Source organism: Neobacillus sp. BP17, from assembly GCF_059579525.1.
Genome location: NZ_CM184198.1, coordinates 4,912,837 through 4,970,507, shown reverse-complemented (window position 1 = coordinate 4,970,507; position 57,671 = coordinate 4,912,837). Strand labels below are relative to the sequence as shown.

Sequence of the window (57,671 nt, the reverse complement as noted above, 5' to 3'; positions counted from 1 at the left end):
ACTTAAAGCATAAAATAAAAATGCTGCCGTCCGAGCTTTCAGGCGGAGAACAGCAGCGTGTTTCGATAGCTCGTTCGATTGTCAATTCGCCGAAAGTCGTGATTGCGGATGAGCCTACCGGAAACCTTGACCCTGAAACATCATGGGAAATTATGAAAATATTTGAAGAGATTAATTCAAGAGGAACGACGATCGTTATGGCAACCCATAACCGAGAGATTGTTAATACATTACAGCATCGAGTAATTGCCATTGAAGACGGTAAAATCGTGCGTGATGATGAAAGAGGTGAATACGGTTATGAAAATTAGAACTATTGGCCGTCACTCACGAGATAGCTTAAAGAATATCAGCAGAAATGGCTGGATGACTTTTGCATCGGTAAGTGCTGTTACTGTTACCCTGATTTTAGTTGGTGTCTTTTTCGTTATTATGATGAATCTTAATAGAGTAGCAGAAACGATAGAAGATGACGTGTCAATTCGCGTTCATATTGATGTCGCTGCAAACGCTCAAGATCAGCAAAAACTTAAAACTGAGATTGAAAGTATACCTGAAGTAAAAAGTGTCACCTTCTCCTCGAAACAGCAGGAACTAGACAATTTAGTAAATAGTCTTGGGGAGGAAGGAAAGTCCTTTAAACTTTTTGAACAGGATAATCCTTTAAACGATGTCTATATTGTAAAGACGAAAAAACCGACAGATACGATGCAAGTAGCAAAAAAAATCCAAAACTCTACTTATGTTGCCAAAGTCAAATATGGTCAGGGCAAGGTGGAGAAATTATTCAAGTTTATTAAAGCAAGCCGCAACGTCGGAATTGTATTAATTATCGGCTTATTCTTCACGGCTATTTTCTTAATCTCGAATACAATTAAAATTACAATTATTGCAAGACGTAGAGAAATTAAGATTATGAGGTTAGTAGGTGCAACAAATACGTTCATCCGTTGGCCGTTCTTCTTAGAAGGACTATGGCTGGGTATAATCGGATCAATTTTACCAATTATCCTAATTTCCATTGCCTACTATCGTGCTTATGATTATATTGGTCCGCGGCTTGAAGGAACTTTCATTAAAGTACTTCCATTTGATCCATTCATGTATCAAGTTTCCGGCATTCTTATTCTTATGGGTGCTCTGATAGGAATTTGGGGAAGTTTAATGTCTGTTCGTAAATTCTTAAAAGTATAATCCAGTTCAGGAAGGATGGTACCCGTATCCTTCCTGATTTACTGTTATCCGACCTATAACTAGGATAGACGCATGAGTCCTTCAAAATGTGCCGTGCAGCAGCATTCGTCATAATCAGGTAAACATGAATTTACCTGTACATAGAGAGGTAGGAGGAGAAATCGGAAATGAAAAAATCAGTAATCACCATCACCGCTGCACTAGCGGTCGGACTAGGAACAATATTTGGCGGAGTTTCTGTTAAAACAGAAGCTGCATCAATTTCTAGTCTAAAAGGTGAACAAAATAAAATACACGAGAAACGTTCTAATTTACAATCAGGTATCAATCAAGCGAATGATAAGATCAACACCTTAAAAGGTCAGCAGGCTGACGTAAAGAGTGAAATGAAACGCCTTGACTTTGCGATTGAAGATACAACCACAAAAATCGCCGATAAATCCAAAAAGATAACAGATACAAAAGCGGAGGTTTCGAAACTTCAAGCGGAAACAAAGGTGATTAAAGAGCGAATTAATAAGCGAAATGTCCTTTTGAAGGACAGGGCCCGCAGTTATCAGGAAAATGGCGGGATGGTCAATTATTTAGATGTGTTAATGGGATCCACCAGCTTTAGCGATTTCATTGACAGGGCCAATGCAGTTGCCACGATCGTGCAGGCTGACCAAGAAATTATTAAGCAGCATGAGGCCGATAAACAGGAACTCGCACAGAAACAGGCGAAAGTAGAAAAAGATCTAGCTAGTCTCGAGCAGATGTTAGCAGAATTAAAAACTATGAATCAGCAATTAAATGTACAAAAGAAAGAAAAAGATAAAATGTTAGCAAGCCTTAAAGACCAGGAAGAAGAAGTCCATGAAGGCATGATGGAATTGAAAGAAGAGGAGCAACTTCTTGCTGCTCAAGAGGCCGCAATTCAAAAGGCCATTCAAATGGAAAAAGAAGCTCAAGCTAGAGCAGCAGAAGAAGCGAAAAGAAGCAGAACGACAAACTCAAACAGTGGAAATGATAGTGGTCCTAAATCTGACAGCACACCTAATGTTACGAGCGGAGTTTGGACCCAGCCGGCTTCTGGATATCGTAGTTCTGGTTTTGGCGGCCGTGGGGATGGAAATCACTATGGTGTCGATATTGCCAATGGAACGAAGGTGCCAATCGTTGCGGCGGCCAATGGCGTGGTGATTAGATCCTATTATTCTAGCACGTATGGAAATTGTATTTTTGTTTCACACTCGATTAATGGACAAGTGTATACAACTGTTTATGCTCATATGACCCAGCGTTATGTTGGCAGCGGGGCAAGTGTGAAAAAGGGCCAAAAGATTGGTCTGATGGGGAATACTGGTGCTTCAAGAGGGCAGCATTTGCATTTTGAACTTCATAAAGGACCATGGACACAGGATAAACGTTATGCCATCAATCCTGTCGGCATTGTTCCATTACCATAATAATTGGAGAAGCCTCGGGCTTCTTCTTTTTTTTATACCTTTCAATCATCATATCTCGTCCACTCTTTACATATATGTAAATAATCGGGCAGGAATTTGGTGCCTTTTTAGAAAAATAGATAGGACAGGCATTTTTAACTTGAGGAGGACCTGAAATGAATCGTAGATGGATTGCCTTATTGATGACGGGTTCGCTCCTGACAGGGGCGGGGGGCACATACGCAGGCATGCAGTTATTAAATCATAAAGATGGCAGTAATCAACTCGACCTAGTGAAAACCCCGAATGATAATGGGGTTAGTTCGGCGGAAAAGGTTGGAGACCTAGAAAAAGTGGAGAATGCCTATGATCTTATTTCAAGCAGGTATGTTGAAAAAGTAGATCAGGAAAAGTTGGTAGAAGGTGCGATTCAAGGGATGTTATCTGTCCTTAAAGATCCGTACTCTGTCTATATGGACAAGGAGACTGCCCAACAATTCACTCAAACGTTGGAATCCTCATTCGAAGGAATCGGGGCTGAAGTCGGGATGGTCGATGGGAAAATTGTGATCGTCTCTCCGTTCAAAGGTTCTCCTGCTGAAAAAGCAGGCATTAAGCCAAATGATCAAATTTTAAAGGTCGATGGAAAAAGTGTGGAAGGGCTGGACTTGAATAAGGCAACCCTCAAGATTCGCGGGAAAAAAGGGACGAAGGTTCAATTATTAATTGCGAGAAAAGGGTTGAAAGATCCATTGTCCATTGATGTCACACGTGATGAAATTCCTCTTGAAACGGTCCATGCATCTATTAAGGAACATGATGGCCAAAAAATTGGCTATATCGAACTAACTTCTTTTTCAGAGGATACAGCTGCTGATTTTGAAAAGGAATTAACCGCCTTAGAAAACGATCATATTAAAGGATTGGTTATTGATGTACGAGGAAACCCCGGCGGCCTCCTTGATAGTGTTGGCGAGATATTAAAGGAATTTGTCCCGGAGAATAAGCCATATGTCCAAATTGAGCAGCGAAATGGCGATAAAAAACGATACTTCTCCAATCTTACGGAGAAGAAGAAGTATCCCGTGGTTGTCCTTGTTAACAAAGGCAGTGCCTCCGCATCCGAAATTCTTGCCGGTTCCCTACAAGAAGCGGTTGGTTACCAACTTGTTGGAGAAACTACCTTCGGAAAAGGTACCGTTCAGCAGGCTGTGCCGATGGGGGATGGAAGTAATATCAAGCTGACGTTATTTAAATGGCTGACTCCAGATGGAAATTGGATTCATAAGAAAGGGATCAAACCGGATGTCGCCATTAAACAACCTGCGATTTTCTCCACCCATCCGATTCAAGTGGAAGAGACATTGGAAGAGGATATGAACAATGAGCAAGTAAAGAATGCCCAAGAAGTGTTAGCTGGCTTAGGATTCGCCCCAGGCCGGACGGATGGTTATTTTAGTAAAGAAACGACGATGGCCGTTAAAGGATTCCAGCTCCAAGCAAACCTGGAGCCAACTGGAAAAATTGGTCCAGAGACAGCATCCAAACTTGAAGAAGCAGCCATCACGGAAATGAAAAAAGAGAAAAACGATCTGCAGTTACAAACTGCATTGCGATTAATAACGAAAGAGTAAAGCAGGGGCTAAGGCCTCTGTTTTTCTTTTATATCAAATTATATAATTAATTGTGATAAATGGAATTAGTTCTCCGAATCCAGCTTCAGCGCTTTTTTCTTGCTACAATATTATCACCATTTTCTAAAAACTAGCAATATGTTTTATGGTGTTAATTTGGTAAAATACTCTTTAGGAGACTTTTCCATAATAGATTACTAGAAATTTTTAATAGAGGCAGGTGACAGGAATTGGTGCAAATATGGCTTGTAGAACTTCTGAAAGGGACAGGCAAGTTATTTCTTCATCCTGTTTTATACTATCTCGTTTTCCTTGCAGCGATTTTAGGCGTAAGGAGGGTGAAACGTGAGCGGAAAAATTTCCATATTCGGGCACATGATGCCTATTTCGAACTTCGACAGTTATTTCCGCCAGGCATTTTAATAGGTCTTGTGATTTCAGTAATTGTTATTGCGGCAGGAATCACGGTTCCATTCGCAACGATTCTGCTAATTGCTGGATTTACATTTTTGTGGTCACTCACAACAAATGTCCGCTGGATTTCGCCTGCCTACACGATGGGGGCAGCCTTTTTCTCAATCATATTGATCGCGGAAAATCATTGGTCGATCCCGCTTTTCTCGAAGTCGTTTGCGGCATTAAGTGACAAGATCTATCCTTCTATTGTCGTTTTGCTTGGGTTGATGCTAATCGCAGAAGGGATGCTCATCCTTAAAAATGGCAGTTTTGGGACATCCCCTAAACTTGCTAAAAGCAAACGCGGTCAAAATGTAGGTTTACATGAAGGTAAGCGTCTCTGGATGCTGCCAATCTTCTTACTTATTCCAGGTAATGCGCTGCAGCTTCCCTTTGACTGGTGGCCCGTTTTCCATTTGGGTGCCAAAGAGTACTCGCTGATTTTTGTTCCATTTGCGATTGGGTTTCATCAACAGGTCAAAGGAATGCTTCCTAAGATTGCGATTGAGCTTCATGGCCGCCGGGTAATTCTCCTTGGAGTGTTTGTTACAATTCTTTCTGTTCTAGGCTATTGGTTCCCGCTCAGTTCGATTGTAACCGCTGCTCTGGCTGTTCTCGGCCGTGAGGTTATTATTTTACTCGCTGGCATGAAGGATGATAATCTTCCGTTTTATTTTTCCAAAAAGAATCAGGGCCTGATGATTATCGGGGTTATTCCCGAGTCACCCGCAAGTAAAATGGATCTACAGGTGGGTGAAGTGGTTACGAAAGCCAATGGCGTCTTGGTACGTGATGAAAAGGTGTTTTACGAAGCACTGCAAAAAAACCGAGCCCATTGTAAACTAGAGGTCCTCGACACAAACGGAGAAATCCGTTTCGTCCAACGCGCCCTATACGAAGGTGACCACCACGAACTAGGCATCCTCTTTGTACAGGATGATCGTAAATATGATGTTGGTGCCTGACACCAAAAACCACTTAGCCATCTGTGCTAAGTGGTTTTTTTATGAGTTTTAGAAATAATTAATAATATCTTTGTAAAATCTAAAGTTAATTCGATTGACAAGAAATCATAAATATTATATTATTACTTTGAATTAAAGATATATTAATTAATAATACTTGATTCATTAATACTTTAATTAATAATATCTTGGTAAGGATGTTTGTAGGAAAAAATCCTATAAACAAGCGTTTTGTTTATTTAAGAACACTACGTAAATTTCATATAAAAAATTTTTTACAGGTGGTGTTGAAGATGGGTTTTTTAGGTAGACTATTTGGTGATTCAACAAAGGAGGAAAAAACAATGACAAAATTAAACATTGGGATTATTTTAGGCAGCACACGTCAAGGACGGGTTAGCCCGCAAGTTGGGGAATGGGTGAAAGGAATTGCTGACAAACGCGGCGATGCAAACTATGAAATCGTGGATATCGCAGACTTTAATTTACCATTCTTAGGTACAACAGACGGTTCAGAACCAGGAATCGCACAATGGAATACAAAACTTGCGGAATTAGATGGCTTCGTATTCATTGTTCAAGAATACAATCACAGTATTACAGGTGCATTAAAGAACGCCATCGACTTTGCACGTGAGGCTTGGTATAACAAGGCAGCAGGTATTGTTAGCTATGGTTCTACCGGTGGAGCTCGTGCTGCTGAACATTTACGTGGCATTCTTGCAGAACAAAAAGTGGCGGATGTTCGTACACATCCAACCTTGTCATTATTCACAGACTTTGAAAACGGCAGTGTTTTCAAACCAGCTGAATTACACCTTACAAATGTAAATGCTATGCTTGATGAAGTTAACCAATGGAGCGGCGCATTAAAAACAATCCGCTAAAAATGAACAGGGGAGAGATGATTTCTGATCATCTCTCCCCTTATTTTTGTTATAGTTTTCGATATTTTTTCAATGAGAAGATATTCAACACAATGAAAATCGCTGCGAAGATGAGTAACGCCAAGAGGTCACCGCTTATCTCACTAAAACTTAGCCCTTTATACATCACACCTTTTAGGGCGTCCCCTGCATAGTACATCGGCATAACCTTTGCAACTGCCTGTAACCAATCGGCCATCCCTTCCAGCGGAAAGATTCCTGCGAAAAATATTTGTGGAATCACGGCGATTGGGATAAATTGAATCATCTGAAACTCAGAAGCAGCAAAGGTTGATAAAAGGATTCCAAGGGAGAGAGCAACCAATGCGAGAATTAAATTGATGAGAAGCACATTCCCAATCGACCCGACCAGAACGATATCTAATACATTAATAGAATAGAATACCACAATCATGGTTTGGATGACTGCAAAAATACCATAGCCTACCAAGTACGCGGTAACGATTTCCCATCTCCGTATCGGCGTGGACATCAACCTTTCCAAGGTCCCCGTTGTCCGCTCACGCAATAAACCAATACCAGAAATAATAAAGACAAAAAAGAAAACAAAGAAGCCAACTAATATCGGGCTTAATACATCAAAAAAGACGGTGTCAGCATCTCCATATACATAATCAATATCGACGCTTGGCTGCACCAAACCCGCCGCAGCCGGATTTTGCTGAATTAACTTAGCTTGACTTTGGGCCGCGACCGCTTGGCTGACTTTCATCTGCAAGCCTTTCGCTTTTGATGGGTCGTTATTTTGCAAGGTTAATTTCAAATGTCCATTCTCTTGTTCTAATAATCCATCAAGGTCGTCATTTACCACCGTTTGAGAATTGACTTTCTCATACTGTTTCACTTGAATGTCTGCCTTTTTCAATACGCTGACAAGATTATCATCCACACCCGTGACACCTAATTTAGGATCGACGGTGTTGCCGTTAAATAAAAAGTACATCAAGGTCAGAATCAGCAATGGTGCCACAAACAACAATGCTAAGGTGCGTTTATCCCGAAACATCTGCCGGAAGATTCGTTTAATTAACGCGAACACTCTCATGATTGTTTCACCCCAGCCTTCAGGAAAACCTCATCGAAATCATCGGTATCGTATAACGCTTTTAATTCATTAGGTGTACCGCTTGTTAAAATCCGTCCATCGCGAACCATGGCGACATAATCGCATTTCACTGCTTCATCCATAACATGGGTAGTGACGATGATTGTTTTTTGCTCATCATTTTTCAAGCGGAGGAATTCTTTCCAAATCGACAATTTCAATTCGGGATCAATTCCGACTGTTGGCTCATCTAGGATTAAGATTTTTGGGTCTTGAATTAGTGCGATTGCCAAAGATAAACGACGTTTCATCCCTCCAGAATAAGCTGCTACCCTTTTGTTTAAGTCATTGGTGAGGTTAACTAAATTGGCGACATACTGTAGCCGTTTTTTCTGCGCTTCTTTATTCAACCCAAATAGGGAAGCGAAAAACTTTAGATTCTCCTCTCCCGTTAATTCACCATACAAGGCATCTGCTTGGGCCATATAGCCAATGTCTTGAAGTAAGGAAAGGTTCGGCATTTTTTTATTTAACACGTGAATGAAACCTTTATCCGCCTTTTCCATGCCAACAATCATTTTGACAAGGGTGGTCTTTCCGGCGCCAGAAGGTCCAATCAAACCGAATAACTGACCTTTTTCGATCGTTAAGTTGACCTCATTTAAGACGGTCTTTTTTCCAAAACTTTTACTGACGCTTTCTACATTAATGGTTGAATTCATCAATCATGCCTCCTAGGATGGCTATTATGATTTCATTTTACAACGCATGTGGATATAAGCAATAAACAAAAAACAACAATGTGTTGATTATCAGTCACAGGGCAACAAAGTGTATATTTATTTTCGAAAAAAGATTGCACGTTAATCATCAGTCAAATTTGGTTTAAGACCAAGAGCGTTTCTCGGTCCTAAAAATGTGATACGCGAAAGGATCATCGCTATTTCTCGTGGAGATTTTTCCATCCCGCTTTCTAACCAATGCTGAATCACACCGAGGTGGGCGGAACTGACATAAGCGAAAAGATAATCCACCGGGACAAGCAAATGATCGGTATTTATTTTTGACATGATATTTTGATAAAAGGTTTGTTTAATGAAATCTTTTAATTTTCCTTGAAATGATGCATCTCCATTAGGGCCTAGTATTACTTTCATGAAGCTTGAATTCTCTTGGAAAAGTTCAAAAAGGGTAATAATGAAAGGAAAAGGCTCATCTGCCCGATTAAAGTTCATGAAATCGAGGGGATTTATTTCTTGCGCGATTTTTTGAATTTCGGTTAAGATCTCCGCTTCGCTTTGCTCCAATAAATCATATTTATCATGGTAATGTAGATAGAATGTTCCACGATTAATCTCTGCCTTTTGTGTTAAATCTCGGACGGTAATCCCTTCAAATCCTTTTTCCTCCATTAACTCTGTAAGAGCATCACGAATCAATCGCTTTGTCCGTACAATTCGTTTATCCGTTGGTTTTTCCAACATTCCTATCCCTCCAAAAAATTTTTTTGAGAAAAAATAAACGTTTTATTCGTTTGTGTTAAGTAATAGACAGATAGCTTTTTATTGTTGATTGCCTTTCTTAATAAACGAATTATAATATACACAATGAACATTAATCAACATTGTGTTTAATTTTCAGGCTGTGTTAACTAGTCTGTTGAATTCCGTTCCAGGTATATGTTAATGAAGACCAAGGGGGATATACCTAAGCAGGGAAAAGTGAATATGGGGAAAACAATTACTTCAAACTCTTTTAATAGTTGGGTTCTCGAAAGGAAAAATTCAGTTCATTAGTAGCGCAAGTACTAATGGGGGCATTCCAATTTTTGGTGATCATGCTATTCTTTGGTGCGCAACTTTGGAGATGGCACCTGAATTCATGTCCCCTTTTTACCGCGATTGGATCTATCCGTGGCTGTGATTCGTTTTTTAGTCGAAGGACTCAGAGACTTGTTCTATTTCGGCAAGAATTTCAGCTGGGATCATCCAACATCAGTGTTAACATGGATAGCTGCCGGAAGTATGGTGATAATATTTGCCTCCGCGGGAAAATTCCGGTCAAAACAGGAGGAAAGATCTGCTGCTATGTAATGCGTATTTTCCCAAGTTTGAAAAGCACAAAATAGGGATTTTTTAGTATATTTGGAAGCATGGTTGTTAAACCTAAAGTGGGAAATTCTTATCCATGAAAGGTGGTTCAGCCATGATTATTAACTTGCTGAATGGAATTGAGTTTCAAAATCCTAATCTTTTTAATCTAGATGAAGCAGCCGGGCTTATTTTTTATTTCACCGTTTATTCGTTTTTAGGCTGGCTCCTTGAAAACAGCTATAACTTTATAACGAAACGGGAATTTTTTAAGCCAAATTTTCTCTTTGGACCATTTAAACCGATGTACGGCATTACCCCTGTGCTCTTGGTCTATTTAATTTCACCAGAAACAAATGGGGGAGTAGTCCTATTTCTTTGTTTCCTCATCCCAACTTTGGTGGAATATTTAACAGGAGCGCTTCTACAAAAGCTTTTTAACCGGAAATGGTGGGATTACACCGACACCCCCCTGCAGCTTCATGGTCATATTTGCGTCCCCTTTTCAATAGCCTGGATGGTGCTGTCGCTGCTATGTATTAAATGGATCCATCCGGTAATTGTCTCAACATACGGGGTTGTGGAGCCATATTGGGCATGGGTCTGGTCAGCAATAGGATTGTATTTCCTAGCCGATCTAGTCTTAGCGATTCGCAAACATTCGCTGCAAGAACTAATGCCTGAAAAAGCAAATAATCAAATTTAATAGGTGCCTGACACCAAAATCTTATAAAACTCCTTCCATCAAAATGAAGGAGTTTTTGACGTTAACTAGGAATCTTTCATGAACCTAGAGATCGGCGAAAGATTAAAATTCAATGAAAAAAAGAAAACTAAGCAAAAAAAGTGCTAAATTGAATGAGTTAGATCTTAGAGAGAGATAGTTCGTTATACAAATATGTAAATTTTCGGCCAAGGCTAATGAATGAAAAAGGAGGGATGACAATGAAACAGCGGATTTTGGTTGTAGAGGATGAAAAACAGATCGCCAAGATATTAAGGATTGAACTCGATTATGAGGGATATGAAGTAATGGTGGCGTATGACGGGAAATCAGGTTTGCAGGCAGCCTTGAACGAAAAATTTGATTTAATTTTATTAGATGTTATGTTGCCTGAGATGAATGGCATTGAGCTGTTAAGAAAATTACGAAAAGAGAATAACCTAATCCCAGTAATTTTATTAACAGCACGTAATACGACAATGGATAAAGTTACCGGACTCGATCAAGGGGCCAACGATTATATTACAAAGCCATTTGAAATTGAGGAATTATTAGCAAGAATTCGCTCATGTCTTCGTCAAAATTCCATTGCGGTCAAGGCCACACAAGCAGATGACTCCTTATTAGCGGTAGGAGATTTAACCGTTAATCTTGATACACGAGAGGTGATAAGAGGGGAGACTTCGATCACGTTAACTCCCAAAGAATTCGATTTACTCGTGTATTTACTATCCAATAAAAATAAAATTGTCACACGGGAAAGCATCCTTCTTCATGTTTGGGGATATGAATATGAAGGGGAAACAAATGTTATTGATGTATTTATCAGACATTTACGCAAGAAGATTGAAGAAGGTTTTTCAGACCCGACGATTATTCAAACGGTAAGGGGAATCGGTTATACCGTAAGGGAGAATTAAAGAAATGAAGATTACCACAAAAATTAATCTAATTACCACAGCTTGGATTATCTGTGTGTTACTTGCTGTGAATGCGGTGGTCTTTTTTTCATTTATGAAGATTACTGTCAACATGGAAGATGGTGAACTGTTTCAAAAGGCTGATTACTTGATAAATGAAATAAACAAGGAAGATTCCCAGTCTGTTATTAAGGAAAAATTAACCCCTTATCTAACGAATCAATCGTTTATAAGGATTGTTCAGCCGGATGCGAAAATAATGAATCAAGTAACAAACGATCCGCAATTGGCTGCGATAATAAAACCGAAATTCACCAGCGAAAAGGGTACTCAAAGGCGGACCATTCGACTTAATCATCAAGAAGAACAATTTGCGATTGTCAGGGTGCCGATTCAATCACATGGACAAGTTGTAGGAACACTGGAGTTCGGAGAGAAACTAGCCGGATTAGAAACGGGAAAAGATTTATTACTTTCCATTCTTGCGTTTTGTACGATTTTAGGAGCGGTATTATCACTGCTCGGGGGCAGATGGCTGTCGAATCTAATTATGAGGCCGATTTCTAATATGATTAACACCATGGAGGATATTGAAAAAAGTGGGATTCCGAAGAAAATCATCATCCAACATGAGACAAAGGATGAATTGCAAAAATTGGCGGTAACGTTTAATCGGATGATTGGCCGATTAGAGGCGAATCTCGAAAAACAGAGGCAATTTATCTCTGACGCCTCCCATGAATTAAAAACCCCACTCACGGTAATCAAAAGCTATGCAGACCTCCTTCTTAGACGTGGATTACAAAATGAAGAGGTTGCCCATGATGCGATTGAATCGATTCATTTAGAGGCTACAAGAATTCAAAAGATGACCGAGCGCTTTTTGGATTTAGCTGATACAGAATCAGGAAATCATTTAGAAGCAAAATCAATTAACGTAGTAGCCTTGTGTGAGCTTATTTTTAAGCAGCTTAAAAGCGCCTATAAAAGAGAAATCATCCTCCATCATCAAGAACCTGACATCTCAGTTGTAGCCGATGAAGTCAAATTAAAACAAGCAATTATTATCTTAATCGATAATGCTATCAAATACAGTAAAGATAGAATCGATGTGTATTTAAAGGAAAAGGAACAATGGACAATCATTACGGTTAAAGATTACGGAATTGGCATCCCTGAGTGTGAAATAGAAAATGTCTTTGAACGTTTTTACCGGGTGGACAAGGCCCGAAGCCGGGAGACAGGCGGGACAGGTCTAGGGTTGTCGATTGCAAAAAATATCATGAAGCAGCACCAAGGCGAAATTATCGTAAAAAGTACGGAGGGAGTGGGGACAGAAGTGGAGTTGTTCCTGCCTAAGGAAAGATGGAAAGGAAATGTTTTTGAGTGATAAAAATATTAATTGTGAGTTTTATGCTTTTATTCATTTTGTTCCTTATCTATGCAATAGTACCAACCATCTTCATTCGAATGAGCGGACGGAGAATCGTTAAAAGGATACATGCCCCGGCAATCGCCATAACGTTTGATGATGGCCCCAATCCTGAATATACACCACAATTGCTTGATCTATTGAAAAAGTATGGGGTAAAGGCCTCCTTTTTTGTGGTGGGCAGCAAAGTGAAAGCCTACCCTGACATAATCAAGCGAATGTGTCAGGAGGGGCATACGATTGGCATTCATCATTATAACCATATTTCTAGCTGGATTCTCACGCCCTTTCATTTCAAGAGGCAATTACAAATGACAGAACAGGCCATCCATCAAATCACCAATAAAAAAGTAATCTTCTATCGACCACCGTGGGGAAGCTTTAATATTTTTAGCTTATTTTTGAGTAAGAGATTTAAAGTGATTATGTGGTCGCATATCTTTGGTGATTGGAAGGCCTCGAAAGGCAAAAACGGTCTGCTTAATCAACTGCTCCAAGCGACGGAAGCAGGTTCCGTGTTACTGCTTCATGATTGTGGGGAAACATGGGGGGCAGATAAGCTAGCGCCCTATTATATGCTAAAGTGTTTGGAAATTTACTTACAGGAAAATGTTAAAAAGGGAACAAAATTTATTGCATTAGAAGAAGTTTCCTTTTAGAGGCTGCTATGAATGTAGAGACAATAATAAATTATATTAATATATATGGTTACTTTGTTATTTTTCTTTTTTTATTCTTTGGGATTGTCGGTATTCCTGCTCCGGAAGAATCGCTGCTCTTTTTAATCGGTGTCCTGAGTTTTCATCATCAGCTCTCATTGGGGCTGGCCATGCTGTGTTCCATCCTTGGGGCATTTACTGGAATGCTGGCCGCTTATTCAGTCGGAAAATTTGTAGGGTTCCCGTTTATTAAAAAGTACGGCAAGTATGTAGGGGTTACTAATGACCGTTGGGGAAAGGTAAGTGGTAAATACACGAGAAATGTTCGTAAAACCATTTTGATCGGTTTTTATCTGCCAGGTATCAGGCAAATAAGCCCATATTTTGCTGGGATCAACAACATTCCATTTCGGAGGTTTTTGGTTTTTTCCATGATAGGCACTTTCCTCTGGACCATTCCTTTTATTGTTGGGGGTTATTTTGCGGGGAAAGTATTTCATATAAATCCAGACTATGTTCCATATGTAGGAATTGTATTTTTCTTTCTTTTTTCGTTATATATGATCTTTAAGTATATCAAGGGGAAGAGAAGGAATTACTTAAATAGACACGCTAAAAAAACCTGAAAAGACATCTTTTCGGGTTTTTTGCTTTTTTTCAGCCAAACTAAAAAAAAGCTGAAGGGAAGATTAAAAATCCATTAAAAAGCCAGTTTTTCTAGAAATGAGTGATACAGTGGAAGGGTCATTTAGAAATTATTATTTTTTAAGGATGATTTCTAGTAGAACAGGAGATGGAATAAGTGAAGAAGATTTTGTTTTTACCACTCTTACAAATGCAGTCGGGCCATCATCAAGTCGCTGAGGCATTAATGGACCTTTTTAAACATCATACAGATGACATTAGTTTGAAAAAAATTGACTTATTGAGTTATACAAATAAATCGTTAGAAAAAGTGATCACAAAGGGCTATTTAAATTGGATTCGATACGCACCGGACACCTATAATATCGCCTACAAGAGCTTTTTTTACGTACCGCCAACAAAAAAACAGGCCTTTAAATGGTATCAACCGCTCTTTCTGAAGAAAATGGAGCAATTAATAGCAGAGGAAAAACCAGATTTACTTGTTTGTACGCATGGGTTCCCGTCATATCTACTAAGTAAGTTAAAAATGAAGGGGAAATGCGACATACCGATTATTAATGTTTATACCGATTTCTTTATTAATAGTGTTTGGGGAAAAGAGGGAATCGACCTCCATTTCCTCCCTAGTCAAGAGGTCAAAGAAAGACTCAGCACAAGATATCAAATTCCAGATCAACAGATGATTGTTACGGGGATTCCTGTCCATGAAGAAATTTCGAAAACCGTTAAGCGAAAACAACCCAAGGATGGTCGTCACAAAATCTTATTATCTGGCGGGAATAGCGGGTTAGGCGGGCTTTTAAAGTTAGCTGAGGAATTAAAAAGCTCCTCAAACTTAGATTTCTTGGTTCTGTGTGGGAAAAACAAGAAGCTTTATGATGAAATCCTTTCGTGGAATTTAGATCATATTAAACCACTAACCTATCTTTCTTCCCGGACAGAAATGAATTTACTTTATGAAGAAGTTGATGCGATTGTCTCAAAACCAGGAGGAGTCACCATAAGTGAAGCAATCCGAAAAAGACTGCCGATCTTTGTTCATTCCGCTCTTCCTGGACAAGAGGAAATAAATCTTCAATATTTAAAACGTAAGAAGCTCGTATTTGAGCTTGACCATCAATCTTCATTGGAAAAGCAATTTCTAAGTGTATTAAAGGATCAGAATAGAATGAATCACTGGGAGCATGCGGTCGATTCTTACCAGCAGGGAATAAAGCTGGACAAGCCAGAAAAAATCGTGGAGTTATTCGCAAACATCCTAGACCAAAAAAAGAGTGTCAGGCACTTGGGATTCGTTAATTATTCATCACCGTTACGAATTTAAGATAGCGGGAAAACATGAATGAGGAGGTTAAGTTAAGTTGTCTAATATAGACTATAGTATTTTTCAAATCATCAATCACCTAGCCATCAGTGAGCGATTTTTAAATCCATTGATGATTTTTTTAGCAGAAAAAGCAGAGTATTTATTTTTCGCAGGAATCATTTTTTATTGGTTTTATCGTAAATCACATAATCGGAAAATGGTCGTTGAAGCTATTTTGGCTGCTTGTGTTGCATTAAGTATAAACGGAGAAATCGGCCACTTCTTTTACCGGAATCGTCCTTTTGTCGCCCATCATGTAAACTGGCTGATTCCGCATGCGAAAAACGCCTCGTTTCCAAGTGACCACGCGACAGCAGCATTCGTAATTGCAACAGCCATTTGGATTTGGAAAAAACGGGACGGCTGGATGTGGTTAGTTTTAGCTGCAGGAATTGCTATGTCCCGTGTTTGGACAGGAGTACATTATCCACTAGATGTGGCAGCAGGAATGTTGATCGGCGCAGGAGTGGCATTTGCCGTCCATTTCTTACTAATTCGATTCAAGGAATTAAACAAGGTTATCCTTTGGTTAATTGAGTTCTATGAGAAAATGGAAAGTAATTTTTTAAAAAAGACACCCCTTGCAAGAAAACGTTAGAAAGAAGAGCCACATGGTTCTTCTTTTTGTCATATAACAGTAAAAAAATCATAAAATCTAAAGTTATCTGTTCGCTTTAAATAGTGTAGGGAGGGGATTTCATGTTCTATGCGATGTGGCTGGAAGGTCAATTGTTGTGGAATATGCCATTATTAGCCTGCCTCATTTGCCTAGCCGCCATTTATGTATATGTAACAGCATCTTATACAAATATCAAATTTTATCAAAAGCAGCCCCTGCTATATTTCCTCAGTTTAGGCATCATGTACTTAACCTTTGGCAGTCCATTTGAAACAATTAGTCATCTGTCGTTTAGCCTGCATATGCTTCAAATGAGTATTTTATATTTTATTATCTCCCCTTTATTTGTATTAGGGATCCCGGATGCTTTAATCCAGTCCCTTCGAGAACATTCCCTAACAAAACGAGTCAGCAAGTACGTATTGCCTTCAAAAGCCGCCTTGTATGCGTTTGGGGCGATGTTCCTAATGTACCATTTCCCAATCGTATTAACATCTCTAGCCCAAACCTCCATTGTTCATAATGGATATTTATTTGTACTGCTGCTCCTATCTTTTCGGATGTGGCAGCCAATCACCGTCCCTGACCCGAAGAAGGAGCATTCAAATGAACAGAATAAACGTTATCTTTTTCTTAGCGGTCTAGTCATTATGCCTGCCTGTTTGCTATTTATTATCACTGCTTTCATAGGTGGAATGAATAATCCTCTTCTATCTGAACTCACCGCAAATCTCTGTATTTCACCTTCCCAACTAAGCCAATTAAGCTCCCTTGATATTCTACCATCAACATTTAACACAAGACTTGATCAAATGTTTGCGGGAATCCTGATGTTAGGAATGCATAAATTTGGAGTAGTCCTGACCGTTCGTCTTGGCAGAAAAACGAAAAGCGGGGCTGTAGCGGGGGTTGTGGACTGAACTCCATAGCCTCTATTTATTGAGGATACTTTCCAAAGTTGTTCAATATATTCTGCGATAATTTTGGGAATGGTATGTATGGGGAGAATTTACAGGACGGCAGGGGGGATTGTTATTTATAAAAAACATGAACGGAATCTCATTTGGCTGGCCTTTATAGTGGCCTCCATTATGGGAATATCCATTATTGGACGGCTGTTTTCAGGATAAGAGAGGTGGTAAGTGAATGGGAAATGAAGAGGCCGTATTTTTTAGCCGTGTACTGACAGAGTTAACCTTGTCCTTTCATATTATCTACGCAACCATCGGCGTCGGCATTCCGATGATGATTATGATTGCTCAATGGGTCGGGATCAAGAAACAGGACGAACACTATATTTTATTAGCACGAAGATGGACAAGGGGATATGTGATTACCGTAGCTGTTGGTGTTGTAACTGGGACTGCAATCGGGTTGCAGCTTTCACTCCTATGGCCCAACTTTATGCAGTTAGCTGGAAATGTCATCGCGCTGCCGTTATTTTTGGAGACCTTTGCTTTCTTTTTTGAAGCCATTTTTTTAGGTATATACATATACACATGGGATCGGTTCGAAAACCAGAAAAAACATTTGCTCCTGCTCATTCCAGTGGCATTAGGGGCCACATTTTCAGCTGTCTTTATTACGATTGTGAATGCATTCATGAATGCGCCGCGGGGCTTCGATGTAGTGAATGGTCAGCTCGTGGATGTGAGTCCCATTTTGGCAATGTTTAACCCGGCCATGCCTACAAAAGTTGCCCATGTGGTTGTCACCGCTTATATGACTGCCGCCTTTGTCCTCGCTGCGATTGGTGCCTTCCGGTTATTGAGAGGTTCCAATTCTACTTACCATAAAAAAGCCTTGTTTCTAACCATGAAACTTGGATTCGTCTTTTCAGTAGCCACCGCTCTTTTAGGAGATTTCTCCGGGAAGTATTTAGCTGAATACCAGCCGGAAAAACTAGCTGCGGCTGAGTGGCATTTTGAAACGGGAAAAGATGTGCCGCTCATTCTTTATGGTGTGCTTGATGATGGGGAAGTGAAATATGCACTGAAAATTCCTTTTGCACTCAGCATCTTGGCCCATGAAGTCCCAAGTGCAGAAGTAGTCGGGCTTGATCATTTTCCGAAGGATGAAGTGCCGCCGCTCTATATTCATTATTTATTTGATACGATGGTAACCATCGGTATGTGGATGACCCTGCTCTCATTCTTGTATGTCATAGGTAGATGGCGTCAATGGCGATTTGTTTTATCCCGGTGGTTTCGCTGGCTGATTGTGCTTGGTGGTCCTCTTTCTATTCTAGCAATTGAAGCTGGATGGTGGCTCGATGAGGTCGGCCGCCAGCCATGGATTTTACGGGGAATATTACGGACAGAACATGCGGCAACAACAAGTAATCAAGTTGATCTTATGCTGGTGTTATTTGCTGGCCTTTATCTTGTCCTTGGTGTGGGCAGTGTGGTTGTCCTGTGGCGGATGTTCCGGAAGAATACAGTGGAACAGGAATTGGCCGACAGAGCCGCCGAGAAAGCAGGTGATGCGTAATGACACTCGAAATCATCGGTATTTCCGCACTGGGTCTGTTTTTGTTTGGATATATTATCATTGCATCGATTGACTTTGGGGCAGGATTTTTTAACGCATTCAGTACATTAACCAGAAAACAACATATTTTAACGAAGATCATTCAACGCTATTTATCGCCTGTCTGGGAAGTCACGAATGTGTTTTTAGTGTTTTTCTTCGTCGGGATGGTTGGTTTTTTTCCAAAAACAGCCTATTACTTTGGGACCACCCTCCTTGTACCGGCAAGTATCGCAATTATTCTACTGGCGATTCGAGGGGCGTATTATGCGTTTACGACCTACGGAGGGCTCAGACATAAGCGGTACACTATTTTATATGGGTTAACGGGATTATTCATTCCTGCGTCGTTGTCGAGTGTTTTGTCCATTTCGGAGGGCGGCTTTGTGAAAATTGAAAATTCGGCACCGGTCCTCGATAATTGGGCATTGTTTACGAGCCCATTATCATGGAGTATTGTCGTACTAAGTCTAACGGCAGTGTTATATATATCCGCTGTATTTTTGACTTGGTATGCCCATCATGCAAAGGACGAGGCAGCTACGAATCTGTTGCGGAAGTATGCACTTAGCTGGGCCGGACCAGCTATTATTACGGCGGCCGGGATTATTTTTGAAATGAAGACTCATAATCCTGAACATTATCAGCGTTTACTTGACCTCTGGTGGCTGTTCGGATTGTCGGTTGTTTTCTTTGCGGGAACGGTTTATTTAATTTGGAAGCGGCGATCCTATGGGCTGGCATTCTGGCTATTGGTCGGGCAATTTGCCCTTGCCTTCCTTGCCTACGGTGCATCCCATTATCCATATTTACTATATCCGTATATCACCCTGTACGACAGCTTTACCAATCAATCAATGGCAATTGCCTTGATTGTGGCCTTTATTGCAGGGCTGGGATTACTCATCCCGTCATTGTACCTGTTGTTAAAGTTGTTTTTGTTTAACAAAGAATATGTCCAAGGAAATCGGAATGATGAACATGCGTAAGGGGGGAATGTGATGGATGATTTTTTGCTATTTTATGCCCCGTTTCTGGTCATGTTTGCATCGATTGGCGTGGCGTTTTGGGTGGCACTAAAGGATGGTTCGGTGGAAAAATAAGAAAACGGCTGAGCGATCAGCCGTTTTTTGGTAAGTAAAGGATTATTTCAGACTACGTTGTAAAAAGGCCTTTGTCCGTTCATTCTTCGGGTTCGTAAACAGCTCTGCAGGCGAACCTGATTCAACAATCTCCCCGTTATCCATAAAGATAACTCTATTTGCAACTCCCTGGGCAAAGCCCATCTCGTGAGTGACGACAATCATCGTCATGTGTTCTTCCGCCAAATCCTTCATGACTTTCAACACCTCACCCGTCAATTCAGGGTCTAAGGCAGAAGTCGGCTCATCGAAGAGCAGAATTTCTGGATTTAACATGAGTGCCCGGGCGATGGCTACACGTTGTTTCTGTCCGCCTGATAGTTTTGCCGGATAGGCATTGGCCCGGTCAGCAAGACCAATTTTATCAAGGAGTTCACTGCTTCTTTTTTGAATAGCAGCAGCCGATTCTTTCTTCAGCATTTTAGGGGCAAGTTCCAAATTCTCTTTCACGGTAAGGTGTGGAAAGAGGTTGAAATGCTGAAAAACCATCCCCATTCTTGCATTAATTTCTTTTAATTCTTGCGGATTTGCGTAAATGCCATCTTTCACTAAATGCTTTCCAGAAACAACAATGCTTCCAGCATCTATTTTTTCCAGATGGGCCAAACTGCGGAGCATCGTACTTTTTCCTGAACCAGATGGACCGATTACCGCAACAACATCATTTTTATGAACATCAAATGTAATATTTTTTAAAACATCTAGGTTTCCATATGATTTTTTTAGGTTAGATATTTCAATAACAGGCATCTTCACCGCTCCTTCTTATTCAAATTTGAACCGTTTTTCGAGCCCTTTAAAGACCATGGTTAACAGAAGCGTCATGATCAAATAAATAATTCCAGCGACGAAGAATGGAACAATGGTAAAGTCACGATTGACTGCTGTTTGCGCAAAATGCAGCAATTCAGGAACGGCAACCGCATAGAGGAGGGCGGTATCTTTCACTAACGTCACCGATTCGTTCGCAACGGATGGAAGGGCAATCCGGAACATTTGCGGCAGGATGACCCTCGTTAAGGTCTGCCATTTATTTAAGCCAAGGACTTGTGATGCCTCATATTGGCCTTTATCAATCGCAAGCAGCCCACCGCGGAAGATTTCAGCAAAATAAGCGGCATAGTTCAAGATGAAACCGATACAGGCAGCAACAAAGCGATCCAATACTAAATATTCACCAACCACTGGAATCATCGGCAGCCCAAAACAGATAAATAACAATTGAAGTAGCAGCGGTGTTCCACGCATCACATAAATATAGCCTTCTGCAAGCAAGGAGAGTGGTTTAAAACGGCTGCCGACAGCTAGCGTTAAAACAAACCCGAGCGGAATGGACACGACAATGGCAATCAAAAACAAGAGGATGGTCATCTGTGCCCCTTCGAGCATCGGTTTTAGTATGGAAATTAGATAATCAACAGACATTTGATTTCCTCCAAAAGCAAAACAGGGTTCCCTATGGAAATCCTGTTCGCTCTATATTCGTTATTAGTTTAATACTTTATTTTCACCAAACCACTTTTCCGAAATTTGGGCAGATGTGCCATCCTCATTCATCTCGTCGAGTGCTTTTTGCAGGTCTTTCAGTAAGTCTTCATTCCCTTTTTTAACACCAATTCCGTATTCTTCAGGAGCTAATGATTCATTAAGAATCTTGAAGGCTTCTTTTTCTTTCGACATATAATAATCAATGACAACTTCATCAATAACGACTCCATCCAACCGGCCGCTCTTTAAATCGGTTAAAGCTTGGACATTATCTGAAAACTCGGTTACGGTCTTTATTTTTGCTTTGATTGGTGAAGCATCTAAAGCATCCGATGCGGAAGACAGTGTTTGCAGGCCGACTACTTTACCCGCTAAATCGTTTAATTTAGTTAGCTTTGAATCAGCCTTTGTCACAACCACTTGGGCATTTTTTAAGTATGGCTTTGTGAAAAGAACTTTCTTTTTACGTTCATCTGTAATAGTGTATCCGTTCCAAATGAGGTCAATTCTTCCACTGCTAAGTTCCGCTTCTTTTGTACTCCAATCAATCGGTTGGAACTTTACCTTTTTCCCCATTTTTTTGGCCGCTGCACTGGCATAATCAATGTCAAAACCAACAATCTTGTTATCTTTATCCCGGAACCCCATTGGAGCAAATTTATCATCGATCCCAATGACCAACGTGTTGTCCTTTGCTTCAGATGTTTTAGAGGAACAACCCGTAAGGATGGAGAATAATGCTGCTATGACTAAAACAATCGTTGATATACGTTTCATATTCATACTACCACCTTATCTATTAATAATTTACTTTAGCACGTTACCGTATTATTACACTAACATATTATAACGCTATAACATTATTGAATACAATAGCTCTGTTAATAGTGGGAAAATTAAAAATTTTAATCAAGGAAACGAACGCTTTCTTTTTAAATGAATAATGTGGAAAATGATTGACAATCAAACCACCATTTGAATATCATATAATCAAATGGTGGTTTGAATGATGACGGTCTCTTCGGGCGGTTATACCGGCCGTTTTAGAGGCATACATCAAAATATTAAGAATAGAAAACACTAGCGTTAATCGTAATATTTTCGATTTAGAAAAAGATAAATAAATGAGCCACTCTAATCAGAGAGCTCGGGGGGGATTAACATGGGTCATCATCATCATGGTCATTCACATGGCCATTCGCACGGACATTCACATGGTCATTCACATACGAGTAATAAACATGCATTGTTGAGTTCCTTCCTATTAATTGCAGCCTTTATGATCGTGGAAGTAATTGGAGGGCTGTTGACAAACAGTTTGGCGCTCTTGTCAGATGCAGGGCATATGCTGAGTGACGCGGCCGCACTGGGGTTAAGCTTTTTTGCCATCAAGCTCGGTGAGAAACAGGTATCGCAGGAAAAGACGTATGGCTATAAACGCTTTGAAATTATTGCTGCTGCCCTGAACGGCTTAACACTTGTGGTTATTTCCATCTATATCTTTTTTGAGGCGTTCCAACGCTTCTTCGATCCTCCAGAGGTGCAAAGTACTGGAATGCTGATGATATCTGTGACGGGGCTGATTGTAAACATTATCGCTGCTTGGATATTAATGAAGGGTGACAAGGACGAAAACCTGAATGTCAGAAGTGCTTTCTTGCATGTCCTAGGAGATATGCTGGGATCGGTGGGAGCGATTATTGCTGCATTATTGATTATGTTTTTTGGCTGGGGGATTGCCGACCCAATCGCGAGTGTCATTGTTGCTGTCTTGATTCTCCTCAGTGGGTACAGGGTGATGAAGGACTCGTTTCATATCTTAATGGAGGGGGCGCCATCACAGATTGATATTAGTCATGTGAAAGAGGAACTTAAAAAGATCCCATTCGTAAAGGAAGTCCATGATTTGCACATTTGGACAATTACCTCTGGGTATCCCGTCTTGAGCTGCCATATTTCCATACTAGATAACGGTGTTCATGATGACATCCTCTCCCAATCCCAAAAGATTCTTCACGACCAATTTCACATCGAACACAGCACCATCCAAGTAGAAAAAGAAGCAAACGGCTGCCCTAGCCCGCATGGGACATGTAATTAAATAATACATCCTTCCCAAAAACCTATCCGCAAAACAGATAGGTTTTTTTCTTTGCGTGTTTTTTCATTTTCATTTAGGATTAGATTGGTTATTTTTTCTTTATTAGTTAAAAATAACATGAATATGACAGATGAGTTTTCAGCTAGGAGGAAGACAATGAAGAAAAGTGGTTATCCACAAGACAAGCGTTTCAAAATTGCTCACAGGGAAGCTGTGATTGGAATAATCCTTGTTTTAATTAATTTTCTTTGGTGGTATGGCTTTGCCTATAGTCTCGGTTCAACCAAAGTAGAAAATTACACATACATATGGGGGTTGCCTGCTTGGTTTTTTTATAGTTGTATCGTAGGTTTTGTTATGATGGTTATTCTCGTTATTTTTACGGTAAAGGTATTATTCAAGGATGTTCCCTTTGACGAAGAAGAGGGGGATATCAAATGAATTGGGCCGTCATTACGCCGCTTTTAATTTTCTTATTCATTATCTTTGCTGTTGGCATGTGGTCAAATAAATTTGTCATTAAATCTCATTCATTCTTAGAGGAGTACTTTCTAGGGGAACGTCAAATGGGCGGTTTCATATTGGCAATGACGATGGTGGCGACATATGGCAGTGCCAGCAGTTTCATCGGTGGTCCAGGTGTAGCTTATACGCAAGGATTAGGCTGGGTTCTCCTAGCCATGGCCCAATTAGCCACTGGATATTTTACATTAATGGTCCTGGGTAAGAAGTTTGCCATTATTTCTCGTCAATACAAAGCAATCACATTGATAGACTTTTTAAAAGAGAGGTATAAAAGTAAAGCTGTTGTGTTGATGTCAGCAGCGAGTATCATTATCTTTCTATTTTCATCGATGACCGCGCAATGGATTGGCGGAGCACGTTTGGTAGAAAGTTTAACAGGATTACCCTACACGACCGCTCTATTAATCTTTGCCTTTTCGGTTCTCGTCTTTGTGATTGTCGGCGGCTTTCGAGCGGTTGCCATTACGGATACCATCCAAGGTGTGGTTATGTTTGGAGGAACATTAATCCTTTTAATCGCAACGATTAAGGCTGGTGGAGGAATCCCAAAGATTATCTCAGACTTGGCAGCAGAAAATCCTAATTTAATCAGTCCCTTTGGGGCTGAGCGGAGTTTGACACCAACCTTCGTTTCTTCCTTTTGGATTTTAGTAGGGATTGGTGTCGTCGGTTTGCCGCAAATTGCCGTCCGAGCGATGTCCTATAAAAATTCAAAGGCGATGCACAGTGCGATTATTATTGGAACTATTGTGGTCGGGTTTATCATGCTTGGTATGCATCTCATTGGCGTGTTCGCCAGACCCGTTCTCCCAGGTGTGAAAATTGGGGATACGGTTATGCCGATGTTATCGATGAAAGTACTGCCGCCATATGCGGCAGGTATTGTTCTTGCTGCGCCAATGGCTGCGATTATGTCGACTGTGGACGCCTTATTGATTCTGGTTAGCTCTGCTTTAGTGAAAGATGTCTATTTAAATTACATCAAGCCGGACGCAGGGAATGATCTTGTGAAAAAGGTTAGTTTTAGCGTAACTGCGATTATTGGAATTATTGTCATATTGTTCTCCTTAAGTCCGCCAGATTTGATTGTTTGGCTGAATCTATTTTCTTTTGGAGGGCTTGAGTCGGTCTTTATTTGGCCAGTGGTTTTAGGACTATATTGGAGTAAGGGCAATAAACATGGGGCTATCACTTCGATGATTTTAGGGATGGGGTCCTATATTTTATTAGATCAATTTTATCCGAATCCATTCGGGTTTCACACAGTGGTCTTCCCGATTCTCCTTTCACTATTTGGCTTTGTAGTCACTAGCCTGTTTACTCAGCCCAAAGAAGGGGAAATGCATGTTAGTATGGAAAAATAAGCAAAGGATCTTTGGTATGGCCGTTCCAACTAACTATCTTATATGTTGCAATTTTGTGAATTAATTTTTAGAATAAATGAATAGTATGAATTGAATGAGGTGTACTCATTGGAAACCGTTATTCGAATTTTCTCAGCGCTTATTCTTCCAGGGCTGCTCGTCTTGCTTTTTACACGTGTCACTTATAATCGAGTGATTGGGCTCATCTTGACTGTGGCTCTCATTGCCACTTCAGTATATAAAGGTTATACCAACACGTTTATGATTATCGTGGTGGATGCTTTTTCGTTAACTGCCGGTTTTTGGCTGGCTGATAAAATGAGGCAAAGAGCATTGAAGAAGACCTAAGCATCGAAACAATCCAAGTCTGTCAGTAAAATGACAGGCTTTTTTAATGAAATCGAATATTCGTTCGCATATTATTGGTTTGTTTTTAGGGGAATGTGGTAAAATGTAGATATGAATTTGAGAGGATACACTTGAAAGCATCCATCCCGGTCCATAACAAGGTACATATGCTGAAAAGTGATTGATTTTACGGGAGGGAAGATTCGTGAAAGATCAATTTGAATTAGTGTCAAAATACTCGCCGCAAGGGGATCAGCCGGAGGCGATCAGACAATTAGTTGACGGGCTCAAGAATAATAAAAAAGAACAGACATTGCTTGGTGCGACAGGTACGGGAAAAACATTTACAATTTCAAATGTGATTAAAGAGGTAAATAAACCAACGCTTATTATCGCTCATAACAAGACCCTCGCTGGACAGCTCTACAGTGAGTTCAAAGAATTTTTTCCAAACAATGCGGTTGAATATTTTGTCAGTTACTATGACTACTTTCAGCCAGAAGCTTATGTTCCACAGACGGATACATTCATTGAAAAAGATGCCAGTATCAATGATGAAATTGATAAATTGCGCCACTCAGCGACATCTTCCCTCTTCGAACGGAAAGATGTGATCGTAATTGCCTCGGTTTCTTGTATTTATGGTTTGGGTTCTCCGGAAGAATATCGAGAAATGGTGCTATCGCTTCGAACAGGAATGGAAATAGAGCGCAATCAGCTGTTACGTCGTTTAGTCGATATCCAATATGACCGAAATGATATTGACTTCAAGCGGGGAACCTTCCGTGTCCGTGGCGATGTGGTCGAGATTTTCCCTGCTTCTCGTGACGAGCATTGCCTTCGTGTCGAGTTTTTTGGTGATGAAATCGATCGAATTCGTGAAGTCGATGCGCTCACAGGCGAGATTATGGGTGAACGGGAACATGTCGCGATTTTCCCTGCCTCCCACTTCGTTACAAGGGAAGAAAAGCTGAGAATTGCGATTGAAAATATTGAAAAAGAACTAGAACTACGTCTCGAAGAACTGCGCGAGGATAATAAATTGCTCGAAGCTCAGCGTCTTGAACAAAGGACACGCTATGACCTAGAAATGATGCGGGAAATGGGCTTTTGCTCAGGGATTGAGAATTATTCACGCCATTTAACGTTAAGAGAAGCAGGATCCACTCCATATACCTTGCTTGACTATTTTCCAAAGGACTTTTTGATGGTGATTGACGAGTCGCATGTTACTTTGCCGCAAGTGAGAGGCATGTTTAATGGAGATAAAGCGCGGAAACAGGTCCTTGTGGATCACGGCTTTCGTCTGCCATCGGCCCTTGATAACCGGCCGTTAATGTTTGATGAGTTTGAAAAGCATATTCACAATATCATCTATGTTTCGGCCACACCTGGGCCGTACGAGTTGGAACATACACCGGAAATGGTTTCACAAATTATCCGCCCGACAGGACTATTAGACCCTACGATTGAGGTTCGTCCAATTGAAGGGCAGATTGATGACTTGATTGGCGAAATTCACGAACGGATACGGAGAAATGAACGTGTCCTTGTGACCACCTTGACGAAAAAAATGTCCGAAGATCTAACAGATTACTTGAAGGAAATCGGCATTAAAGTACAATATCTGCATTCGGAGGTAAAGACGCTCGAGCGGATTGAAATTATTCGGGAACTGCGTCTCGGTAAATACGATGTTCTCATTGGGATTAACCTGCTTCGGGAAGGCCTGGATATTCCTGAGGTTTCTCTGATTGCAATCCTTGATGCCGACAAAGAAGGCTTCCTTCGTTCGGAACGTTCGTTAATCCAAACGATTGGCCGTGCCGCCCGGAATGCCCAGGGACATGTCATCATGTATGCCGACAAGATCACGAATTCCATGGAATTAGCGATCACAGAAACAAGGCGCCGCCGTGCCATCCAAGAAGAGTACAACCAAAAGCATGGAATTGTCCCAATGACGATTCAAAAAGATATTCGTGACGTCATCCGTGCTACACATGCTGCTGAGGAGCAGGAAGATTACAAACCAGCGGCATCATTTAGTAAGATGAACAAGAAAGAAAGAGAAAAATTAATTGCCACAATGGAAAAAGAAATGAAGGTCGAAGCCAAAGCGCTTAATTTCGAACGTGCGGCTGAGCTTCGTGATTTAATTTTGGAATTGAAAGCGGAAGGATGACGTATAAATGGCAATGGAAAAACTGATTGTGAAAGGCGCTAGAGCCCACAATTTGAAAAATATTGATGTCACCATTCCGAGAGATAAGCTTGTTGTCTTAACAGGACTTTCCGGGTCTGGGAAGTCCTCGCTCGCCTTTGATACGATTTATGCCGAGGGGCAAAGACGATACGTCGAATCCCTTTCTGCCTATGCACGGCAATTTCTAGGCCAGATGGATAAACCGGATGTGGATGCCATTGAGGGTCTCTCCCCGGCAATCTCCATCGATCAAAAAACAACAAGCCGTAACCCCCGTTCGACGGTCGGTACGGTGACAGAAATCTATGATTATTTGCGTTTATTATATGCAAGGGTCGGGCATCCAACGTGTCCAATCCATGGAATTGAAATCTCCTCACAGACGATTGAGCAGATGGTTGACCGGATTTTAGAATACCCCGAACGGACCAAAATGCAAATCCTAGCCCCGGTGGTGTCAGGCCGAAAGGGAACGCATGTGAAGGTGCTCGAAGACATTAAAAAACAAGGCTTTGTCCGCGTCCGTGTCGACGGGGAAATGCTCGACCTTGGCGATGAGATTGAGTTAGAGAAAAATAAAAAGCATTCGATTGAAGTTATTATTGACCGGATTGTCGTCAAGGAAGGGGTCTCAGCACGGATTGCTGATTCTCTCGAAACGGCACTAAAACTAGGCGAAGGAAAGGTCATCGTCGATGTGATTGGGCAAGAAGAACTGTTGTTCAGTGAAAATCATGCCTGTCCGCATTGTGGTTTTTCGATTGGAGAACTAGAGCCGCGGATGTTTTCGTTCAATAGTCCGTTTGGTGCCTGCCCTGAATGTGACGGACTCGGTTCTAAGCTCGAAGTCGATGTGGAACTTGTCATCCCCAACCGCGACTTGACACTGAAGGAGCATGCGATTGCGCCGTGGGAACCGACCAGCTCACAGTACTACCCACAGCTGCTTGAGGCAGTATGTGATCACTTCGGTGTAGATATGAATATTCCTGTGAAGGATATCCCGGAGCACCTTTTGGAAAAAGTTCTCTATGGAGGCGGCCGTGAAAAAATCTATTTCCGCTATGAAAATGATTTTGGTCAAGTCCGCGAGGGGAATATTGAATTTGAGGGCGTTATCCGAAATGTGGAGCGTCGTTATAAAGAAACTAGCTCCGATTATATCCGGGAGCAAATGGAAAAATATATGGGTCAAAAACCATGTCCAACCTGTAAGGGCTATCGATTGAAAAAAGAAACCTTGGCCGTCCTTATTAATGGCCGCCATATTGCCCAAATAACCGACCTTTCCATTGAAGAGGCCAATCAATTTTTTGCAGAATTAACGCTTTCCGATAAAGAAATGCAAATTGCTAAACTGATCTTCAATGAAATCAGTGAGCGGCTTGGCTTCTTAATTAATGTCGGTCTCGATTATTTAACATTGAGCAGGACAGCTGGTACGCTGTCAGGCGGGGAGGCCCAGCGGATTCGCTTAGCCACACAAATCGGTTCGCGTTTAACTGGTGTTCTCTATATTTTGGATGAACCGTCGATTGGATTACATCAGCGGGATAATGACCGCTTAATTGGAACGCTGCAAAATATGCGCGATATCGGCAACACTTTGATTGTGGTTGAGCATGATGAGGACACGATGATTGCGGCCGATTACCTGATTGATATCGGTCCGGGTGCCGGGGTTCATGGCGGAGAAATCGTTTCTGCTGGAACACCAGCCGAAGTCATGGCAGATCCCCATTCATTAACAGGTCAATACTTATCCGGGAAGAAGTTTATCCCGCTTCCCTTAGAACGACGCAAGCCGGATGGCCGCTTTATTGAAATCAAGGGTGCATCTGAAAACAATTTAAAAAATGTCAATGTGAAGCTGCCACTTGGGATGTTTATTGCAATCACAGGTGTGTCTGGTTCTGGGAAGAGTACCCTTATTAACGAGATCTTACATAAATCCCTTGCCCAAAAGCTTCATCATGCAAAAACAAAGCCTGGTGAACATAAGAGTATTAAAGGCATCGATTATTTAGAGAAAGTCATTGACATCGATCAATCGCCAATTGGCCGAACACCGCGTTCGAACCCAGCAACATATACGGGTGTTTTTGATGATGTTCGTGATGTGTTTGCGAACACAAACGAGGCGAAGGTCCGCGGTTATAAAAAGGGACGCTTCAGTTTTAATGTGAAGGGCGGCCGCTGTGAGGCCTGCCGCGGCGATGGAATCATTAAAATTGAAATGCACTTCTTGCCAGATGTGTATGTACCTTGCGAAATTTGCCATGGCAAACGTTATAACCGTGAAACGTTAGAAGTAAAGTACAAAGGGAAGAATGTTTCGGACATTCTCGATATGACCGTGGAAGCGGCAGTAGAATTTTTCGAGAACATTCCGAAAATCAGCCGTAAACTGCAAACCATCTTGGATGTCGGCCTTGGCTACGTTAAACTAGGTCAGCCGGCAACAACTCTATCCGGAGGGGAAGCGCAGCGTGTCAAATTAGCATCAGAACTGCACCGCCGATCGTCAGGAAAATCCTTCTATATTCTCGATGAACCGACAACAGGTCTTCATGTCGATGATATTTCTCGTTTGCTTGTTGTGCTGCAGCGCTTAGTTGAAAATGGCGACACTGTCCTAGTGATTGAGCATAATCTCGATGTTATTAAGGCAGCCGATTATCTCGTCGATCTAGGACCAGAAGGCGGAGATAAAGGCGGAACAATCGTCGCCACGGGAACACCTGAAAAAGTGGCGGAAGTTCCGGAATCGCACACGGGAAAATACTTAAAGCCGATTCTTGAGCGGGACCGCCTTCGGATGAAACAGCAAGTAGAAGATAAGAGTGCTATAAAAGCATAAAAAGAGCCTTAGGCTCTTTTTTTTATGTCATTTTTCGGTTAAGGAAGTCTGTAAATTTGTCATTGGCGAAATTATGGTGCCAATCGGCGAAAACTGTTCCGAGTTCGGCGAAATGCCGCTTCAAGTTGGCGAAATTCCAGCTCCAATCGGCGAAATCCCCCCCTCGGCACTCTGGATCAAAAAAATCCTGCTTGGTCTTAATTAAAAAATTACGAAACTAATCAGCTTCCTTTTTCGTAAATAATAGATAAAGGATAATAATAATCATTACTGAATAAGCATAAAGTGACACAAATTTTTTGATGCTGAGGTGGGGAATCATGAAAGAGGAAAAAGTGCGGATATTAAAAATGGTTGAAGAAGGAAAATTGACCGTCGAAGAAGCTGTCTCCTTGCTGGATGAATTAGAAAAAGCACAAAAAACGATGGAGCAGAAGCAGGAGGACATCGTGAATGAGCTTTCCACCGTTGTAAATTTCGAGGAAGCCAAGAAGGAAGATCCTTTTCAGGCGAAATTCCAATCGACCAAGGTAAAGATTTTTGATTTTGTCGATTCTGCCTTAAAAAAAATCAAAGATTTTGATTTTGATTTGAACTTTGGTCAATCAGTAGAGATCTCCCATATTTTTCACCAGGGTGATGCCGATCTGAAAGAGGTCGATATTGACGTGGCGAATGGTTCCGTTAAACTAGCGGCTTGGGACCAACCGGATGTGAGGATTGAATGTCAAGCGAAGGTATTTCGGGTTGAAAACTCAGACCAAGCAAGGCAGAACTTTTTAAGAGACACGATTTTTTCAGTGGAAAATCAAAAATTATGTTTTATAACCCAGCAAAAATGGATGAAGGCAGACTCAACCATTTTTGTACCAAAAGCTCAGTATGACCGTATGCGCATCAGAATTTTTAATGGAGCAGTCAGCGGAGAAGATATCAATGTTGCTGACCTAAGGGTCAAAACCGCTAATGGAAAAATAAACCTTGACCGAGTTCATGGTAATAAAGCAGATGTGGAAACGGCAAACGGAAAAATTAAAATTATCGGCAGTTTGTTCGATGACCTCGAAGCGGAGACTATTAACGGGGCAATCAAACTAGATGGTGACTTTAAAAGGGTGGGAACGCAGTCCTTTCACGGGAATATCAGCTGCAATATCAGTGGCAGTCGCACCGAGTTGATTCAAGTAAAAGCGACAACGGGTGGAATCGACCTTTACATCCCAGATAATCTGCCGGTAAATGGGGAATTGAAGACGAATATTGGCGGATTTAATGTAGAGCTTGTTGGTGTTCAAGTACTGGAAGAGAAGAGTGAAATGATTCAAAAGTCGCTTCGCTTTAAATCCATTAATCATCCTGATAAAATGATGAAAATCTATGCAGACACAAAAACGGGTTCCATCACAATTCACAAATCACAAGAATAATTACTAGGAGATGCCGAAAAATGAGATGGCTGATTGGGTGTTTGATTAATGCGGTGTTGTTTATGGCACTAGCAGGTTATTTTCACGAAAGCTTTCAATTAACAGGATTTATGGCCGCTCTTCAGGCAAGCATTTTATTATCCATCTTAAATGTTTTGGTACGACCGATCCTGATTCTGCTCACCCTGCCAGTGACAGTCGTAACATTGGGGCTGTTTCTATTTGTGATCAATGCGATTACGCTGGAGCTGACAGATTATTTGATGGGCGAAGCCTTTGAGATTTCCAGTTTTGGGATGGCCTTCTTCTTTGCTATCCTGATGTCACTTGTAAACTTGATCATTCAAAAAACACTGCTCCAGCCAGCAAGGAAATCCAAGGATTAATAGTTAATACCAGGGTGCCCGCTTTAAAAAGTGGGCACCCTATTAATATGGTAGAAATACCCAAGCAGCAGTATGCTAATTTTTTAGACATGAAAGTATGGTAATTTAATAAAAAATGCTAAAATAAGTGGAAATGGAATTTTTAGAATAAACTTAATCCGTTTGAGGAGGATGTTTCGTTGCCAAAAGTACGTACCAAAGATATAGTCGAGAAGTTTAAACTTGAATTAGTTAGCGGCGAAGAGGGAATTAACCGTCCCATCACTATGAGTGATATCTCACGTCCAGGAATTGAAATAGCCGGATATTTTGAATTTTATCCAGCTGAACGAATTCAGCTCTTAGGTAAAACCGAGCTTTCCTTTTTTGGAATGCTGTCTGACGCTGAACGTGCTTCAAGAATGGAACGTTTATGCACCGATATCACTCCAGCGATTATTGTCACCCGAGATATCGAGGTACCAAAAGAGCTGATTGAAGCGTCCGAACGTGAATCTGTTCCAGTTTTACGTGTGGGCATGAAGACCACCCGTTTTTCCAGCCGCCTGACAAATTACCTGGAAAGTAAGCTGGCACCAACTACTGCTGTCCATGGCGTATTGGTTGATGTTTACGGAATCGGGGTATTAATTACCGGAAAAAGCGGTGTCGGTAAAAGTGAAACGGCCTTAGAATTGGTTAAGCGCGGCCACAGGCTGGTCGCGGATGATTGCGTCGAAATTCGCCAGGAAGACCAGGATACATTAGTGGGATCTTCTCCCGATTTAATCGAGCATTTACTAGAAATCCGCGGTTTAGGGATCATCAATGTGATGACTCTATTCGGAGCTGGTGCCGTTCGCAGTAATAAACGGATTACCCTCGTTATGAATCTAGAAATTTGGGATTCAAAAAAGCAATATGACCGCCTTGGTTTAGATGAAGAGAAAATGAGAATCATTGACACGGATATACCAAAGTTGACAATCCCTGTTCGTCCAGGGCGAAACCTTGCTGTTATTATCGAAGTGGCTGCGATGAATTTCCGTCTAAAAAGAATGGGTGTGAATGCTGCGCAGCAATTTACTGAGCGTCTGTCTGATGTGATTGAAGACGGCGATCACGACGAGATTTAAGGGGAAGAGGAGATAGAGAGATGAACGAATCTATTCAACCGCTAAATCCAATTGCCTTTTCACTTGGACCGATTTCAGTGCATTGGTATGGGATTATTATTGGCTCAGGTTTGGCCCTTGCTTTGTACCTTGCCATCAGGGAGGGTAATCGCAGAGGGTTAGAGAAAGACACGTTTGCTGACTTAATGCTATGGGCTATCCCCATTGCCATCATATCTGCACGTATCTATTATGTGATTTTTGAATGGAAGTATTATGTCAACCATCCGGCGGATATCCCGCAAATTTGGAATGGCGGGATTGCTATCCATGGTGCCTTGATTGGTTCCGTACTGACCACATATGTGTTTGCCAAAAAACGCGGGATTTCCTTTTGGAAAATTGCCGACATTGCCGCACCGAGTATTATTCTTGGACAAGCGATTGGCCGTTGGGGAAATTTCATGAACCAGGAGGCGCATGGCGGGGAAGTAACTAGAGCATTCCTTGAAAACTTGCATTTACCGGAATTTATTATTAATCAAATGTATATTAATGGAACGTATTATCACCCAACATTCTTGTATGAATCACTCTGGGACTTTGCTGGCTTTTTCCTATTATTATTCCTGCGCCGGGTGAACTTCCGCCGCGGAGAATTATTCCTTACATATGTGATTTGGTATTCAGTTGGCCGTTTTTTCATCGAGGGCTTACGAACTGATAGCTTAATGCTTGGCAGCCTCCGGATGGCACAAACAATTTCGATTGCATTAGTGGTGGGAGCGCTGGCCATTCTTATGTATCGCCGCACGAAACAATTGACCGATAAGCGATATTTAGATCAAGAAAATAGTTAACCGTGTGAGAGAAAGGAAGCAACCAATGACGAATAAAATTACGACCGTTCTTTTTGATTTAGATGGGACTTTAATTGATACGAATGAATTAATTATTACATCCTACCTGCATACATTGGAAAAATATTATCCAAACAAGTACAAGCGTGAGGATGTATTGCCGTTTATGGGACCGACACTGCACGAAGCGTTTGGCACCATCGATCCAGATCGGGTGGAAGAGATGATTTTAGAATATCGGGCCTTTAACATAAGCAACCATGATAATTTGGTGCGGGAATTTGCTGGGGTCTTGGAAACGGTGCGAACCTTAAAAGAAAAGGGCTACAAGCTGGGAATCGTCACGACAAAACGTCATGATGTGACGATGAAGGGACTTCATCTTATGAACCTAGAATCCTATTTCGAAGTGATTGTTGCCTACGATCATGTCAGCAAGACAAAACCAGATCCTGAGCCTATTTTTAAGGCATTGGAACAACTGGATTCTAGCCCGGAAGAGACAATGATGGTTGGCGATAATTACCATGATATTTTAGCAGGGAAAAATGCAGGTACCGCAACGGCTGGCTGTGCCTGGTCGATTAAAGGCAGAGAGTATATTGCCAAATATGAACCCGATTATATTCTAGAGAACATGGCTGACCTATTACCTATCCTCGGAGAGTGAGAAAGATGAGGAATACGACCCGCTATCCGGTTGAAGGAGCGAACTCTTTATGGCACGTCTATAAGACCGTGCCTTTTTGGAAAGTTGTTAAGAATTTTATTGTGATTCAATTAGCCCGCTACACGCCATTCTTAGGGATGAAAAATTGGCTGTATCGGGTGTTCCTTGGGCTTGAGGTGGGCGAACAAACATCCTTCGCATTAATGGTTATGCTTGATGTAATGTTTCCAGAAAAAATCAGTGTCGGCCGAAATACGGTGATTGGATACAACACGACCATCCTAGCTCATGAATATTTAATTAAAGAATACCGGCTTGGTCCTGTGGTGATTGGCAGTGAAGTGATGATTGGTGCGAACTCCACGATCCTTCCAGGGATTACGATTGGAGATGGGGCCATTGTCTCAGCTGGGACCCTTGTCCATAAAGATGTTCCTCCAGGGGCGTTTGTTGGCGGGAATCCAATGCGGGTCATTTATACAAAGGAAGAGTTGGCCGAGCGCTGGGCCGATGATTCGATTTATGGACGGAGAAAATAATATAGTGGAATTTTTTTAAGTCTGGTTTTCGCAACCAGGCTTTTTTTGTAGTAAACTAACAATTAAAATGTTATTTCGCGGAAAAATTCAGAAACTTGGCGGAATTCCATACTAGGTTGGCGGATATATGCCGAGGTTTGGCGGAATCCTACCACAGATTGGCGGAATTCTATCCTAGTTCTGCGGAATCCCTCCCCAAAAGTTTCAGATTTTTTCATTGACGAATAGTTTTTCAAAGGGTAAACTAAAACTACTTTAATTCATTATCACATTAGCAGACTAAAGTATTTTGAAAATTTTAAAATAACGTAATCTAAAATAAAGGATGAGCAGGATGAGTCGCTTGTTTATGTTTGAAAAGCCCCTGGGCATGAGAGATACGCTGCCAGAGTTGTATGAAAAAAAACACCGTGTTCGAACTTTAATGGAAGATACCATCAAACTTTGGGGCTGCCAATTTATTGAAACACCTACACTGGAATACTATGAAACAGTTGGATCGGCATCGGCCATTCAAGATGCCCAGTTGTTCCGATTGCTCGACAAACAAGGGCATACACTGGTTTTACGACCTGATATGACAGCGCCTATCGCCCGCGTAGCCGCATCAAAACTATTGCAGGATGATATGCCTCTTCGATTAGCCTACTCAGCGAACGTGTTCCGCGCTCAGCAGCGTGAAGGCGGACGCCCCGCTGAATTTGAACAAATCGGCGTGGAATTCCTAAATGACGAAACCGTTTCGTGCGATGGCGAAGTGATTGCCTTACTTATTTCTTCATTAAAAAAAGCAGGGTTATCACAGTTCCAAGTATCAATTGGTCATATTGGTTTTGCCCAGGAATTATTTTTACAAATCCTTGGGACGGATGAGCGGGCTAATTCGTTACGAAGATTTTTATATGAAAAAAATTATGTCGGTTACCGCGAGCATGTAAACTCGTTATCCTTATCATCAATTGATAAACAAAGACTTCTTCAATTCCTCGACTTAAGGGGAGGAATCGAAGTGATCGGCAAGGCCTTCGATTTAATTGAAAATGAACAAGGCAAGCTTGCACTTCTGCAGTTAAAAGAACTAAGGGATTGTCTGAACGATTACGGTGTCGAGGATCAAGTGAAATTTGATTTTACCATCGTCAGCCATATGAGCTATTATTCTGGAATATTATTTGAAGTTTACGCGGGGAATGTTGGCTTTCCTATCGGTAATGGCGGCCGCTACAGCTTAATTGAGAAATTTGGGAAAAATGCAAGTGCCACCGGGTTCGCGGTACATCTTGACCGACTGCTAGAGGCGCTGGGCAACATCGACTTCGAAAATACAGTAACCTGTATCTTTTTCAGTCAGGAGCGCCGAAAGGAAGCTTTTCAATTAGCTGAACAGATGCATAACGAAGGAAAACGGACCGTGCTCCAAGATATTAATGGCGTCAAAAACCTTGATGCCTTTACAAAGAAATTTGCGGATACTACCTACTTACTCGGAGGGCGTGCCGATGAATAATATACTAACGATTGCAATGCCGAAAGGGCGTATTTTTGAAGAAGCGGTTGAACTGCTTCGGAAAGCTGGGTATCAGCTTCCACCTGAATTTGATGATTCGCGGAAATTAATCATCGAGGTTGAAAATGAGGGGCTGCGATTTATTTTGGCGAAACCAACCGATGTTCCTACTTATGTGGAGCATGGGGTCGCCGATATCGGTATCGCCGGCAAGGATGTCATGCTGGAGGAAGAGCGTGATGTTTATGAACTCCTCGACTTACGGATTAGTGCCTGCTATTTAGCGGTTGCCGGCTTGCCAAACACAAAAATGAATGATGTGGCGCCTAGGGTAGCCACGAAATACCCGAATGTGGCTGAAGCCTATTTCCGTGAACAGGGAGAACAGGTGGAAATCATCAAATTAAACGGTTCAATTGAACTTGCTCCGATCATTGGTTTATCAGATAGGATTGTGGATATTGTTTCCACCGGCCGAACGATGAGGGAAAATGGTCTTGTTGAGTATGAGAGGATTGTGGATGTCACATCCCGACTGATCGTTAATCCCGTCAGCTACCGCATCAAGGATACAAAGATTGACGAACTAGTAACAAGGCTTAGTAAAGTTGTCTCTTTGGAGGAAAATTAACATGAAAATAGTAAAAGTAAATGACCTTGTTTCGTTAAAGCGATCAATCGAGTCAGGTACCTCCGAGCAAGTAAACGTAGTCAAAGAAATTATTTCAGCGATTCGCACGCGCGGCGATGAAGCATTAAGGGAATATACTGAGAAATTCGATCGTGTGCGCTTATCTTCTTTTTCTGTCACCGAAAAAGAAATAGAGGCTGCCTACACACAGGTAGATGAGCGTTTTCTCTCGATTGTCCGAGAAGCGGCGGAAAATATTCGCTCGTTTCATGAAAAGCAGCTGCGGCCATCATGGATGATAACGGAGGAAAATGGAACCGTTCTAGGGCAAAAAATCACACCGCTCGATTCGGTCGGGGTATATGTGCCAGGCGGTACAGCAGCGTATCCTTCCTCTGTCCTTATGAACGTCCTTCCAGCGAAAGTCGCTGGTGTAAAGCGGATCGTAATGGTGTCGCCGCCAGACGACCAAGGCCAATTACCTGCAGCTGTATTGGTTGCAGCCAAGGAAGCGGGCGTTGAGGAAATTTATAAAGTGGGTGGGGCCCAAGCAATTGCGGCACTTGCCTATGGAACCGAATCAATTAACTCTGTTGATAAAATTACCGGTCCCGGAAATATCTACGTGGCGTTAGCTAAACGTGAGGTTTTCGGGGATGTGGATATTGATATGATTGCCGGTCCAAGCGAAATTGCCATATTGGCAGATGAAACAGCAAAAGCAGACGAGGTAGCGGCGGACCTTCTGTCACAGGCAGAACATGACCCGCGTGCCTGCAGCGTCTTGGTCACTCCTTCGAGTGCCCTGGCTGAAGCAGTCAGCCTGGAAGTGGAAAAGCAACTCGAGCTGCTGCCACGGAAAGACATCGCCTCCCGCTCAATTGCGGATTATGGTGCCATTTACATAACAGATACAATCGAAGAAGCCATCGAAACTGTTAATCAATTAGCACCGGAACATTTAGAAATTATCACAGAAGATGCGATCGAACTGCTTGGGAAGATCCGACACGCAGGAGCCATTTTTATCGGCCGCTATAGCTCTGAGCCGGTTGGTGACTACTTTGCTGGTCCTAATCATGTTCTCCCAACTAACGGAACAGCCCGCTTTTCTAGTCCATTGAATGTGGATGATTTTCAGAAGAAATCAAGCGTGATTATCTACAGTCAAAAGGCGATGGTTGAGAATGGGGCTAAGATTGCTGAGTTTGCCCGGAAGGAAGGGCTTGAAGCCCATGCACGGGCAGTTGAATTCCGATTGAAAAACGACGGAAAATTATAAAATAATCGTACTGCACAATAAATAGGGGGTCCCATTTCATGGAAAGAATCGCAAGTATTGAACGAAACACTAATGAAACACAAATTCAATTAACATTAGATGTGGATGGGGAAGGTCAGTCTACTTTAGAAACGGGCGTACCGTTTATGACCCATATGCTTGATTTATTCACAAAACATGGACAATTCAACCTAACAGTGAATGCCAATGGGGATACAGAAGTTGATGACCACCATACAACAGAAGATATTGGTATTTGTCTTGGACAAGCCTTACGTGAAGCCTTAGGTGACAAACGCGGGATTAAGCGTTACGGGAATGCCTTTGTACCAATGGATGAAGCATTGGCACAGGTTGTCGTTGACCTCAGTAATCGTCCGCATTTAGAAATGCGTGCCGAGTTCCCAGGACAAAAAGTGGGCACCTTTGACACTGAGCTGGTTCATGAATTTTTATGGAAGCTTGCACTTGAGGCCCGGATGAATCTCCATGTCATCGTCCATTACGGAAAAAATACCCACCATATGATCGAAGCCGTCTTTAAAGCGCTCGGCCGTGCCCTTGACGAAGCAACAACCATCGACCCGCGCATCAAAGGCATTCCCTCGACAAAAGGAATGCTCTAGAAAAAAGTAGTGTAGTGTAATGTAATGGTATGTAGTGTAGTGGTGTCAGGCACCATGTGAAAAACATAACTTAGGTGTCAGGCACCAAGGATAGGCACCGTGAAAGGATGGTTTTAGATGATTGGCATTGTTGACTATGGAATGGGAAATCTGTTTAGTGTTAGCAAGGCATTGGAACGGCTCGGTGCTGAGTATTTTATTTCGGCTGATAAGGGTGAGCTGCTGGCGGCAGATGCTTTACTTCTTCCAGGTGTGGGCTCCTTTCGGGATGCGATGGAGCGTTTGCCAGTAGAGACGATTAAGGAATTTGCGGCATCAGGTAAACCGCTCCTTGGGATTTGCCTCGGGATGCAATTGCTGTTTGAACGAAGTGAGGAAAATGGACCGACAGAAGGTTTAGGATTGTTACCGGGCCGTGTTCGCCGTTTTCCAGGGAAAACGCCGGAAGGACAGACCTACAAAGTTCCGCATATGGGCTGGAATCGACTTGAATTTGTCCAAGAATCCCCGCTATTAAAAAACTTAGAAGAGGACTATGTCTATTTCGTTCATTCCTATTATGTGGATGCGGAAAACTCCGATGTGTTACTGGCAAAGGCTAATTATAACGAACAAGTATCTGCGGTTGTGGGTAAAGATAATATATTTGGGATGCAATTTCATCCTGAAAAAAGCAGCAAGCTGGGCATGGCCCTGCTCGCTAATTTTCTACAAATGGTGGAGGAAAGGAAGGCAGTCCGATGAGTTTAACGATTTATCCAGCAATTGATATGCGCGGCGGCAAGTGCGTCCGACTTCTCCAAGGGGACTACGACCAAGAAACCATTTATGGTGACTCGCCATTTGATATGGCCAAAAGTTTTGCAGCTGACGGCTCCGAGTGGATTCACATGGTGGACCTTGACGGGGCAAAAGATGGCAAGCGGGTCAATGACCGGTTTGTGATTGAAGCCGCGCAAAAGTTAAATGTAAATATTCAGATTGGCGGCGGTATTCGCTCGGAGGAGGATATCCTTCACTATCTTGAGAATGGTGTGAACCGTGTCATCATTGGCAGTATTGCAGTTTCTAACCCCGAATTTGCCATCGATATGATCAAAAAATACGGTGCGAAAATTGCCGTCGGCATTGATGCTAAAAATGGCTATGTCGCGACACACGGTTGGCTGGATACTTCAGAATTAAAGGCCGTCGATCTCGGCAAGCGCTTTGCAGAAGCCGGGGCGGAGACGTTTATTTTTACGGATATCGCTACGGATGGAACACTAGCCGGTCCGAATATCGCCGCTGTATGTGAAATGGCTGAAGTGACGGGGAAAAATGTAATTGCCTCCGGCGGAGTGAGCAGTCTAGCAGACTTACAAGCCATTGCTTCGCAAGGGATTCAAGGAGCAATCGTCGGAAAAGCCCTTTATGAAAACCGCTTTACGCTAAAAGAGGCCCTGAAAGTGGGTGGCTCCCGATGACTCTCACAAAAAGAATCATCCCATGCCTGGATGTAAAAGATGGCCGAGTGGTCAAAGGGATCCAATTTGTGCAGCTGCGCGATGCCGGTGATCCGGTTGAACTAGCGCGCTTTTACGATGAACAGGGAGCGGATGAACTTGTTTTTCTAGATATCTCTGCCTCTGTTGAAGGCAGAAAAACAATGGTTGAAGTCGTAAAGGCGGTCGCCTCTGAGTTGGCCATTCCGTTTACGGTAGGCGGGGGCATTAATGCATTGGAAGATATGAAAAGAATCCTCCGTGCCGGCGCGGATAAAGTGTCGCTGAATACGGCAGCGGTCCTTAACCCGGTACTGATCAAGGAAGGTGCCAGCTACTTTGGCTCGCAATGCATTGTTGTCGCAATCGATGCGAAATATGATGAAGAAGTGGGAACATGGCGGGTATTCACCCACGGTGGCAGAACACCGACAGACAAATTAGTTGTTGAGTGGGCTAGCGAAGCTGCCCGTCTGGGTGCGGGTGAAATTTTACTAACGAGCATGGATAGTGACGGTGAGAAGAATGGATTCGACCTGGAGCTGACGAAGGCAGTCAGCGAAGCGGTAACTATTCCTGTCATTGCTTCGGGCGGGGCAGGGAATTCGGAACACTTCGAGGAAGCGTTCTTAGCCGGAAAAGCAGATGCGGCTCTCGCTGCGTCCATTTTTCACTATAAAGAGACATCTGTTCATGAAGTAAAAAGCTATTTACGGGAAAAAGGAGTGACGGTTCGATGAATGTACGATTTGATGAAAAAGGGTTAGTGCCTGCGATTATTCAAGATGCTGGAACAAAAGAAGTATTAACGCTCGCTTATATGAACGAGGAGTCGCTCGCCAAAACAATTGAAACTGGCGAAACATGGTTCTACAGCCGTTCTCGCAAGGAATTATGGCATAAAGGTGCAACAAGCGGAAATACACAGACCGTAGTCGGCATGAACTATGACTGTGACCAAGATGCAATATTAGTCCTTGTATATCCAAAGGGGCCGGCATGCCATACTGGTGCGGTTAGCTGTTTTACAGAAAGAGGCTATACGGGGACATCAAGTCTGGCAGACTATGAGATCTTACAATCGCTTGAAAAAGTCATCGTTGACCGTGAACGTGAGCGTCCAGAAGGGGCTTACACCACCTATTTGTTTGAAAAAGGCGTCGATAAGATTTTGAAAAAAGTTGGTGAAGAAGCGGCCGAAGTAATTATTGCAGCGAAAAACCGCGACGCAGAGGAACTGCGTTGGGAAGCAGCTGATCTCCTTTATCACTTGCAGGTATTACTCGTTGAACAAGGCCTTCCATTCAAGGAAGTTTTGAGAACTTTAGAAGAGAGACACAAGGACCGGTCGTAAATCGACTGGTTTTTTTATGCTTTTTTTCTGGTATCTTCTCGAACATCTCCCTAGTGTGGTATACTACCTTAGTTATGTTAAAAATGTGGAGGACTTCATGGGTAAAGACGCGAAAGCAAGAAAGCATATGGGAAAATTACTTACATTTGTTCCTACGGGGGAATATTATTTCACGAAGGGTTTAAAGGCATACCATCGACGTGATTTTATAAAAGCAAAAAAATATCTTGGGCGAGCGATGCAGCTTGAGCCGGGTGAACCGATGATTATATGCCAGTTGGCGATCGTGTCAACAGAACTTGGCGAGTTTGAACATTCCAACCGGCTCTTGCACCTCATCCTTGAAGAACTAGATCAAGAAATGGTGGAATGCCATTACTTTTTGGCCAATAATTATGCCCATATGGGATTTTTTAAAGATGCGTATCACCACGCCAAACTGTATTTACAGCTAGATCCAGATGGTGACTTTAGCGAGGATACTGAGGATTTACTAGATGTACTTACATTGGAATCAGAAGATCTTGAGGATGATCTGTATCAGCAGGATGACCTTATCGTTAAACAAGAACAGGCTCGTGACCTGCTTGAGTCAGGGTACTTTCCAAAAGCGATTGAACTGTTAAAAGATGTCGTCAAGGATTATCCAGAGTACTGGTCAGCGTACAACAACTTGGCGCTCGCCTATTTTTATTTAGGGGAGACAAAAAAGGCGGAATCCATTTTAGATGATGTATTAGAGCGAAATCCAGGTAATCTACATGCCCTATGTAACCAGCTTGTATTTGCCTATTATCAAGGGCAGGAACAAGATGTTGCCGGTATGATTGACATGTTAAAGAAAATTCAACCACTTTTAAGTGAACAGCAATTCAAACTGGGGGCCTCATTTGCTCTAGTAGGTGAATATGACCTAGCCTATGTATGGTTGAAAAAATTATATAAGCAAGGCTTTGATGGTGATAGTCCGTTTTACTACTGGCTTTCCCATTCTGCCTATTTCACAGGCAATGAAACGTTCGCAAAAAATATCTGGAAAAAAGTGCTGGAACTTAATCCTGATAAAGAAGGCTCTGAACCATGGAACAAAGAAAATGCACCAACCAATGGTTTTGAAGACCTTTCCGGTTCAATTTTTCAAAAACTGGACAGCGACTATGTGGAGGAACGCTTATTTGCCCTTTTCCTCACGACTGTATCGAGTAAAAAGGAAGAAATCATCACCTCCAAGCGACTGTTTCAAAATCAGAAATTTACGTCCTTGGAAAAGGAATATATCTCATTGATTCGTTCGGGAAAACCTTCGATGACGGCCGAGGCACAGGAAGTGGCCGAACTCTTTTATGAGACCTTTCAACCGATTGGCACCATTGAGTCCGGTTTATACTTGATGTGGTTTTCTGTATTTGTCGAGGTTTCCAAAGACAGCCTTCCATTGAAAAATAAACGTGCCTGGGCGGGTGCCGTCGAGTATGTTTGGCATAAACTGCGTAGTGAAAAGGTTTCACAGCAAGAGGTAGCCGATCGTTATGGAATTTCATCCGCAACCATTGGTAAATATGTGAAAATAGTGAATAAATATTTGAACTAAGCAAATTGGTGGACGATAAAACATTTGTTATATACGATTAAGTAAGGGAACAATAATTCTTACTTAATCGTATTTTTTTTATATAGGGAGTGTTTAAACCATGTCAGATGAAAAAATTTATGACGTTATTATTGCCGGTGCTGGCCCTGCGGGGATGACAGCGGCTGTTTATACATCACGAGCAAACCTATCCACATTAATGATTGAGCGCGGAATGCCGGGCGGACAAATGGCCAATACGGAGGACGTGGAAAACTATCCAGGTTTTGAAAGTATTTTAGGTCCAGATTTATCAACTAAAATGTTCGAGCATGCGAAAAAATTTGGTGCTGAATATGCGTATGGCGATATTAAAGAAATCCAAGACCATGGCGATTATAAAATCGTAGTCGCAGGCTCCAAGCAATACAAGGCCTACGCGGTCATCATTACAACGGGTGCAGAATATAAGAAAATTGGCGTTCCAGGGGAAAAAGAGCTTGGCGGCCGCGGTGTATCCTATTGTGCGGTTTGTGATGGAGCTTTCTTTAAAGGAAAGGAATTATTCGTCATTGGAGGAGGGGACTCAGCTGTTGAAGAAGGTGTGTACTTAACCCGCTTTGCTTCCAAGGTAACCATCGTTCATCGCCGTAATGAATTGCGTGCACAAAAAATTCTTCAGGACCGTGCTTTTGCTAATGAGAAGGTGGATTTTATTTGGAATCACACGATCAAGGCTATTAATGACAAGGATGGCAAAGTAGGCAGTGTCACACTCGTTTCTACCGAAAATGGTGAAGAGCAAGTATTACCGGCTGACGGTGTCTTCATTTACATCGGTATGGTTCCGCTATCGAAACCATTTACGAGCCTTGGAATTACCAATGATAATGGATATATTGAAACGAATGACCGGATGGAAACAAGGGTACCGGGAATTTATGCTGCAGGAGATATTCGTGAAAAAACACTGCGCCAGATTGTAACAGCGACTGGGGATGGCAGTATCGCAGCCCAAAGCGCCCAGCATTATATTGAAGAACTTAAAGAGGGAATGAAACAAAAAAGTTAAATTGTGTTAAAGCTTAAGTTGATATTTGCACTCTGTTGACCTTCGTTCCAGCCGCGAAGACTCCTGCGGGAGTACGGGGCAGGGGAGACCCCGCAGGCGCTAAAGGCGCCGAGGAGGCTCCCCGCAACGCCCGCGGAAAGCGAAGCGACTGAAACGGAAATCAACAGACTAGTTAAACAAAGCCAAAAGCTTAAAAAAGAAATATGAAGGGGGTATTTAAAAACGTAAAACTGTTTTAATTCTTCTGTAACAATTGTGCAATATAGTTACGGTATGATAGAAACAGTAATTGACCCCCTTTAAAAATATATTTCTTTTATGCACAGGCCCGTAGCCTGTGCTATTTTTTTTTGGGGTTTCTGCTCATATCCCCATGTTTTACAAGAACATAACTAACCACTGTTAAATTTAACATAAATATCAAATTTGTATTCATTGTGACTGTATCCTAAAAATAGTATAATAATAAGAATGAATTCAAAGTTATAGTAGGAAATATTGCCATGCCTCAGAGAGAGTTTGTATAGAAAAAGACCAAGCCTCTAATGAGAGCTGTTAAAATGCAGATGCTGTGTAAAAGAGGGTGAATGCTGTGCAAAGAGTCACCAATTGTGTATTGATTAGAGACGGAAAAATATTGCTTCTGCAAAAGCCACGCCGCGGCTGGTGGGTGGCTCCTGGCGGGAAAATGGAGCCAGGCGAATCTGTCCGGGATTCCTGCATCAGGGAATATCGTGAGGAAACAGGAATCTATCTAAAAAATCCACAATTAAAAGGGATTTTTACAATGATTATGAAAGAAAATGACCAATTGCTTTCAGAATGGATGATGTTTACATTTGTGGCCACTGATTCGGATGGAGTCGATCTAGACGAATCCGAGGAAGGCAAGTTGGAGTGGCAAATGATTGATCAATTGAAGAATTTGCCAATGGCCGCTGGCGATTATCATATTCTTGATTATATGATTCATGGAAAAGGAATTATTTACGGTACTTTTACTTATACAAAAGACTTTCAACTAATCAGTTACCGATTAGATCCAAGCTAATTTATAGGGGGAATAAATCATGAGTACCGGTGCGGTAAATGACATACAAATGGTCATTATTACAGGAATGTCTGGTGCAGGAAAAACTGTTGCCATTCAAAGTTTTGAAGATTTAGGGTTCTTCTGTGTCGATAATCTGCCTCCAACACTGCTTCCAAAATTCCTTGAACTTATGAAGGAATCCGGGAATAAGATGAATAAAGTTGCTCTCGTGATGGACCTGCGGGGCAGAGAATTCTTTGATCATCTCTTTAAAGCATTAGATGAATTGGCAGAAACCTCCTGGGTAGCTCCGAGGATCTTATTTTTAGATGCAGAAGATTCCACATTAGTGCGTAGATATAAGGAAACAAGGCGGTCACATCCACTCGCACAGACAGGTCTGCCGTTAGAAGGTATAACGCTTGAGCGCGAGCTTCTTGAAGAACTGAAAGGCAGGGCTCAAGTGATTTACAATACTTCCCTGATGAAACCTAGGGAACTTCGTGAGAAAATATTAACTGAATTTACCGCGAATAAACAATCAATCTTTACAGTCAATGTCATGTCATTCGGCTTTAAGTATGGAATTCCCATTGATGCGGATCTAGTGTTTGATGTGCGCTTCTTGCCAAATCCTCATTATATTGAGCATATGAGACCTAAAACAGGATTAGATGAAGATGTCTCCGGCTATGTATTAAAATGGAATGAAACGCATAAGTTCTTAGAAAAAGTAACCGACCTGCTTTCCTTTATGCTTCCACATTATAAGCGAGAGGGGAAAGCCCAGCTAGTCATTGCAATTGGTTGTACAGGTGGACAGCATCGTTCGGTAACACTGGCTGAGTATCTAGGTAAATTTTTCGAAAAGGACTACAAGACATGTATTTCTCATCGTGACATTGAGAGGAGAAAGGAAAAAACTACATGAGCATTTACGGACAGCCTCGAATTGTCGTCATAGGCGGGGGAACAGGATTACCAGTTTTATTGCGTGGATTAAAACAGTATCCAGTCGATATTACCGCCATAGTGACAGTCGCGGATGACGGCGGCAGTTCAGGACGTTTGCGTGAGGACTTGCATATTCCTCCTCCTGGTGACATCCGCAATGTGTTAGCGTCATTATCGGATGTGGAACCGCTCGTTGAGGAAATGTTTCAGCATCGATTTAAAACATCGAATGAACTTTCTGGACATTCGCTTGGCAATTTAATCCTAGCGGCGATGACCTCGATTACAGGTAATTTTGTTCACGCCATTCAAGAAATGAGCAAGATTTTAAATGTTCACGGCAAAGTTTTGCCTGCAGCCAATCAAAGTGTTGTTCTTCATGCGGAAATGGAAGACGGGACAATTGTCTCAGGGGAATCGAAAATCCCCTACTCTGGGAAAAGAATTAAAAAAGTATTTATGACGCCGGAGAATATTCGACCTCTACCAGAGACTATTCAAGCGATTCGTCAAGCCGATTTAATCATAATTGGACCAGGAAGTTTATATACAAGCATTCTGCCAAATCTACTCGTTCCCAAAATCGGGGATGAGCTGTGCCGCTCCCATGCCAAAAAGGTCTATATCTGTAATTTAATGACCCAGGCCGGGGAAACGCATGGTTTTTCAGCAAGTGATCATGTAAAAGCCTTATATGATCATATGAGCTGTGCATTTATTAATACCATCCTTGTGAATAATGAAGAAATTCCACAGGACATCCAGCTCCGTTATAATGAAGAGTTGGCCGATCCTGTTGTCTACGATTTGCCGCAACTGTTTGAATTAGGGCTCGAAGTGGTTCATGCGGATATTGCTTACCAAGAAAATGGCGCATTACGTCATGACCCGAAAAAAGTGGCAAAAATCTTATATAATTTGCTTTTAGTTGAAACCAAAAAGCGTTATGAAACGTAATTATAGTTACTATTAAAAAACGCATAAATCTAGTGTGTTTTTAGTATGGAGGGGAAAGGGATGTCTTTCGCTTCGGAAACGAAAAAAGAATTAACTAACTTAGAAGTGAAAACGTGCTGTATTCAAGCAGAGTTATCAGCTCTCATTCGGATGAATGGTTCCCTTTCATTCTCAAATCGAAAGTTAGTTGTTGATATTCAAACCGAAAATGCTGCGATTGCCAGAAGAATTTATACATTAATAAAAAAGAGTTATGATGTCCAAGTCGAGCTGCTTGTTCGGAAGAAGATGCGTTTGAAAAAAAACAATGTCTATATTGTCCGTTTATCCCAGCAAGCAAAGGAAATTCTCGAGGATACCAAAATCATCGGTGAAGGTTTTACGATTATTCACGATATTTCACCAGAACTTGTAAAGAAGAAATGTTGTAAGCGTTCTTATCTCCGCGGTGCATTTCTAGCAGGCGGATCTGTCAATAATCCAGAGACATCCTCCTATCATTTGGAGATTGCTTCGCTCTATAAAGAACACAATGATTCTTTATGCGAATTGATGAATACATTTGGGCTTAATAGCAAAACACTTGAACGCAAGAAAGGTTATATTACCTACTTAAAAGAAGCAGAGAAAATAACCGAGTTTTTAAATATTGTTGGTGCCCATAACGCACTCCTACGCTTCGAGGATGTTCGAATTGTTCGTGATATGCGCAATTCAGTTAATCGGCTTGTAAATTGCGAAACCGCCAATCTTAATAAAACAATTGGTGCTTCGATTCGGCAGGTCGAGAATATACGCTATATCGACCAGACAGTCGGTCTGCAAATTTTACCTGAGAAGTTAAGAGAAATTGCAGAACTCCGCTTAAATTATACCGATGTAACCCTTAAGGAATTGGGGGAAATGGTTTCTGGCGGTGCGATCAGTAAGTCTGGGATTAATCATCGTTTGAGAAAAATTGATGCTATCGCGGAAAGGCTTCGTATAGGGGATATGATGATCTCAGAATAGAAAATTCTTTCATAAGTAATCTTGTGAAAGCCATAACATGAGCTGGTAGTAAATTTTTTGAATAAGCTTCAAGAAATATAGACGAATAAAACATGAGGAGGAATTGTATAATGTTAGTGAAACAAGTAGAAGTGAAATTGAAAACTGGTCTTCAAGCACGTCCAGCAGCCCTTTTTGTCCAAGAAGCCAATCGGTTCTCTGCGGATATTTTCCTGGAGAAGGATGGAAAGAAAGTTAATGCGAAGAGCATTATGGGCTTAATGAGTCTTGCGGTTGGCTCTGGTGTCATGATTGATATCGTGGCAGATGGTGACGATGAAGCATCCGCGATTGAAGCATTGGCTGATTTTATTCAAAAAGAACAGTAATATATTTGCGGCCGGTTCCATATGGGACCGGCTGTTTTATTATTTTTAGAAGAATAAAAAAAGCAACCGGTCGATGCCGATTGCTTCTTTGTTACTTATTTATTTTTCTTCTCATCATCAATTAGATTACGTGTGATAATGTGGTCGATTAAACCATATTCTTTTGCACGTTCGGCAGTCATGAAGTTGTCGCGGTCTGTATCTTTGGCAATTACTTCAAGAGGCTGGCCTGTCCGTTCTGATAAAATACCATTTAATTTTTCACGAAGGAAGAGGATACGCTTTGCAGCAATTTCAATTTCAGTTGCTTGTCCTTGTGCACCGCCTAGTGGTTGGTGAATCATAACCTCCGCATTTGGAAGGGCATAACGCTTGCCTGGTTCACCAGCTGCAAGTAAGAATGCACCCATAGATGCAGCCATACCAATACAAATCGTTTGAACTTTTGGCTTGATGAATTGCATAGTATCATAAATCGCCATACCAGCTGTGATGCTGCCGCCTGGGCTGTTGATATATAAAGAAATATCTTTTTCAGGATTATCCGCTTCAAGGAATAATAATTGTGCTACAATGCTGTTAGCTACATGGTCGTCGATGGCGCTTCCCAGCATAATAATCCGGTCTTTTAACAGACGGGAGTAAATGTCATACGCTCGCTCGCCCCGGTTTGTTTGTTCAATTACTGTAGGGATCAAATTCATTTTTCTTCCTCCTTTGATTGTAAAGGTAATAGTAATATGTATTGTTATCATACACTGATGGTCAATAAAGGTCAAACAATTTGACTATAAAATTGTTCGACAACTTTCCCTAATCCATCATAACCATTTTTAAGAATTTTAAACTAAATCTTTACTTGCAAAGTGCGGGAAACTGGCATATAATATGTAAGTCGTTAGAATTTAGCGCTCGTGGTGCAACGGATACGCCGAGCGTAAGTGAAACATTTACATATCATAAACTTTACAATGCCACCGCTCTGTTACTGAGTTTGTGGCATTTTTTGTGTCCATTTTTATGGGGACAGCTCAACTATAAATACCACGAAAACAACCACGAATTATAAGACGAACCTCGACCATTAAAATGGGAGGGAATCGCCATGAAACGAAGAAATACCGTCACCACTTCAATCGCTCAAAAACTAGAAACCACGCTAGAAGAAATTGAGCAATCATCATCATTTCAAAAAGCCACTACAGAATTTTTCAAGCATTGTCGTATTAAAGGGTTATCGTCTGAAACGGTTAAATTTTATCAAAAAGAATTGAAACAGATTGGCAGAGCATTTGCTGAAATATCAGTTCCGTTATCAGACATTAGAAAAGTAAAAATAGTTCACATTGAAAATTTTATTGAGTACCAGCAAGAACTAGGACGAGCAATCAACACCATTAACTCACGATTACGAGCTGGAAGGACATTCTTCAATTATTGCTTACGGAAAAAGTATATAAACGCTAATCCATTTGATGGAATCCAGCAATTAAAGAAAAGGCACGAAGTAGGAGCGACATTCAGTAAGCAACAATTGAAACGTTTACTGAACGCACCAGACGTGTCAAGCTTCGTTGGTTTACGTGATTTAAGTCTAATGTTAACCTTCGCTCACACTGGGGTACGTTTGACCGAGCTAACGTCACTACGTGTACAGGACGTTTCATTCGATGGAAAGGGTGCAATCAATGTCCAACGTGCCAAGAACCGTTACGCTCGTAGAATCCCACTCACAAACCGTTTAAAACAGGTTCTGAAAGCATATGTCGAGGAACGTGGAGCTTTAGACCATGATTTATTATTCATTAATATTGAAAATCAACCTTTAGGAGCTAGAACAGTTCAAGAGCGATTAAAACATTATGGCAAAGAGACAGGGGTTGAAAATCAAGTATCAGTTTCACCTCATGCTTTTCGTAGGACATTTTGTCGGTTAAAAGTTGAAGCAGGAACAAATGTATTTGTTCTTCAGCGTTTAAGTGGTCACCAATCGCTTGAGATTTTAAAGCGATATGTAGAAATTTACGGAAAGGATTTAGAGCAGGCAATTGAACAAGGTTTTGATTGAACTCAACGCAAAATTGCGGTCAGTGGATTTAGCTCAACTCAAAATTGAGTTCAGCAGATTTAACCAACTCAGAGTTGAGGGCGTTAAAATCCGCTAACAAAAAGATTTAGAAAAAAATAAGCTCGTGTTAATATGTAAAAGTTTACAAACAAAAAGAAACGTTCCCCCACAGTTTGCCGACCAGAAGGGAACGTTTCTTCTAAAATTACAACTTCATTGTAGCATGATTGTTATGGTGAAGTCTAAAGGAGAAATCGCCAAATGAATGGAATTATTAAGAGACGGAAAACAAGTGATTATGCTCAAATCCACAACGGAGCATTACAAAGCCTTGAAGATATTCGTTCAATCGGTTTAATATCTCATTTAATGTCATTACCAGAAAGCTGGGTAATCAGTAAGATGCAATTGTACAGCAAGTTTGGTCGAGGTCCGATTACCAATGCAATTAAAGAATTGGAAGCGAAAAATTACTGGGTAACAATTCAATATCGAGATGGGAAAAAGACTTTGTATTATTATAACGTCAGTGACGTAGCTTTTGACGATAGTCACGTTTTAACTATGATTGAAGAGATAAATCAAGGCGGATATAAAATAATCGCTATATCCGAAAGCTTTACGCATTTAATTTCCATTGGTGAAAATCAACAACTCAAAAAAGCTGATAATCCTAAAATTGTGGATTCTTGCGTTGTTGATTCTCAACAATTGATGGTCAACAATTCACTATCAACAGTTGAAAATCGACACCTAATAAATAAATATGAAAAACGAAATAAAGAAAAACAAAATAAAGATAAAAGAAACATTGTTAATTTACAAGGCATTGACAATTATTTAAACGCTAATAAATTTAAAATTGCTTTAATTAGTGCCTGTAATGAATTTTACACCGAATTTGCACCGAGTAGATGGAATAAACAACAATGGTTAACGCTCATAGAAACATTCGTTAATGAAAAAATTGAGGACAATACATACAAGAGAGTTCCAGCAGATAAAATTAGGGGATATGCCTACGCTTCAATTAAAAACATGGCACATAAAGTTGATATGAAAAACGGAAAAATAGAGTTCAGTAGCAGTGGTGAAATTCCGTTTTATGATTGGTTAAATAATTAAAGGTGGGGAAAGCAGTGGATTTAAACGAAGATTTTTTAAATAAAACAGCAATCAAAAATGATTTAGCTTTAATCAAAAGTTGTTTAAAGTTGATTAACAGCAGTATTAAAGCCAGCAAAAATAACGGAGAAGATTTCTCCGTTACCGCTGATGAAAAATTACACGACTTAGTCACCAGTGTAGATACAATATTGACCAAATTAAAAAAAATATCAATTGGGGTATTGAAGAAAATTTTTGAATATTAATATTCAATTTCACTAGACAGTTAGCTTTGACGTTGTAATAGTTGAGGGATATAAATGTATGTCCGATATATTAACGTTCAAAGCTGACACGTTCAGTGCATTTTAGGAATGAAAGGGGATAACATTATGAGGGTTATTAAAGCTATTTTTAAAAACTCTATAGTGCAAATACTAGCGTTGGCATTAACGACAATATTAATATTTGGAGCTATGGGAGTTATGATATTTAATTCAGCTTTTCCTTCCAATCCAGTAGACGATAAAAAAGCAGAAATTGCTAAAGAAAGGGCAAAATTACGAGCAGAAGCTGTTAAACAGTGGCAAAAGGAAGAGATGGAACAAATGAGATAGAAAATAGATAAAGGTGATATATCCGTATTAATGGCTAGATATAAATAGAATATAAAATATATATATCTAAACCTGGCAAGATATAGAAAATATATGAAAGTTGTATAAAAATCTAGGGAGTTCTAAGCTCCCTAGTCAGTAAAATTAACATTTTATTACCTTTTATCATTGCTTAATCGGAATTATTTCATTTTCAAGTTTATATTTGAAGATAAGTTCCACTAATTTATGGCCATCGATTAAAGTTATTTTTATATCTATGTCTGGCTCTTTTAATTTTTCCACAAAACGGATTGCCTCATTAGAAAATCTAGTAGTTGTAACAAAATATCCTTTATTTCCCTTCCTTGCAACTAGCGCTCCTGTAAAATCACGTAGTAATGGTTCACCAATTGGATAACGATTATCCTTTAATTTAGATTGAAAATAGACTTTTGATTTCGTATCCTGCCCCAAATGGATGATACCATCAATTCCTCCGTCATTATTAGGAGGTGTAATTTCAACATAATCTAAAAAATCCACGTTATACATTCTTGATAAAATCAACCCTGAAAAATGTTCGAACTCTGTTTCAGTCATTTTTATTTTTTTTAAAAACACATCGTACTTTTTTATGAGGTTTTGCCGTGTTAACTCTTTTTCCTGTATGAGTTTCTTCTCTTGCCTTGCTTTAGCGAGCTCATTTAAATACGTTATAGTAATTTCACTTGGATTGCTTCTTATTATTCTATTTGCATCATCTGTAGCTATAAATGGAAATCTGTTAAATACTAATCCAGCTCTAACCAATTGTACATAGGATAATATTACGTGTTCATTAAACCTTCCTATGCCTGAAATATCTTTTATACCCAAGTCAGTTTGAGTTAGACCAAACTTCTTGGCTAGTTGTTCATTAGCTTCTTTTATACTCTTAATTTTTTTATTAATAATTAACTTTAACAGTGGTAAAGGAATTTCATCGATACGAGGTACAGCCATTAATAACGACCTCCTAATTATTAATTTGAAATATATGTAAATTATAATATAGTTGATTTTTCTAAAAAAAGGAACAAAAAAACCTATGAAAACATAGGTTTTTTAGTAATTATGAAGTTTCCTTTAATTCATTAGCAAAGTTATTAATTTTTTCATCAATAAATTGCTTCCATGATGGAGCGTCAGAAGTGGAGCAAATCTCCTGACAACTATTAATAAGTTCTTCTAACATTTTATAATTGATTCTACGCTGACCACCATTAAATCCATTTTCAAAAATAGCAATAAATTGAGGTAGAATTTCTAAATTCATTTTCTTATCGTCTTGTTGGTACCAAACTCCTAAACGAAATGTTTCCGCTGTATTTGTATCAATAGAACGTGCCATAAATAGTCCATATACTGGCTTGCCAGTTGCAGCTGTCACCTTAGCTTTTTCCTTTGCAACGTGCCTACCCACTGGCTCACCTTCTGCGGCTTCTTGATATAGAAAGAAAAAAGTGAATTGATTATTAATATTCAATTTCAATAACTGTGTAAACAACAAATTGGTATAATGGTATATAAAGGAATTTTACTTTGGGAGGTAAATTTTTTGACTGCTTTATCATTCGGAAAATTAGAAGAAGCCTATATATTTGTTTATGAGAACGCAAAGGAACTATTAGAAGAATCAAGTCTATTATTTGAAAATAAAAAATATGCTAGGTGTTATGCTTTAGCCCAAATTGCTCACGAAGAATTAGCAAAATTACCAATTATATATCAAGAAGCTACTCGGTCATTTTTTAAGGAGCTTCATGATTGGAAAAACTTCCACAAACGATTAAGAAGTCATGAATTAAAGAATAAACAGAATTTCGCTTTTTATAGAATGATGTTAGACATTACAGGAAATGAGAACTCAAGTTTTAAAATAGAAAAAATGCAAGAAAATCTCGATTACGTTAATAAAATGAAAAATATCAGCCTTTATGCAGATATACAAAATAATAAATTCACAAAACCTTCTCATGAAATAACAAAAAGTTTGGCCATAGCACATTTGGAATTGGTGGAGGAAATGTTCAAAACGTACAGTTTAAGTGGTTTTCATGTTAAAGGAGGAATAAAGAAATCATTGGAACATGAAGGGGCCAGATTACAAAGAGAAATTTTTAATAAGCAGGGGTTAATCAAATGAATGAGAAGAGCAATTTAGAAATTTCATTGGATTTGTCTGAAATTCTTTTATATCTTGAATTAATGAAAAAAAATAAAAGGAATCTTTCAGTTATAGAAATGAATTTAATGTTATTTTTCTTAAAGGATTATGAGGAAGTAAAGGCATTTTACAGCAGGTTTACGGAACTCGGATTGAAAATGCCCAAAAATTATGAAGCAGATACGCTTATCCATTTTATTGAGGTACTTGAAGATACATATAAATTAAAAGAAGTAATTATCGCCAAAAGAGATAGAAGAAAAAAATACTATTTTTCGTCTTTATTTATCCACCAAATATTATTAAGTAAAACCAAGGAACAAGCCGAACAAATTTGGAATGAAGCAATAGAATATGATGTAGATTTAGCAGAAACATGGATAGATAGGCATAACTCCAAGTGGAGAATTAAGCAAGACCTTGAAGAATGGCGGAGAAACAGACTTCCATATGATTTTCAGTATTTACCAGAAATGTATGAGAATTTTTGTGAAATGAAGAATGGTTACTTTGCAGAACTGTCCTTGCCACAGTTAAAGCAAAAATTACTTCAGGATGAAGTTTTTGTCGAAGATACTCGTAAAGAAACAAAACTCACTGTGTTTAGTCGAAGTGTATTTATAAAAGAGTTTGCAAGAAAAGTAGCAAATGGAATCTGCCAGTTATGTGATAATGAGGCACCATTTGTAGACAAGCAAGGAACCCCATTTTTAGAAGTTCATCACATTCATTATTTGTCCAAAGGAGGCAGTGATACGATTGATAATGTTGTTGCCCTATGTCCTAACTGTCATAGAAAAATACACCATTTAGAATCGGAAGAAGATTTCAATAAACTCAGAATAAAAGCAGGAGAGAATATAGAAAAATCAATGTAGTGTTAAGGAGGAATAAAATTGTTTGAAAATATCAAGGCGAATTTTTTATTAAAGTTTGTAGAAAGCCAATTTGCAGAAAGTACTTTAGACGGAAAATTCTACTTCTCAAGAAACAGGCAATTTATTGATTTGGAAGAACAACAAATTGATAAAGGTATTGGCGATAAAAGAGAAGGTGTATGGAGTAAGTTGCTTAATCCGAAAACAGAAGAAATGTTTATTATATTGGAAGATGGTAAAGAACTTCCTTTGCATTTTAAAAAGGCTGTTTTTCGGCAATCATATGAAGATTTAAAAGATTTACCTATCTGCTGTTTTGTTCTGCTTAACCTTAACGAAGATTTCATTATAGAAGATGAAAATAAATTGATAATAAAGCCTGAGTTAGAGCAAAAACTTGCTGAACAGTTTGACGGAAGAGATTTAATCTTTTTTACTGATATAGATGAGATTATAAATCGGTTTGACGATACTTGTAAAAAAGAAGATTTAAATAGGATGCGTGGCATAGTTAAATACTATGACGATGAAATAGAGTCACACCCACTGTCCGATGAAGATTTCGAAGTTGACCCTTCAAGAGCACTTCTTTACAAAAGGAAATTTTTTGAATTTCAAAAAGAGTTTCGTATAATCATAAAAAAACCCTTTACAAATGATTTAATTTTAGACATTGGGAATACAAGGGATATTGCGTATAACTTAGGAAAAGTTGAGAATGGCAAAATACCTTTAGAACTTATGTTCAGACATAGCAGCCAACAGTCTGATTACTACTAAAAGGTCAAGGTCAGATGGTCTGAAGCATAGACCTATACTCCATAGCAATGTTAATCAAAAATACAAGTGAAGGCGACTTCATTTTAACAAAAACGATAGATTTCTGTAGCTTTTTCTATGCTTTTTTGGCGGATTTTTTGTGTTTTTTTCGCATGAAATGAAAAATTTGAGCAGAAGTATTAAGGACATTTTTTCAAAAGTAGTAATCATATTACAACAGCAAATTGGTAGAAACCCATTAGTGGTGCGGATTTGCTGAGTTAAGGGGATTGGTTTTTTTCCTTTTTAACCTCCTCTTAGTCTCTTTTAACCCCTGCTAAAATAAAAACACCCCTAGGGGGGCTACGTGCAAATTCAAAAAATCTGAATAAAGGGGAAAAAGATTTTTCGAGAAGGTCCCACCTCTTAGTCTCTTTTAACCCCTGCTAAAATAAAAACACCCCTAGGGGGGCTACGTGCAAATTCAAAAAATCTGAATAAAGGGGAAAAAGATTTTTCGAGAAGGTCCCACCTCTTAGT

The 57,671-nt window shown here is 40.6% G+C and carries 60 protein-coding genes (1 of these 60 running past the window's edge); 51 read left to right on the top strand and 9 right to left on the bottom strand.

What is annotated here, in order from left to right; genetic code table 11:
• The 6 genes from ftsE to AC4QJR_RS24385 all read left to right on the top strand — a co-directional run.
• A protein-coding gene (ftsE, locus tag AC4QJR_RS24410; protein ID WP_496524473.1) for a cell division ATP-binding protein FtsE crosses the window boundary here: on the top strand, nt 1-311 show its final stretch. The gene continues 376 nt to the left of window position 1, outside the view; 311 of the gene's 687 nt are visible here — the last part of the coding sequence; its start codon lies beyond the left edge, outside the window; it ends in the stop codon at nt 309-311.
• Nucleotides 301-1,194: a permease-like cell division protein FtsX gene (ftsX, locus tag AC4QJR_RS24405; protein ID WP_496524472.1), complete on the top strand. Its 894-nt coding sequence runs from the start codon at nt 301-303 to the stop codon at nt 1,192-1,194. Before ftsE ends, ftsX begins: the two co-directional genes overlap by 11 nt.
• 167 nt (nt 1,195-1,361) lie before the next feature.
• The gene (locus tag AC4QJR_RS24400) at nt 1,362-2,642 is read left to right on the top strand and encodes a murein hydrolase activator EnvC family protein (protein WP_496524471.1); all 1,281 of its coding nucleotides are present in this window, start codon (nt 1,362-1,364) and stop codon (nt 2,640-2,642) included.
• A 155-nt stretch (nt 2,643-2,797) separates the two neighbouring features.
• Complete coding sequence (locus AC4QJR_RS24395; protein ID WP_496524470.1) at nt 2,798-4,255, top strand: S41 family peptidase; 1,458 nt, start codon at nt 2,798-2,800, stop codon at nt 4,253-4,255.
• Nucleotides 4,256-4,485: 230 nt separating this feature from the next.
• Nucleotides 4,486-5,676 carry a PDZ domain-containing protein gene (locus AC4QJR_RS24390; RefSeq protein WP_496524469.1) on the top strand — a complete coding sequence of 397 codons (1,191 nt, stop codon included), beginning with the start codon at nt 4,486-4,488 and terminating at the stop codon, nt 5,674-5,676.
• Nucleotides 5,677-5,969: 293 nt separating this feature from the next.
• Nucleotides 5,970-6,563, top strand: a complete 594-nt coding sequence (locus AC4QJR_RS24385; RefSeq protein ID WP_098572283.1) for an NADPH-dependent FMN reductase — start codon at nt 5,970-5,972, stop codon at nt 6,561-6,563.
• A 49-nt stretch (nt 6,564-6,612) separates the two neighbouring features.
• On the opposite strand, the gene AC4QJR_RS24380 is transcribed toward AC4QJR_RS24385, so the two are convergent.
• The 3 genes from AC4QJR_RS24380 to AC4QJR_RS24370 all read right to left on the bottom strand — a co-directional run bounded on the left by AC4QJR_RS24380 (nt 6,613) and on the right by AC4QJR_RS24370 (nt 9,152).
• On the bottom strand, nt 6,613-7,668 hold the full coding sequence (locus AC4QJR_RS24380) for an ABC transporter permease (RefSeq protein WP_496524468.1): 1,056 nt from the start codon (nt 7,666-7,668) through the stop codon (nt 6,613-6,615).
• Nucleotides 7,665-8,390, bottom strand: a complete 726-nt coding sequence (locus AC4QJR_RS24375; protein ID WP_496524467.1) for an ABC transporter ATP-binding protein — start codon at nt 8,388-8,390, stop codon at nt 7,665-7,667. The genes AC4QJR_RS24380 and AC4QJR_RS24375 overlap by 4 nt, the downstream gene beginning before the upstream one ends.
• Before the next feature lie 141 nt (nt 8,391-8,531).
• Entirely contained in the window at nt 8,532-9,152 is a 621-nt protein-coding gene (locus tag AC4QJR_RS24370; RefSeq protein ID WP_496524466.1) for a TetR/AcrR family transcriptional regulator, read from the bottom strand.
• Between the two features lie 721 nt (nt 9,153-9,873).
• Between AC4QJR_RS24370 and AC4QJR_RS24365 the strand changes: the two genes are divergently transcribed.
• The 11 genes from AC4QJR_RS24365 to cydS all read left to right on the top strand — a co-directional run bounded on the left by AC4QJR_RS24365 (nt 9,874) and on the right by cydS (nt 19,758).
• Entirely contained in the window at nt 9,874-10,464 is a 591-nt protein-coding gene (locus AC4QJR_RS24365) for a putative ABC transporter permease (RefSeq protein WP_496524465.1), read from the top strand.
• 239 nt (nt 10,465-10,703) lie between these two features.
• Nucleotides 10,704-11,402 (top strand): response regulator transcription factor, encoded by a 699-nt coding sequence (locus AC4QJR_RS24360; RefSeq protein ID WP_496524464.1) that lies wholly within the window; start codon nt 10,704-10,706, stop codon nt 11,400-11,402.
• 4 nt (nt 11,403-11,406) lie between these two features.
• Nucleotides 11,407-12,792: a sensor histidine kinase gene (locus AC4QJR_RS24355; protein ID WP_098572289.1), complete on the top strand. Its 1,386-nt coding sequence runs from the start codon at nt 11,407-11,409 to the stop codon at nt 12,790-12,792.
• Complete coding sequence (locus AC4QJR_RS24350; RefSeq protein ID WP_496524463.1) at nt 12,789-13,493, top strand: polysaccharide deacetylase family protein; 705 nt, start codon at nt 12,789-12,791, stop codon at nt 13,491-13,493. Before AC4QJR_RS24355 ends, AC4QJR_RS24350 begins: the two co-directional genes overlap by 4 nt.
• An 8-nt stretch (nt 13,494-13,501) precedes the next feature.
• On the top strand, nt 13,502-14,119 hold the full coding sequence (locus AC4QJR_RS24345; RefSeq protein ID WP_496524462.1) for a DedA family protein: 618 nt from the start codon (nt 13,502-13,504) through the stop codon (nt 14,117-14,119).
• 176 nt (nt 14,120-14,295) lie between these two features.
• Entirely contained in the window at nt 14,296-15,465 is a 1,170-nt protein-coding gene (locus tag AC4QJR_RS24340) for an MGDG synthase family glycosyltransferase (RefSeq protein WP_496524461.1), read from the top strand.
• Between the two features lie 37 nt (nt 15,466-15,502).
• The gene (locus tag AC4QJR_RS24335) at nt 15,503-16,105 is read left to right on the top strand and encodes an undecaprenyl-diphosphatase (protein ID WP_375375249.1); all 603 of its coding nucleotides are present in this window, start codon (nt 15,503-15,505) and stop codon (nt 16,103-16,105) included.
• Nucleotides 16,106-16,206: 101 nt separating this feature from the next.
• Complete coding sequence (locus tag AC4QJR_RS24330; RefSeq protein ID WP_496524460.1) at nt 16,207-17,046, top strand: cytochrome c oxidase assembly protein; 840 nt, start codon at nt 16,207-16,209, stop codon at nt 17,044-17,046.
• A 226-nt stretch (nt 17,047-17,272) separates the two neighbouring features.
• Nucleotides 17,273-18,616, top strand: coding sequence for a cytochrome ubiquinol oxidase subunit I (locus AC4QJR_RS24325; protein WP_496524459.1), 1,344 nt, complete (start codon nt 17,273-17,275; stop codon nt 18,614-18,616).
• On the top strand, nt 18,616-19,644 hold the full coding sequence (locus AC4QJR_RS24320) for a cytochrome d ubiquinol oxidase subunit II (protein ID WP_375375245.1): 1,029 nt from the start codon (nt 18,616-18,618) through the stop codon (nt 19,642-19,644). Before AC4QJR_RS24325 ends, AC4QJR_RS24320 begins: the two co-directional genes overlap by 1 nt.
• Nucleotides 19,645-19,656: 12 nt before the next feature.
• On the top strand, nt 19,657-19,758 hold the full coding sequence (gene cydS / locus AC4QJR_RS24315; RefSeq protein WP_375375244.1) for a cytochrome bd oxidase small subunit CydS family protein: 102 nt from the start codon (nt 19,657-19,659) through the stop codon (nt 19,756-19,758).
• Between the two features lie 42 nt (nt 19,759-19,800).
• On the opposite strand, the gene AC4QJR_RS24310 is transcribed toward cydS, so the two are convergent.
• The 3 genes from AC4QJR_RS24310 to AC4QJR_RS24300 form a co-directional block, all read right to left on the bottom strand.
• The gene (locus tag AC4QJR_RS24310) at nt 19,801-20,547 is read right to left on the bottom strand and encodes an amino acid ABC transporter ATP-binding protein (protein ID WP_375375243.1); all 747 of its coding nucleotides are present in this window, start codon (nt 20,545-20,547) and stop codon (nt 19,801-19,803) included.
• 15 nt (nt 20,548-20,562) lie between these two features.
• Nucleotides 20,563-21,222, bottom strand: coding sequence for an amino acid ABC transporter permease (locus AC4QJR_RS24305; protein WP_026567764.1), 660 nt, complete (start codon nt 21,220-21,222; stop codon nt 20,563-20,565).
• 63 nt (nt 21,223-21,285) lie between these two features.
• Nucleotides 21,286-22,062 carry an amino acid ABC transporter substrate-binding protein gene (locus AC4QJR_RS24300; RefSeq protein WP_496524458.1) on the bottom strand — a complete coding sequence of 259 codons (777 nt, stop codon included), beginning with the start codon at nt 22,060-22,062 and terminating at the stop codon, nt 21,286-21,288.
• A gap of 385 nt (nt 22,063-22,447) precedes the next feature.
• Between AC4QJR_RS24300 and AC4QJR_RS24295 the strand changes: the two genes are divergently transcribed.
• The 27 genes from AC4QJR_RS24295 (at nt 22,448) to AC4QJR_RS24165 (ending at nt 49,514) form a co-directional block, all read left to right on the top strand.
• The gene (locus tag AC4QJR_RS24295; RefSeq protein ID WP_496524457.1) at nt 22,448-23,386 is read left to right on the top strand and encodes a cation diffusion facilitator family transporter; all 939 of its coding nucleotides are present in this window, start codon (nt 22,448-22,450) and stop codon (nt 23,384-23,386) included.
• A 156-nt stretch (nt 23,387-23,542) separates the two neighbouring features.
• On the top strand, nt 23,543-23,827 hold the full coding sequence (locus AC4QJR_RS24290) for a YhdT family protein (RefSeq protein ID WP_496524456.1): 285 nt from the start codon (nt 23,543-23,545) through the stop codon (nt 23,825-23,827).
• A complete protein-coding gene (gene panF, locus AC4QJR_RS24285) occupies nt 23,824-25,275 on the top strand; it encodes a sodium/pantothenate symporter (RefSeq protein WP_098572300.1) in 1,452 nt (483 codons plus the stop codon). Before AC4QJR_RS24290 ends, panF begins: the two co-directional genes overlap by 4 nt.
• A gap of 108 nt (nt 25,276-25,383) precedes the next feature.
• The gene (locus tag AC4QJR_RS24280; RefSeq protein WP_098572301.1) at nt 25,384-25,623 is read left to right on the top strand and encodes a DUF2198 family protein; all 240 of its coding nucleotides are present in this window, start codon (nt 25,384-25,386) and stop codon (nt 25,621-25,623) included.
• Between the two features lie 205 nt (nt 25,624-25,828).
• Nucleotides 25,829-27,808: an excinuclease ABC subunit UvrB gene (gene uvrB / locus AC4QJR_RS24275; RefSeq protein ID WP_496524455.1), complete on the top strand. Its 1,980-nt coding sequence runs from the start codon at nt 25,829-25,831 to the stop codon at nt 27,806-27,808.
• Between the two features lie 7 nt (nt 27,809-27,815).
• On the top strand, nt 27,816-30,689 hold the full coding sequence (gene uvrA / locus AC4QJR_RS24270; protein ID WP_496524454.1) for an excinuclease ABC subunit UvrA: 2,874 nt from the start codon (nt 27,816-27,818) through the stop codon (nt 30,687-30,689).
• 320 nt (nt 30,690-31,009) lie between these two features.
• Nucleotides 31,010-32,116: a DUF4097 family beta strand repeat-containing protein gene (locus tag AC4QJR_RS24265; RefSeq protein ID WP_496524453.1), complete on the top strand. Its 1,107-nt coding sequence runs from the start codon at nt 31,010-31,012 to the stop codon at nt 32,114-32,116.
• 20 nt (nt 32,117-32,136) lie between these two features.
• Nucleotides 32,137-32,502: a phage holin family protein gene (locus AC4QJR_RS24260; RefSeq protein ID WP_496524452.1), complete on the top strand. Its 366-nt coding sequence runs from the start codon at nt 32,137-32,139 to the stop codon at nt 32,500-32,502.
• 179 nt (nt 32,503-32,681) lie between these two features.
• A complete protein-coding gene (gene hprK, locus AC4QJR_RS24255; RefSeq protein WP_098572306.1) occupies nt 32,682-33,617 on the top strand; it encodes an HPr(Ser) kinase/phosphatase in 936 nt (311 codons plus the stop codon).
• A gap of 20 nt (nt 33,618-33,637) precedes the next feature.
• Nucleotides 33,638-34,456 (top strand): prolipoprotein diacylglyceryl transferase, encoded by an 819-nt coding sequence (gene lgt, locus AC4QJR_RS24250; protein WP_098572307.1) that lies wholly within the window; start codon nt 33,638-33,640, stop codon nt 34,454-34,456.
• A gap of 25 nt (nt 34,457-34,481) precedes the next feature.
• On the top strand, nt 34,482-35,126 hold the full coding sequence (ppaX, locus tag AC4QJR_RS24245) for a pyrophosphatase PpaX (protein ID WP_496524451.1): 645 nt from the start codon (nt 34,482-34,484) through the stop codon (nt 35,124-35,126).
• A 5-nt stretch (nt 35,127-35,131) separates the two neighbouring features.
• Nucleotides 35,132-35,665: an acyltransferase gene (locus AC4QJR_RS24240; protein WP_375375234.1), complete on the top strand. Its 534-nt coding sequence runs from the start codon at nt 35,132-35,134 to the stop codon at nt 35,663-35,665.
• Nucleotides 35,666-35,999: 334 nt separating this feature from the next.
• Entirely contained in the window at nt 36,000-37,172 is a 1,173-nt protein-coding gene (locus AC4QJR_RS24235; protein WP_496524450.1) for an ATP phosphoribosyltransferase regulatory subunit, read from the top strand.
• Nucleotides 37,165-37,803 (top strand): ATP phosphoribosyltransferase, encoded by a 639-nt coding sequence (gene hisG, locus AC4QJR_RS24230; RefSeq protein WP_251458107.1) that lies wholly within the window; start codon nt 37,165-37,167, stop codon nt 37,801-37,803. Before AC4QJR_RS24235 ends, hisG begins: the two co-directional genes overlap by 8 nt.
• A gap of 1 nt (nt 37,804) precedes the next feature.
• Complete coding sequence (gene hisD / locus AC4QJR_RS24225) at nt 37,805-39,085, top strand: histidinol dehydrogenase (protein ID WP_496524449.1); 1,281 nt, start codon at nt 37,805-37,807, stop codon at nt 39,083-39,085.
• Between the two features lie 38 nt (nt 39,086-39,123).
• Nucleotides 39,124-39,711: an imidazoleglycerol-phosphate dehydratase HisB gene (hisB, locus tag AC4QJR_RS24220; protein ID WP_496524448.1), complete on the top strand. Its 588-nt coding sequence runs from the start codon at nt 39,124-39,126 to the stop codon at nt 39,709-39,711.
• Nucleotides 39,712-39,828: 117 nt separating this feature from the next.
• Nucleotides 39,829-40,455 (top strand): imidazole glycerol phosphate synthase subunit HisH, encoded by a 627-nt coding sequence (gene hisH, locus AC4QJR_RS24215; RefSeq protein WP_496524447.1) that lies wholly within the window; start codon nt 39,829-39,831, stop codon nt 40,453-40,455.
• A complete protein-coding gene (gene hisA / locus AC4QJR_RS24210; protein ID WP_496524446.1) occupies nt 40,452-41,177 on the top strand; it encodes a 1-(5-phosphoribosyl)-5-[(5-phosphoribosylamino)methylideneamino]imidazole-4-carboxamide isomerase in 726 nt (241 codons plus the stop codon). Before hisH ends, hisA begins: the two co-directional genes overlap by 4 nt.
• Entirely contained in the window at nt 41,174-41,935 is a 762-nt protein-coding gene (gene hisF, locus AC4QJR_RS24205) for an imidazole glycerol phosphate synthase subunit HisF (RefSeq protein WP_496524445.1), read from the top strand. Before hisA ends, hisF begins: the two co-directional genes overlap by 4 nt.
• A complete protein-coding gene (gene hisIE / locus AC4QJR_RS24200) occupies nt 41,932-42,549 on the top strand; it encodes a bifunctional phosphoribosyl-AMP cyclohydrolase/phosphoribosyl-ATP diphosphatase HisIE (protein WP_496524444.1) in 618 nt (205 codons plus the stop codon). The genes hisF and hisIE overlap by 4 nt, the downstream gene beginning before the upstream one ends.
• Nucleotides 42,550-42,646: 97 nt before the next feature.
• On the top strand, nt 42,647-44,140 hold the full coding sequence (locus AC4QJR_RS24195) for a tetratricopeptide repeat protein (protein WP_496524443.1): 1,494 nt from the start codon (nt 42,647-42,649) through the stop codon (nt 44,138-44,140).
• Nucleotides 44,141-44,240: 100 nt separating this feature from the next.
• Complete coding sequence (gene trxB, locus AC4QJR_RS24190; protein WP_375375228.1) at nt 44,241-45,191, top strand: thioredoxin-disulfide reductase; 951 nt, start codon at nt 44,241-44,243, stop codon at nt 45,189-45,191.
• 592 nt (nt 45,192-45,783) lie between these two features.
• Nucleotides 45,784-46,242, top strand: a complete 459-nt coding sequence (locus tag AC4QJR_RS24185; RefSeq protein ID WP_026567789.1) for an 8-oxo-dGTP diphosphatase — start codon at nt 45,784-45,786, stop codon at nt 46,240-46,242.
• A gap of 19 nt (nt 46,243-46,261) precedes the next feature.
• Nucleotides 46,262-47,155 carry an RNase adapter RapZ gene (gene rapZ, locus AC4QJR_RS24180; protein ID WP_496524442.1) on the top strand — a complete coding sequence of 298 codons (894 nt, stop codon included), beginning with the start codon at nt 46,262-46,264 and terminating at the stop codon, nt 47,153-47,155.
• Nucleotides 47,152-48,135 carry a gluconeogenesis factor YvcK family protein gene (locus AC4QJR_RS24175; RefSeq protein WP_180230016.1) on the top strand — a complete coding sequence of 328 codons (984 nt, stop codon included), beginning with the start codon at nt 47,152-47,154 and terminating at the stop codon, nt 48,133-48,135. The genes rapZ and AC4QJR_RS24175 overlap by 4 nt, the downstream gene beginning before the upstream one ends.
• Nucleotides 48,136-48,195: 60 nt before the next feature.
• The gene (gene whiA / locus AC4QJR_RS24170; protein ID WP_098572322.1) at nt 48,196-49,146 is read left to right on the top strand and encodes a DNA-binding protein WhiA; all 951 of its coding nucleotides are present in this window, start codon (nt 48,196-48,198) and stop codon (nt 49,144-49,146) included.
• 110 nt (nt 49,147-49,256) lie between these two features.
• A complete protein-coding gene (locus AC4QJR_RS24165) occupies nt 49,257-49,514 on the top strand; it encodes an HPr family phosphocarrier protein (RefSeq protein ID WP_026567793.1) in 258 nt (85 codons plus the stop codon).
• 95 nt (nt 49,515-49,609) lie between these two features.
• Here AC4QJR_RS24165 and clpP read toward each other — a convergent pair whose 3' ends face one another.
• Complete coding sequence (gene clpP, locus AC4QJR_RS24160) at nt 49,610-50,218, bottom strand: ATP-dependent Clp endopeptidase proteolytic subunit ClpP (RefSeq protein ID WP_098572323.1); 609 nt, start codon at nt 50,216-50,218, stop codon at nt 49,610-49,612.
• Between the two features lie 401 nt (nt 50,219-50,619).
• Here clpP and AC4QJR_RS24155 point away from each other — a divergent pair, with 401 nt between their 5' ends.
• From AC4QJR_RS24155 to AC4QJR_RS24140, 4 genes are all read left to right on the top strand, one after another.
• Nucleotides 50,620-51,582, top strand: coding sequence for a tyrosine-type recombinase/integrase (locus AC4QJR_RS24155; RefSeq protein ID WP_496524441.1), 963 nt, complete (start codon nt 50,620-50,622; stop codon nt 51,580-51,582).
• Nucleotides 51,583-51,843: 261 nt separating this feature from the next.
• Nucleotides 51,844-52,707: a hypothetical protein gene (locus AC4QJR_RS24150; RefSeq protein ID WP_496524440.1), complete on the top strand. Its 864-nt coding sequence runs from the start codon at nt 51,844-51,846 to the stop codon at nt 52,705-52,707.
• A 14-nt stretch (nt 52,708-52,721) separates the two neighbouring features.
• Nucleotides 52,722-52,955 (top strand): phosphoglycerate mutase, encoded by a 234-nt coding sequence (locus AC4QJR_RS24145; RefSeq protein WP_496524439.1) that lies wholly within the window; start codon nt 52,722-52,724, stop codon nt 52,953-52,955.
• A gap of 126 nt (nt 52,956-53,081) precedes the next feature.
• Complete coding sequence (locus tag AC4QJR_RS24140) at nt 53,082-53,306, top strand: hypothetical protein (RefSeq protein ID WP_496524438.1); 225 nt, start codon at nt 53,082-53,084, stop codon at nt 53,304-53,306.
• A 165-nt stretch (nt 53,307-53,471) separates the two neighbouring features.
• Here AC4QJR_RS24140 and AC4QJR_RS24135 read toward each other — a convergent pair whose 3' ends face one another.
• Nucleotides 53,472-54,290 (bottom strand): restriction endonuclease, encoded by an 819-nt coding sequence (locus AC4QJR_RS24135; RefSeq protein ID WP_496524437.1) that lies wholly within the window; start codon nt 54,288-54,290, stop codon nt 53,472-53,474.
• Nucleotides 54,291-54,399: 109 nt separating this feature from the next.
• Complete coding sequence (locus tag AC4QJR_RS24130) at nt 54,400-54,813, bottom strand: AlwI family type II restriction endonuclease (RefSeq protein WP_496524436.1); 414 nt, start codon at nt 54,811-54,813, stop codon at nt 54,400-54,402.
• A 72-nt stretch (nt 54,814-54,885) separates the two neighbouring features.
• On the opposite strand from AC4QJR_RS24130, the gene AC4QJR_RS24125 reads away from it, so the two are divergent.
• Genes AC4QJR_RS24125 through AC4QJR_RS24115 form a run of 3 tightly spaced genes read left to right on the top strand, consistent with a single transcriptional unit; the run spans nt 54,886 to nt 57,152 of the window.
• A complete protein-coding gene (locus tag AC4QJR_RS24125) occupies nt 54,886-55,473 on the top strand; it encodes an AbiV family abortive infection protein (RefSeq protein WP_496524435.1) in 588 nt (195 codons plus the stop codon).
• Nucleotides 55,470-56,372 carry an HNH endonuclease gene (locus AC4QJR_RS24120; protein WP_496524434.1) on the top strand — a complete coding sequence of 301 codons (903 nt, stop codon included), beginning with the start codon at nt 55,470-55,472 and terminating at the stop codon, nt 56,370-56,372. The genes AC4QJR_RS24125 and AC4QJR_RS24120 overlap by 4 nt, the downstream gene beginning before the upstream one ends.
• 18 nt (nt 56,373-56,390) lie before the next feature.
• Nucleotides 56,391-57,152 carry a hypothetical protein gene (locus AC4QJR_RS24115; RefSeq protein WP_496524433.1) on the top strand — a complete coding sequence of 254 codons (762 nt, stop codon included), beginning with the start codon at nt 56,391-56,393 and terminating at the stop codon, nt 57,150-57,152.
• The last annotated feature ends 519 nt before the right edge of the window (nt 57,153-57,671 follow it).

Coding starts and splice junctions, on each gene's coding strand:
- ftsX (WP_496524472.1), top strand. CDS start 301: ATGAAAATTAGAACTATTGGCCGTCACTCACGAGATAGCTTAAAGAAT.
- AC4QJR_RS24400 (WP_496524471.1), top strand. CDS start 1,362: ATGAAAAAATCAGTAATCACCATCACCGCTGCACTAGCGGTCGGACTA.
- AC4QJR_RS24395 (WP_496524470.1), top strand. CDS start 2,798: ATGAATCGTAGATGGATTGCCTTATTGATGACGGGTTCGCTCCTGACA.
- AC4QJR_RS24385 (WP_098572283.1), top strand. CDS start 5,970: ATGGGTTTTTTAGGTAGACTATTTGGTGATTCAACAAAGGAGGAAAAA.
- AC4QJR_RS24380 (WP_496524468.1), bottom strand. CDS start 7,668: ATGAGAGTGTTCGCGTTAATTAAACGAATCTTCCGGCAGATGTTTCGG.
- AC4QJR_RS24375 (WP_496524467.1), bottom strand. CDS start 8,390: ATGAATTCAACCATTAATGTAGAAAGCGTCAGTAAAAGTTTTGGAAAA.
- AC4QJR_RS24370 (WP_496524466.1), bottom strand. CDS start 9,152: ATGTTGGAAAAACCAACGGATAAACGAATTGTACGGACAAAGCGATTG.
- AC4QJR_RS24365 (WP_496524465.1), top strand. CDS start 9,874: ATGATTATTAACTTGCTGAATGGAATTGAGTTTCAAAATCCTAATCTT.
- AC4QJR_RS24360 (WP_496524464.1), top strand. CDS start 10,704: ATGAAACAGCGGATTTTGGTTGTAGAGGATGAAAAACAGATCGCCAAG.
- AC4QJR_RS24355 (WP_098572289.1), top strand. CDS start 11,407: ATGAAGATTACCACAAAAATTAATCTAATTACCACAGCTTGGATTATC.
- AC4QJR_RS24345 (WP_496524462.1), top strand. CDS start 13,502: ATGAATGTAGAGACAATAATAAATTATATTAATATATATGGTTACTTT.
- AC4QJR_RS24330 (WP_496524460.1), top strand. CDS start 16,207: ATGTTCTATGCGATGTGGCTGGAAGGTCAATTGTTGTGGAATATGCCA.
- AC4QJR_RS24325 (WP_496524459.1), top strand. CDS start 17,273: ATGGGAAATGAAGAGGCCGTATTTTTTAGCCGTGTACTGACAGAGTTA.
- AC4QJR_RS24320 (WP_375375245.1), top strand. CDS start 18,616: ATGACACTCGAAATCATCGGTATTTCCGCACTGGGTCTGTTTTTGTTT.
- cydS (WP_375375244.1), top strand. CDS start 19,657: ATGGATGATTTTTTGCTATTTTATGCCCCGTTTCTGGTCATGTTTGCA.
- AC4QJR_RS24310 (WP_375375243.1), bottom strand. CDS start 20,547: ATGCCTGTTATTGAAATATCTAACCTAAAAAAATCATATGGAAACCTA.
- AC4QJR_RS24305 (WP_026567764.1), bottom strand. CDS start 21,222: ATGTCTGTTGATTATCTAATTTCCATACTAAAACCGATGCTCGAAGGG.
- AC4QJR_RS24300 (WP_496524458.1), bottom strand. CDS start 22,062: ATGAAACGTATATCAACGATTGTTTTAGTCATAGCAGCATTATTCTCC.
- AC4QJR_RS24295 (WP_496524457.1), top strand. CDS start 22,448: ATGGGTCATCATCATCATGGTCATTCACATGGCCATTCGCACGGACAT.
- AC4QJR_RS24290 (WP_496524456.1), top strand. CDS start 23,543: ATGAAGAAAAGTGGTTATCCACAAGACAAGCGTTTCAAAATTGCTCAC.
- panF (WP_098572300.1), top strand. CDS start 23,824: ATGAATTGGGCCGTCATTACGCCGCTTTTAATTTTCTTATTCATTATC.
- uvrA (WP_496524454.1), top strand. CDS start 27,816: ATGGCAATGGAAAAACTGATTGTGAAAGGCGCTAGAGCCCACAATTTG.
- AC4QJR_RS24265 (WP_496524453.1), top strand. CDS start 31,010: ATGAAAGAGGAAAAAGTGCGGATATTAAAAATGGTTGAAGAAGGAAAA.
- AC4QJR_RS24260 (WP_496524452.1), top strand. CDS start 32,137: ATGAGATGGCTGATTGGGTGTTTGATTAATGCGGTGTTGTTTATGGCA.
- lgt (WP_098572307.1), top strand. CDS start 33,638: ATGAACGAATCTATTCAACCGCTAAATCCAATTGCCTTTTCACTTGGA.
- ppaX (WP_496524451.1), top strand. CDS start 34,482: ATGACGAATAAAATTACGACCGTTCTTTTTGATTTAGATGGGACTTTA.
- AC4QJR_RS24240 (WP_375375234.1), top strand. CDS start 35,132: ATGAGGAATACGACCCGCTATCCGGTTGAAGGAGCGAACTCTTTATGG.
- AC4QJR_RS24235 (WP_496524450.1), top strand. CDS start 36,000: ATGAGTCGCTTGTTTATGTTTGAAAAGCCCCTGGGCATGAGAGATACG.
- hisG (WP_251458107.1), top strand. CDS start 37,165: ATGAATAATATACTAACGATTGCAATGCCGAAAGGGCGTATTTTTGAA.
- hisD (WP_496524449.1), top strand. CDS start 37,805: ATGAAAATAGTAAAAGTAAATGACCTTGTTTCGTTAAAGCGATCAATC.
- hisB (WP_496524448.1), top strand. CDS start 39,124: ATGGAAAGAATCGCAAGTATTGAACGAAACACTAATGAAACACAAATT.
- hisH (WP_496524447.1), top strand. CDS start 39,829: ATGATTGGCATTGTTGACTATGGAATGGGAAATCTGTTTAGTGTTAGC.
- hisA (WP_496524446.1), top strand. CDS start 40,452: ATGAGTTTAACGATTTATCCAGCAATTGATATGCGCGGCGGCAAGTGC.
- hisF (WP_496524445.1), top strand. CDS start 41,174: ATGACTCTCACAAAAAGAATCATCCCATGCCTGGATGTAAAAGATGGC.
- hisIE (WP_496524444.1), top strand. CDS start 41,932: ATGAATGTACGATTTGATGAAAAAGGGTTAGTGCCTGCGATTATTCAA.
- AC4QJR_RS24195 (WP_496524443.1), top strand. CDS start 42,647: ATGGGTAAAGACGCGAAAGCAAGAAAGCATATGGGAAAATTACTTACA.
- trxB (WP_375375228.1), top strand. CDS start 44,241: ATGTCAGATGAAAAAATTTATGACGTTATTATTGCCGGTGCTGGCCCT.
- rapZ (WP_496524442.1), top strand. CDS start 46,262: ATGAGTACCGGTGCGGTAAATGACATACAAATGGTCATTATTACAGGA.
- AC4QJR_RS24175 (WP_180230016.1), top strand. CDS start 47,152: ATGAGCATTTACGGACAGCCTCGAATTGTCGTCATAGGCGGGGGAACA.
- whiA (WP_098572322.1), top strand. CDS start 48,196: ATGTCTTTCGCTTCGGAAACGAAAAAAGAATTAACTAACTTAGAAGTG.
- AC4QJR_RS24165 (WP_026567793.1), top strand. CDS start 49,257: ATGTTAGTGAAACAAGTAGAAGTGAAATTGAAAACTGGTCTTCAAGCA.
- clpP (WP_098572323.1), bottom strand. CDS start 50,218: ATGAATTTGATCCCTACAGTAATTGAACAAACAAACCGGGGCGAGCGA.
- AC4QJR_RS24155 (WP_496524441.1), top strand. CDS start 50,620: ATGAAACGAAGAAATACCGTCACCACTTCAATCGCTCAAAAACTAGAA.
- AC4QJR_RS24150 (WP_496524440.1), top strand. CDS start 51,844: ATGAATGGAATTATTAAGAGACGGAAAACAAGTGATTATGCTCAAATC.
- AC4QJR_RS24140 (WP_496524438.1), top strand. CDS start 53,082: ATGAGGGTTATTAAAGCTATTTTTAAAAACTCTATAGTGCAAATACTA.
- AC4QJR_RS24135 (WP_496524437.1), bottom strand. CDS start 54,290: ATGGCTGTACCTCGTATCGATGAAATTCCTTTACCACTGTTAAAGTTA.
- AC4QJR_RS24120 (WP_496524434.1), top strand. CDS start 55,470: ATGAATGAGAAGAGCAATTTAGAAATTTCATTGGATTTGTCTGAAATT.